54 protein-coding genes, 1 tRNA gene and 7 pseudogenes are annotated in these 55,898 nt (G+C 60.3%); 26 read left to right on the top strand and 36 right to left on the bottom strand.

Going from position 1 to position 55,898, the window contains the following annotated elements:
- Positions 1-112: 112 nt before the first annotated feature.
- Together ACH196_RS26135 and ACH196_RS26140 are read right to left on the bottom strand one after the other, a co-directional pair.
- Positions 113-574 carry a transposase gene (locus ACH196_RS26135; protein WP_396649859.1) on the bottom strand — a complete coding sequence of 154 codons (462 nt, stop codon included), beginning with the start codon at positions 572-574 and terminating at the stop codon, positions 113-115.
- A gap of 17 nt (positions 575-591) precedes the next feature.
- Positions 592-1,026 carry a transposase gene (locus tag ACH196_RS26140; RefSeq protein ID WP_396649860.1) on the bottom strand — a complete coding sequence of 145 codons (435 nt, stop codon included), beginning with the start codon at positions 1,024-1,026 and terminating at the stop codon, positions 592-594.
- A 111-nt stretch (positions 1,027-1,137) separates the two neighbouring features.
- On the opposite strand from ACH196_RS26140, the pseudogene ACH196_RS26145 reads away from it, so the two are divergent.
- The 4 genes and pseudogenes from ACH196_RS26145 to ACH196_RS26160 all read left to right on the top strand — a co-directional run bounded on the left by ACH196_RS26145 (position 1,138) and on the right by ACH196_RS26160 (position 4,702).
- A pseudogene (locus ACH196_RS26145) lies at positions 1,138-2,090 on the top strand (IS481 family transposase).
- A 43-nt stretch (positions 2,091-2,133) separates the two neighbouring features.
- Complete coding sequence (locus ACH196_RS26150; protein WP_396649861.1) at positions 2,134-2,445, top strand: hypothetical protein; 312 nt, start codon at positions 2,134-2,136, stop codon at positions 2,443-2,445.
- Positions 2,446-2,902: 457 nt separating this feature from the next.
- The gene (locus ACH196_RS26155) at positions 2,903-3,430 is read left to right on the top strand and encodes a YidB family protein (RefSeq protein ID WP_396649862.1); all 528 of its coding nucleotides are present in this window, start codon (positions 2,903-2,905) and stop codon (positions 3,428-3,430) included.
- A gap of 104 nt (positions 3,431-3,534) precedes the next feature.
- Positions 3,535-4,702: pseudogene (locus ACH196_RS26160) on the top strand (ISAs1 family transposase).
- A gap of 155 nt (positions 4,703-4,857) precedes the next feature.
- On the opposite strand, the gene ACH196_RS26165 reads toward ACH196_RS26160, so the two are convergent.
- From ACH196_RS26165 to ACH196_RS26190, 6 genes are all read right to left on the bottom strand, one after another.
- A complete protein-coding gene (locus ACH196_RS26165) occupies positions 4,858-5,721 on the bottom strand; it encodes an SDR family NAD(P)-dependent oxidoreductase (RefSeq protein WP_396649863.1) in 864 nt (287 codons plus the stop codon).
- On the bottom strand, positions 5,711-6,484 hold the full coding sequence (locus tag ACH196_RS26170) for a hypothetical protein (protein ID WP_396649864.1): 774 nt from the start codon (positions 6,482-6,484) through the stop codon (positions 5,711-5,713). Before ACH196_RS26170 ends, ACH196_RS26165 begins: the two co-directional genes overlap by 11 nt.
- A 97-nt stretch (positions 6,485-6,581) precedes the next feature.
- The gene (locus tag ACH196_RS26175) at positions 6,582-7,175 is read right to left on the bottom strand and encodes a protein-S-isoprenylcysteine O-methyltransferase (protein ID WP_396649865.1); all 594 of its coding nucleotides are present in this window, start codon (positions 7,173-7,175) and stop codon (positions 6,582-6,584) included.
- A 75-nt stretch (positions 7,176-7,250) separates the two neighbouring features.
- On the bottom strand, positions 7,251-7,880 hold the full coding sequence (locus tag ACH196_RS26180) for a hypothetical protein (protein WP_396649866.1): 630 nt from the start codon (positions 7,878-7,880) through the stop codon (positions 7,251-7,253).
- A 126-nt stretch (positions 7,881-8,006) separates the two neighbouring features.
- A complete protein-coding gene (locus ACH196_RS26185) occupies positions 8,007-8,150 on the bottom strand; it encodes an ABC transporter (protein WP_396649867.1) in 144 nt (47 codons plus the stop codon).
- A 150-nt stretch (positions 8,151-8,300) separates the two neighbouring features.
- Positions 8,301-8,882, bottom strand: coding sequence for a L,D-transpeptidase (locus ACH196_RS26190; RefSeq protein ID WP_396649925.1), 582 nt, complete (start codon positions 8,880-8,882; stop codon positions 8,301-8,303).
- Positions 8,883-9,132: 250 nt separating this feature from the next.
- Between ACH196_RS26190 and ACH196_RS26195 the strand changes: the two genes are divergently transcribed.
- Complete coding sequence (locus ACH196_RS26195) at positions 9,133-9,888, top strand: SDR family NAD(P)-dependent oxidoreductase (protein ID WP_396649868.1); 756 nt, start codon at positions 9,133-9,135, stop codon at positions 9,886-9,888.
- Between the two features lie 678 nt (positions 9,889-10,566).
- Here ACH196_RS26195 and ACH196_RS26200 read toward each other — a convergent pair.
- Both ACH196_RS26200 and ACH196_RS26205 read right to left on the bottom strand, forming a co-directional pair.
- On the bottom strand, positions 10,567-10,887 hold the full coding sequence (locus ACH196_RS26200; RefSeq protein ID WP_396649869.1) for a hypothetical protein: 321 nt from the start codon (positions 10,885-10,887) through the stop codon (positions 10,567-10,569).
- 19 nt (positions 10,888-10,906) lie between these two features.
- Positions 10,907-11,164, bottom strand: coding sequence for a hypothetical protein (locus ACH196_RS26205; RefSeq protein WP_396649870.1), 258 nt, complete (start codon positions 11,162-11,164; stop codon positions 10,907-10,909).
- A gap of 125 nt (positions 11,165-11,289) precedes the next feature.
- Here ACH196_RS26205 and ACH196_RS26210 point away from each other — a divergent pair, with 125 nt between their 5' ends.
- Complete coding sequence (locus tag ACH196_RS26210; RefSeq protein ID WP_396649871.1) at positions 11,290-11,496, top strand: hypothetical protein; 207 nt, start codon at positions 11,290-11,292, stop codon at positions 11,494-11,496.
- A gap of 943 nt (positions 11,497-12,439) precedes the next feature.
- A complete protein-coding gene (locus ACH196_RS26215; RefSeq protein WP_396649872.1) occupies positions 12,440-12,634 on the top strand; it encodes a DUF982 domain-containing protein in 195 nt (64 codons plus the stop codon).
- A gap of 499 nt (positions 12,635-13,133) precedes the next feature.
- On the opposite strand, the gene ACH196_RS26220 is transcribed toward ACH196_RS26215, so the two are convergent.
- The 3 genes from ACH196_RS26220 to ACH196_RS26230 all read right to left on the bottom strand — a co-directional run bounded on the left by ACH196_RS26220 (position 13,134) and on the right by ACH196_RS26230 (position 16,864).
- A complete protein-coding gene (locus tag ACH196_RS26220; protein ID WP_396649873.1) occupies positions 13,134-15,632 on the bottom strand; it encodes a calcium-binding protein in 2,499 nt (832 codons plus the stop codon).
- A gap of 229 nt (positions 15,633-15,861) precedes the next feature.
- The gene (locus ACH196_RS26225) at positions 15,862-16,305 is read right to left on the bottom strand and encodes a hypothetical protein (protein ID WP_396649874.1); all 444 of its coding nucleotides are present in this window, start codon (positions 16,303-16,305) and stop codon (positions 15,862-15,864) included.
- Positions 16,298-16,864 carry a GNAT family N-acetyltransferase gene (locus tag ACH196_RS26230; protein ID WP_396649875.1) on the bottom strand — a complete coding sequence of 189 codons (567 nt, stop codon included), beginning with the start codon at positions 16,862-16,864 and terminating at the stop codon, positions 16,298-16,300. The genes ACH196_RS26225 and ACH196_RS26230 overlap by 8 nt, the downstream gene beginning before the upstream one ends.
- A gap of 302 nt (positions 16,865-17,166) precedes the next feature.
- Here ACH196_RS26230 and ACH196_RS26235 point away from each other — a divergent pair, with 302 nt between their 5' ends.
- Entirely contained in the window at positions 17,167-18,081 is a 915-nt protein-coding gene (locus tag ACH196_RS26235; RefSeq protein WP_396649876.1) for a LysR family transcriptional regulator, read from the top strand.
- 26 nt (positions 18,082-18,107) lie between these two features.
- Here ACH196_RS26235 and ACH196_RS26240 read toward each other — a convergent pair whose 3' ends face one another.
- Positions 18,108-18,563, bottom strand: a complete 456-nt coding sequence (locus ACH196_RS26240; protein ID WP_396649926.1) for a YybH family protein — start codon at positions 18,561-18,563, stop codon at positions 18,108-18,110.
- A gap of 220 nt (positions 18,564-18,783) precedes the next feature.
- Here ACH196_RS26240 and ACH196_RS26245 point away from each other — a divergent pair, with 220 nt between their 5' ends.
- Entirely contained in the window at positions 18,784-19,731 is a 948-nt protein-coding gene (locus ACH196_RS26245; protein WP_396649877.1) for a LysR family transcriptional regulator, read from the top strand.
- A 68-nt stretch (positions 19,732-19,799) separates the two neighbouring features.
- Here the strand turns inward: ACH196_RS26245 and ACH196_RS26250 are convergent, their stop codons facing one another.
- The gene (locus tag ACH196_RS26250) at positions 19,800-20,795 is read right to left on the bottom strand and encodes an AraC family transcriptional regulator (protein ID WP_396649878.1); all 996 of its coding nucleotides are present in this window, start codon (positions 20,793-20,795) and stop codon (positions 19,800-19,802) included.
- Between the two features lie 234 nt (positions 20,796-21,029).
- Here ACH196_RS26250 and ACH196_RS26255 point away from each other — a divergent pair, with 234 nt between their 5' ends.
- The 3 genes and pseudogenes from ACH196_RS26255 (at position 21,030) to ACH196_RS26265 (ending at position 23,258) form a co-directional block, all read left to right on the top strand.
- A complete protein-coding gene (locus ACH196_RS26255; protein ID WP_396649879.1) occupies positions 21,030-22,280 on the top strand; it encodes a hypothetical protein in 1,251 nt (416 codons plus the stop codon).
- 15 nt (positions 22,281-22,295) lie between these two features.
- Positions 22,296-22,604 (top strand): annotated as a pseudogene (locus tag ACH196_RS26260) (calcium-binding protein); the annotation flags it as partial.
- Between the two features lie 150 nt (positions 22,605-22,754).
- Positions 22,755-23,258, top strand: coding sequence for a hypothetical protein (locus ACH196_RS26265; protein ID WP_396649927.1), 504 nt, complete (start codon positions 22,755-22,757; stop codon positions 23,256-23,258).
- 107 nt (positions 23,259-23,365) lie between these two features.
- On the opposite strand, the gene ACH196_RS26270 is transcribed toward ACH196_RS26265, so the two are convergent.
- Both ACH196_RS26270 and ACH196_RS26275 read right to left on the bottom strand, forming a co-directional pair.
- Positions 23,366-23,884, bottom strand: coding sequence for an Hsp20/alpha crystallin family protein (locus tag ACH196_RS26270; RefSeq protein WP_396649880.1), 519 nt, complete (start codon positions 23,882-23,884; stop codon positions 23,366-23,368).
- Between the two features lie 100 nt (positions 23,885-23,984).
- Positions 23,985-24,463: pseudogene (locus tag ACH196_RS26275) on the bottom strand (Hsp20 family protein).
- Positions 24,464-24,690: 227 nt separating this feature from the next.
- Here ACH196_RS26275 and ACH196_RS26280 point away from each other — a divergent pair.
- Together ACH196_RS26280 and ACH196_RS26285 are read left to right on the top strand one after the other, a co-directional pair.
- Positions 24,691-24,921 carry a hypothetical protein gene (locus ACH196_RS26280; RefSeq protein ID WP_396649881.1) on the top strand — a complete coding sequence of 77 codons (231 nt, stop codon included), beginning with the start codon at positions 24,691-24,693 and terminating at the stop codon, positions 24,919-24,921.
- A gap of 112 nt (positions 24,922-25,033) precedes the next feature.
- Positions 25,034-25,318: a DUF982 domain-containing protein gene (locus ACH196_RS26285; RefSeq protein WP_396649882.1), complete on the top strand. Its 285-nt coding sequence runs from the start codon at positions 25,034-25,036 to the stop codon at positions 25,316-25,318.
- 29 nt (positions 25,319-25,347) lie between these two features.
- Here ACH196_RS26285 and ACH196_RS26290 read toward each other — a convergent pair whose 3' ends face one another.
- Both ACH196_RS26290 and ACH196_RS26295 read right to left on the bottom strand, forming a co-directional pair.
- Positions 25,348-25,626, bottom strand: coding sequence for an usg protein (locus tag ACH196_RS26290; RefSeq protein WP_396649883.1), 279 nt, complete (start codon positions 25,624-25,626; stop codon positions 25,348-25,350).
- A gap of 18 nt (positions 25,627-25,644) precedes the next feature.
- Positions 25,645-26,091: a hypothetical protein gene (locus ACH196_RS26295; protein WP_396649884.1), complete on the bottom strand. Its 447-nt coding sequence runs from the start codon at positions 26,089-26,091 to the stop codon at positions 25,645-25,647.
- Between the two features lie 243 nt (positions 26,092-26,334).
- Between ACH196_RS26295 and groES the strand changes: the two genes are divergently transcribed.
- The 3 genes from groES to ACH196_RS26310 all read left to right on the top strand — a co-directional run bounded on the left by groES (position 26,335) and on the right by ACH196_RS26310 (position 28,634).
- The gene (gene groES / locus ACH196_RS26300; RefSeq protein WP_396649885.1) at positions 26,335-26,649 is read left to right on the top strand and encodes a co-chaperone GroES; all 315 of its coding nucleotides are present in this window, start codon (positions 26,335-26,337) and stop codon (positions 26,647-26,649) included.
- A 62-nt stretch (positions 26,650-26,711) separates the two neighbouring features.
- Positions 26,712-28,343: a chaperonin GroEL gene (groL, locus tag ACH196_RS26305; RefSeq protein WP_396649886.1), complete on the top strand. Its 1,632-nt coding sequence runs from the start codon at positions 26,712-26,714 to the stop codon at positions 28,341-28,343.
- 63 nt (positions 28,344-28,406) lie between these two features.
- Positions 28,407-28,634 (top strand): hypothetical protein, encoded by a 228-nt coding sequence (locus ACH196_RS26310; RefSeq protein WP_396649887.1) that lies wholly within the window; start codon positions 28,407-28,409, stop codon positions 28,632-28,634.
- A 435-nt stretch (positions 28,635-29,069) separates the two neighbouring features.
- Here ACH196_RS26310 and ACH196_RS26315 read toward each other — a convergent pair whose 3' ends face one another.
- Positions 29,070-29,480, bottom strand: coding sequence for a hypothetical protein (locus ACH196_RS26315; protein WP_396649888.1), 411 nt, complete (start codon positions 29,478-29,480; stop codon positions 29,070-29,072).
- 42 nt (positions 29,481-29,522) lie between these two features.
- Positions 29,523-29,978 (bottom strand): hypothetical protein, encoded by a 456-nt coding sequence (locus ACH196_RS26320; RefSeq protein ID WP_396649889.1) that lies wholly within the window; start codon positions 29,976-29,978, stop codon positions 29,523-29,525.
- A gap of 83 nt (positions 29,979-30,061) precedes the next feature.
- Between ACH196_RS26320 and ACH196_RS26325 the strand changes: the two are divergent.
- Together ACH196_RS26325 and ACH196_RS26330 are read left to right on the top strand one after the other, a co-directional pair.
- Positions 30,062-30,668: pseudogene (locus ACH196_RS26325) on the top strand (ATP-binding protein); the annotation flags it as partial.
- Positions 30,661-31,322 (top strand): annotated as a pseudogene (locus ACH196_RS26330) (IS3 family transposase); the annotation flags it as partial. The pseudogenes ACH196_RS26325 and ACH196_RS26330, both read left to right, overlap by 8 nt.
- 1 nt (position 31,323) lies before the next feature.
- On the opposite strand, the gene ACH196_RS26335 reads toward ACH196_RS26330, so the two are convergent.
- From ACH196_RS26335 to ehuB, 6 genes are all read right to left on the bottom strand, one after another.
- On the bottom strand, positions 31,324-32,355 hold the full coding sequence (locus tag ACH196_RS26335) for a pyridoxal-phosphate dependent enzyme (protein ID WP_396649890.1): 1,032 nt from the start codon (positions 32,353-32,355) through the stop codon (positions 31,324-31,326).
- A 143-nt stretch (positions 32,356-32,498) separates the two neighbouring features.
- Positions 32,499-33,512, bottom strand: coding sequence for a succinylglutamate desuccinylase/aspartoacylase family protein (locus tag ACH196_RS26340; RefSeq protein ID WP_396649891.1), 1,014 nt, complete (start codon positions 33,510-33,512; stop codon positions 32,499-32,501).
- Positions 33,513-33,523: 11 nt separating this feature from the next.
- Complete coding sequence (locus tag ACH196_RS26345; protein ID WP_396649892.1) at positions 33,524-34,321, bottom strand: amino acid ABC transporter ATP-binding protein; 798 nt, start codon at positions 34,319-34,321, stop codon at positions 33,524-33,526.
- 4 nt (positions 34,322-34,325) lie between these two features.
- Positions 34,326-34,985 carry an amino acid ABC transporter permease gene (locus tag ACH196_RS26350; protein ID WP_396649893.1) on the bottom strand — a complete coding sequence of 220 codons (660 nt, stop codon included), beginning with the start codon at positions 34,983-34,985 and terminating at the stop codon, positions 34,326-34,328.
- Positions 34,975-35,634 carry an amino acid ABC transporter permease gene (locus ACH196_RS26355; protein ID WP_396649894.1) on the bottom strand — a complete coding sequence of 220 codons (660 nt, stop codon included), beginning with the start codon at positions 35,632-35,634 and terminating at the stop codon, positions 34,975-34,977. Before ACH196_RS26355 ends, ACH196_RS26350 begins: the two co-directional genes overlap by 11 nt.
- Before the next feature lie 98 nt (positions 35,635-35,732).
- Positions 35,733-36,566: an ectoine/hydroxyectoine ABC transporter substrate-binding protein EhuB gene (gene ehuB, locus ACH196_RS26360; protein WP_396649895.1), complete on the bottom strand. Its 834-nt coding sequence runs from the start codon at positions 36,564-36,566 to the stop codon at positions 35,733-35,735.
- A 228-nt stretch (positions 36,567-36,794) separates the two neighbouring features.
- On the opposite strand from ehuB, the gene ACH196_RS26365 reads away from it, so the two are divergent.
- The 6 genes from ACH196_RS26365 (at position 36,795) to ACH196_RS26390 (ending at position 44,888) form a co-directional block, all read left to right on the top strand.
- Positions 36,795-37,541: a GntR family transcriptional regulator gene (locus ACH196_RS26365; protein ID WP_396649896.1), complete on the top strand. Its 747-nt coding sequence runs from the start codon at positions 36,795-36,797 to the stop codon at positions 37,539-37,541.
- Positions 37,541-38,776 carry a M24 family metallopeptidase gene (locus ACH196_RS26370; RefSeq protein WP_396649897.1) on the top strand — a complete coding sequence of 412 codons (1,236 nt, stop codon included), beginning with the start codon at positions 37,541-37,543 and terminating at the stop codon, positions 38,774-38,776. Before ACH196_RS26365 ends, ACH196_RS26370 begins: the two co-directional genes overlap by 1 nt.
- A gap of 156 nt (positions 38,777-38,932) precedes the next feature.
- On the top strand, positions 38,933-39,640 hold the full coding sequence (locus ACH196_RS26375; protein WP_396649898.1) for a winged-helix domain-containing protein: 708 nt from the start codon (positions 38,933-38,935) through the stop codon (positions 39,638-39,640).
- 242 nt (positions 39,641-39,882) lie between these two features.
- Positions 39,883-40,021 (top strand) — tRNA-Arg (locus ACH196_RS26380).
- 546 nt (positions 40,022-40,567) lie between these two features.
- Positions 40,568-44,560: a chemotaxis protein CheB gene (locus ACH196_RS26385; protein WP_396649899.1), complete on the top strand. Its 3,993-nt coding sequence runs from the start codon at positions 40,568-40,570 to the stop codon at positions 44,558-44,560.
- Positions 44,550-44,888 (top strand): response regulator, encoded by a 339-nt coding sequence (locus ACH196_RS26390; RefSeq protein ID WP_396649900.1) that lies wholly within the window; start codon positions 44,550-44,552, stop codon positions 44,886-44,888. The genes ACH196_RS26385 and ACH196_RS26390 overlap by 11 nt, the downstream gene beginning before the upstream one ends.
- Before the next feature lie 338 nt (positions 44,889-45,226).
- On the opposite strand, the gene ACH196_RS26395 is transcribed toward ACH196_RS26390, so the two are convergent.
- The 5 genes and pseudogenes from ACH196_RS26395 to ACH196_RS26415 all read right to left on the bottom strand — a co-directional run bounded on the left by ACH196_RS26395 (position 45,227) and on the right by ACH196_RS26415 (position 48,914).
- On the bottom strand, positions 45,227-46,096 hold the full coding sequence (locus ACH196_RS26395; RefSeq protein WP_396649901.1) for an alpha/beta fold hydrolase: 870 nt from the start codon (positions 46,094-46,096) through the stop codon (positions 45,227-45,229).
- Positions 46,097-46,099: 3 nt separating this feature from the next.
- A pseudogene (locus ACH196_RS26400) lies at positions 46,100-47,174 on the bottom strand (flavodoxin family protein).
- Positions 47,175-47,195: 21 nt separating this feature from the next.
- Positions 47,196-48,164: an SDR family oxidoreductase gene (locus tag ACH196_RS26405; RefSeq protein WP_396649902.1), complete on the bottom strand. Its 969-nt coding sequence runs from the start codon at positions 48,162-48,164 to the stop codon at positions 47,196-47,198.
- Between the two features lie 70 nt (positions 48,165-48,234).
- Positions 48,235-48,447: a hypothetical protein gene (locus ACH196_RS26410; RefSeq protein WP_396649903.1), complete on the bottom strand. Its 213-nt coding sequence runs from the start codon at positions 48,445-48,447 to the stop codon at positions 48,235-48,237.
- 170 nt (positions 48,448-48,617) lie between these two features.
- Complete coding sequence (locus tag ACH196_RS26415; RefSeq protein ID WP_396649904.1) at positions 48,618-48,914, bottom strand: hypothetical protein; 297 nt, start codon at positions 48,912-48,914, stop codon at positions 48,618-48,620.
- A 501-nt stretch (positions 48,915-49,415) separates the two neighbouring features.
- Here ACH196_RS26415 and ACH196_RS26420 point away from each other — a divergent pair.
- A complete protein-coding gene (locus tag ACH196_RS26420) occupies positions 49,416-51,527 on the top strand; it encodes a catalase (RefSeq protein WP_396649905.1) in 2,112 nt (703 codons plus the stop codon).
- A gap of 81 nt (positions 51,528-51,608) precedes the next feature.
- On the opposite strand, the gene ACH196_RS26425 is transcribed toward ACH196_RS26420, so the two are convergent.
- From ACH196_RS26425 to ACH196_RS26440, 4 genes are all read right to left on the bottom strand, one after another.
- A complete protein-coding gene (locus ACH196_RS26425; protein ID WP_396649906.1) occupies positions 51,609-52,748 on the bottom strand; it encodes an alpha/beta hydrolase family esterase in 1,140 nt (379 codons plus the stop codon).
- A 122-nt stretch (positions 52,749-52,870) separates the two neighbouring features.
- Positions 52,871-54,130: an NAD(P)/FAD-dependent oxidoreductase gene (locus ACH196_RS26430; RefSeq protein WP_396649907.1), complete on the bottom strand. Its 1,260-nt coding sequence runs from the start codon at positions 54,128-54,130 to the stop codon at positions 52,871-52,873.
- 109 nt (positions 54,131-54,239) lie between these two features.
- The gene (locus ACH196_RS26435; protein ID WP_396649908.1) at positions 54,240-55,160 is read right to left on the bottom strand and encodes a hypothetical protein; all 921 of its coding nucleotides are present in this window, start codon (positions 55,158-55,160) and stop codon (positions 54,240-54,242) included.
- A gap of 162 nt (positions 55,161-55,322) precedes the next feature.
- Complete coding sequence (locus tag ACH196_RS26440; protein WP_396649909.1) at positions 55,323-55,820, bottom strand: ferritin-like domain-containing protein; 498 nt, start codon at positions 55,818-55,820, stop codon at positions 55,323-55,325.
- Positions 55,821-55,898: the final 78 nt, after the last annotated feature.

Genomic DNA, 55,898 nt, shown 5'->3' on the forward strand with positions numbered 1-55,898 from the left:
ATGTGTATTCGCTTCTGGCTCATCCCGATTCGCCATCCATTGGGCCAACAGAATCAGCGCTTTGTGGCCAATGCGTGGTATCAACGGAACCTCACCTTCAGAGGTTTCCCGGCTATGCGTTCTCGATCGGGTTGAGGTCAGGCGAGTATTTGGGCAGGAACAGGAACCAGGCGACGCCCTCTGCGAGGGTCTTTGCGGCGCGCGGGCTCTTGTGGACGTTGAGGTTGTCGAGAATGACCACCTCGCCGGGTCTCAGGCAGGGCGCCAGCTGGGTCTCGACATAGGCATCGAAGGCGGGGCCATCCATCGCCCCCTGAATAACCCATGGAGCGATAACTTCGTCGCACCGCAGGCCCGCTATGAAGGTCTGGGTTTGCCATTTGCCGAACGGGGCGTGGGCCGGCAGCCGTTCGCCACAAGGGCTGCGTCCACGCAACGGCGTCATGTTGGTCTTCACACCGTTCGGCGGGAAATCGCGGGTCCATCCACGATTTCTTTCCCGCCTCACCATCGATGAACACCAGCCGGGACGGCTGAGCACGCGTGAAGGGCTGGCGGCGCTCCAGCCATTCACGGCGCGCCGCCTTCACGTCACTGCGTTCTTGCTCCGAGGCCAGCAGCTGTTTTTTTATATGTGAAGCCCTGCCGGCACAGCAACTTGGACAGGTTCGAGGGGTCGACACTCACCCCGTGCTCAGACTCGAGCCAGAGGGCGAGGTCCGGCATGGTGATGTCAGGCTTGTCCTTCACCTTGCCGATAATGGCCTCGCGGTAAGGACCAAGTTTGCCAGAGCCTGCGGGACGGCCCTGCCTGGCCGGCGCGACCGACCTGGTCGCCGCGTAGCGTGCCTGAAGCCGCACCGCCGTCGACGGCGCAACCTCGAACCGAGCCGCCATCGCCCGGCGTGATTGGCCAGCTTCCCCACCCCGCGCGATACGTTCCCGCAAATCCGACGAAATCGGCTTTCCGATGGCAACCACCTCCTGCCGCCATGGAATCAGACTTTCAACGACTGCGAAACCCACGATTCGCTCTTCCCGCCCGATGCTCTAGGTGTGAGCTTTCAGAAGGTTGTCCATTCGGACCTGACCGAGGAGACTGGAGTTACCAAGCTTCAGATTCGTCGGAGGGTCCGAATGAACATTCATAAGAATGCCCGTCTCACGCCGCTGCGTCGAGAGGAGATGTCGCTTGCGGTCATAGAAGGCGGCTTTCCCAAGCCCAGGCGGCGTTGCAGTTCGCAGTGACGGCGAAGGTTGTGAAGCGATGGGTGGAGCGGTACCGGGCCGAAGGCCGCGCTGGAATGGCCGACCGCTCGTCGCGGCCGAGATGCAGCCCGAACGTGACCGGCCAGGCGGTCGCCGACCGGATCGTGGCGCTGCGGCGCCAGCGTTTCACCGGCAAGCACATCGCAAGTGTGGTTGCCGTCTCGCCGGCGACGGTGAGCCGAGTGCTCAAGGGGGCCGGACTGTCGCGGCTGAAGGACCTTGAGCCGGCCGAGCCGGTGCGCCGCTACGAGCGCGATGAACCGGGCGACATGATCCACATCGACATCAAGAAGCTTGGCCGGTTCGACCGAGTCGGCCACCGCATCACCGGCGATCCGAGCCAGGGCAAATCCCGCGGCGCCGGCTGGGAATTCGTCCATGTCGCGATCGACGACGCGTCGCGCATCGCCTTCTCGCAGATCCTGCCGGACGAACGACAAGAAAGCGCCGTCGCCTTTCTCGAGGCGGCGCTCGCCTACTACGCCAGCCTCGGCGTCACCGTCTCCCGCGTCATGACCGACAACGGTTCCTGCTACAGGTCGAGAGCTTTCGCCAGGGCCTGCCGTGATCGTGGCCTCAAGCACATCCGCACCAAGCCGTATACGCCCAAGACCAACGGCAAGGCCGAACGCTTCATCCAGACCGCGCTCAAGGAATGGGCCCATGCCCTCGCTTACCCAACCTCAAAACACCGAGCCGCCGAACTGCCCGTCTGGCTCCACCGCTACAATTGGCACAGGCCACACGGAAGCCTAAACGCCAAAACGCCAATCAGTCGTCTCGGATTGACCATGGACAACCTGTTGAGGCTCCACATCTAGGCGCAGACTTATCGATGCGAGGCGGATCGAGGCCCGAAGCAGGATGCTCTTCGACGAGGGTTTCGGCGATGTATTCTTTGAGGTCTCCAATCTCGGCCTCGATTTCCTCGGGATCGATGCCCTCGGCCTTGGCATCTGCGACGCACTGCTCGGCGATTTCCGTGACCTGATCGCCGCCGCTTGGCACCTCGATCGGCTTCTCGACGACGTGTTCGTTCATCCATTCGCCGACAAAGTGCGCGGCGGGGTTGACTATGGCCTGGATCGCGTCGGCAGGCTCATCGTGCGGATTGCCCTTGTCCATCGTCAAGGCCCGCTCGTCCCGGATGTGTTTCCGGTGCCACCAGCCGGGTGACTGCCTCCCTGCGGCGTGCTGGCCGGGGGTGTCGGTGCAGGCCGCTTTGGCCGAAGCCAGGATGGCAACAGTTCCGCGACAGCACTTCGCAACGTGCCCATGTCTCAGGCTCCCGGCTCGTCAGTTGGCCTCGGCGTCTTCCCTGCCTTCCGAGGCCCAGGATTACGATTGCCGGCGGTGCTCTTACACGTATCCGGTCCCGGCTTCGTCTCGCCGGTTGTGTCAGGATGCGCCGGCGCCTCGCCAGCGTCGTTCCCGGCTATGTCAGGCCGATTAATCTCCGTTCCGGCTGCCTCTGGCTCGCGAATGATCTGGCGATGAAGGTTTTTTACTTTGCCGGGCATCGTGGGCTCCATTTCCCCTGCAACGGCGGCCGATGATGGATGTTCCACCGGGGCTCTTGGAACTAATTTGGCTGCTTCGCGCTTCGGTTTCCTGCACTGGTTAGGAGGACGAAATGGCGAATATGCTCGGGAAGGTTCTGCTCGCGGCCCTTGGCGTTATCCTGTACAAAAACCGCGACCGCATCGCTGACGCATGGAATCCGAAGGCAGGCGATCCGAACAATCCCGGGCAGGCGGAGAGCATACTCGGTGGCGGTGGGCTGAAAGATATTATCGATCGGTTCCGAAATGCTGGGATGGGTGAAAAGGTTGACACGTGGGTGAGCAAAGGCACCAACGCGCCACTCGACCCCGCCCACGTAGAAGCTGCGATCGACGAGGATACACTTGCCGCGCTTTACGTGCAGACGGGATTGTCTCGGGAAGAAATCCTACGGCGCTTGGCCGTCAACCTGCCGGAGGCCGTTGACGAGCTGAGCCCAGACGGCAAACTGCCTGAGGCTAAAGCTGCGACAGCCGAGCCGACTTTGCTCGACCCGGTTCCCCCGGCCGCTCAGCAGAAGCCATCAGAGCACGGACAGAGAGTCGATAAGAATTTGGAAACCGGGCTAGGCCCCAGCCCCAGAACCTACCAGGTCTGACAATCGCCAAGCCAAAGTTGGCAGGGCTTCGAACTCGGGTTAACGGCGGTTTCGGGGTTGCGTGTGATCTGATTCGATGGGGCTCCTTGATTCGGAGCACCTGCATGTCGACTGCCGTCCTCGAAGGTTTCGAGAAGCCGCGCCTGAAGGCGTTGCTCGAACATTTTTCGGCGATCGAAGACCCGCGCGACGGCTGGCGGGTCGCTCACCCCTTGCCGGAAGTGCTGTTGCTGGTGGTCTGCGGCACGATCTGCGACTGCGACGACTATGACGGGATTGCCGAGTGGGGCGCGGCGCATCTGGACTTTCTGCGCCGCTATCTGCCCTACCACCACGGCGTGCCGGGCGGCCGCTGGCTGACCCTTTTGATGAACCGCATCGATCCCGGCCTGTTCTCGGCCGCCTTCACCGCATGGGTGCGCGAGACCTGGCCTGACAGGCCGGACTTCGTCGCCATCGACGGCAAGACCTCGTGGCGCAGCCACGATCGCAGCGAAGGCCGCGCGCCGCTGCATCTGGTCTCGGCTTTCGCCACGACCGCGCGGCTCGTGCTCGGGCAGGAAGCCGTCAGCGACAAGAGCAACGAGACGACCGCAATCCCCGTGCTTGTCGAGCGTCTGGCGGCCAATGACGGCCTCAAGGGAGCGCTCGTTTCGATCGACGCCATCGCCACCAATGCGACAATCGCCACCACGATCAGGCAAGCCGGCGCCGACTACCTGCTCGCCGTCAAGGCCAACCAGCCCACGCTCAGGGCCGAGATCGAAGCCTATTTCGACGATGCGCCGCCCGAGAGCCCCGACAGCGCCGTCGACCTCGACAAGGGCCATGGCCGCATCGAGGAACGCACCGTCACCGTCTCACGCGAGACCGATTGGCTTTCCGGAAACAGGCGCTTTCCCGGCGAACTGCGCTTGCCCCAGGCGAGAACCATCATCCGCGTCCGCTTGCGCACCGAGTTGAAGGACCGCTGCCGTTTCGACACCCGATACTTCATCGCCTCCGCTGCCCTCAACGCCCACCAGGCCGCTTCTGCCGTGCGCGGCCATTGGCTCGTCGAGAACGCTCTCCACTGGACCCTCGATGTGACCTTCAACGACGATCACGCGGCTGCGTAAAGGTCACGGCGCCCTCAACATGGCCATCGTGCGACACCTCGCCCTCAACCTCGTCAGGGCCGTCAACGACAAGCGATCCATCAAGCTCAGGCGTAAAATGGCCGGTTGGTCTACCGACTACCTCGCACCAATCCTCGGAGAACTCCGCCGTTAATCTGGATTCGGAGCCCTGCCAAAGTTGGCCAGTCGGAGATGCGGGCGACGATCAATGCCAACGCGAGCGGCGACGGCGGCTTTCAATCGCGTTTGATGGCGGCGTTCTTCCGCGGGGCCTGGTCAAGGAATGCTATCTTCGACCTGAGATGTCTGTTATTTCTGCGTGCGTTGTAGGTTGCCTACAAGCGGCAGTAGAACTCCGGTCGGCAGGATCGATGCGGCAAATACGGTCAGTTTTGCCGAGATACCCGGCACGACCTCCCTGCGTCTCAGTTTGAAGCCTCGCCACGCGCAGCCGGCCACGAATTCCGCCTCCTCCTTGGGAAGAAATCTGAAGAGCGGTGCTCTCCTGGCCCCGGCCTTTTCAAGGAATTTCGTCCGGACAGGACCGGGTGAAACGCAGGTGACCGTGACCCCTGTGCGGCGCAGTTCCTCGTGGAGCGCGTTCGAGTAGGATCTGACATACGCTTTGCTAGCGTAATATGCAGACATATGGGGGCCAGGAAGAAACCCGGCCACTGAACTGAGATTGATCACACCGCCCCGGTCTCGGGCCATCATCCCCGGCAGGAAGTGTAGCGTCAGTCCGGTCAAAGCCCGTATATTGACGTCGATGATGCCAAGCTGCTCGTCGATTGGCAGTTTCGCGGCTTCGCCTCGTAGGCCAAAGCCGGCGCTGTTGACAAGTACGTCGCAGACAAGGCCGTGCCTCGACAGGAATTCCGACAGGCGCGCCGGTGCATCGTTGGAGACAAGGTCAAGCGCGAAAGACAGCGCCTTGCCACCGGCTTGCCGGATCTGGTCTTTCACGGCATTCAATTTCTCCGGCGAACGAGCAACTAGCACGACCGTGCCTTGCTCGCGGCGTGCAGAAATCGCCATGGCCCTGCCAATTCCGGCAGAGCCGCCGGTGATGACGATCGCTGGTTGCAATGCCCCGAATGGCGACGAGCCAGGCTTATCGACTGAAACGCCAGTGCGCCCTCCCGGTGAATGGGCATCACTGCTATTGGTCATTCGCTGGATCCCTCCGCCCGCTGGCCGCCAGCCGCGTCAGCTCGTCCGAGACTATCTCGTTGAGTATGGCCTCGAACCTTACCAGGGCGCGGGCGACGTTTGCCCCATCCATGACTCGATGGTCGTAGTGGATCCGAACATCCACGTTTCCGCTTTTGTCGATCCTGCCGTAGTTGAACAGCGTCGTCAGAGGAGAAAGCGGATTGAGCGATTCGGCGCCGAGGCCGGAATAGACCGAAAGCTGGAACGTGCCGAAATAATTCGCTCGCTGCCGGCCAATGTTTAGTCCCAGCCACATGAGAGGATGCCTGAGTATTGCTGGCATGCCAGCGAACGTCAGGGCTTGCCGGAACTCCTTGATTTCCATGATCGGACGGGAACGGGCAGCCTCGATCAACGCATCGAGTTCCACGATCGACCGACGCTCCGGTTCCTTGATGCGGCTAAGCAATACTGCCCGTTCACCTTCCCAGTCGCGTTCGTGTGCGATCGAGGCCACGTTCGACGGGTACTCGTAAAGCTGTGGCCAAGGGAATTTGATATAGGCGCGACGCATCTCGGGCGTCTCAGCGGCGAGCAGTGCATATCCTTTCAGAAAGATCGCGGTCCATGACGGCCTGGAGTCTATTGCGTCACGCCTCTCCAAGAGCCTGCCTAAATTCATGCGACGCTGAACGGTGACGCGGGGCACCAAAATCGAGAACCGCATCAAGTCGCATACCAGACGCCTTGGTGCTGAAAGCTTGAGAACTCGGCCTTTCATGGCGTGACCTCTACGGCCTAAGTATTCCCTATGCCTTGCGTCGGCATGTTGCGGCGTTGAACGCCTCGGTGGCCGATGTCTCCGACGGCAACCGATATCAATAGACGTATGGGATAAGCCGCTTCGTCCGCTCCATATAGGCAAGGTATTGCGGGCCGAAGTTTTCTATCATCATTTGTTCCTCCTTTCCGATGCGCGGGAAGAAGAGAATCGCAAACCCCACCAGGCCGGCCACGGCCACAAGCCAGTTTGACAACAAAAATGCCTGGCCAAGCGCCATGAGCAGGAAGGAGGTATACATTGGATGGCGTATCAACCGATACGGCCCTCCAGACACGAGTTTATGTTTTTCGCGGATCTCCAGCGTAACAGACCAGTTTCGGCCGAGTTGCTTGTGTGATATCCGGAAAAGCACGAGTGCCGCTCCGAAGAGGATCGTGCCAAGGACGATGGCCCAGACCGAAGCTGGACGGTCTGCTGCCCCCGGGAATCCGGTCGCGACATAGAACGCAGGACAGATCGCTAATCCGAAGAGCGCGGATACGAGCCCAACCCTTTCGGAAGGTGACCGTCTACTGCTGACGATGCGAATACGCTTTGCTCGGCGCTCGAATGGATATCGGATGACATACCACGCAACTATTCCGATCACCCAGATAATCTCACCGGAGAGAGTCAATACGTTGCTCACACCAGGCCTACACGTTGTCTCGACGTGTGCGGACTTGGGAACGCGTGACCAGCCGCCGAGCCCAACCTCCGCACACTAACCTGTGTTCATCTCTCGCAGCTTTGTTACGAACTGTTGCGGTCGTAGCCAGATGCCGGGCGTCTTGTACCCCATGGATTGCGCGATCGACGCTACGAAGGCGTTGCAATTGTATACCGATGCTTGCCACGTCCGTGAACTGGCTTGGATCTTCCTGATGCTCGCCACTACGTCTTTGTATTCGGCTGCAGTCAGCATTACCCGCCAGCTAGCCGATCGGTACTCCTCCTCAAGGTCGCCGTCGCTCCATCCAGTTTCGGCTGGAACCGGTACGAAGTGCCCCAGAACGTAGGGCATATTGCTGGTCGACGCCGGATGCAGGCCCGCGACCTCCGGATTGATCATCGCACCAGCCGAATTCGTCCGGCCGAAGACAACGTAGGTATGGCCGTAGCTGAGAGCGTAACGGGAGCGAAACTCAATAAAATATCCTTTGTCGACGCGTTGAGCGGCGTCCGAAGCCATCTCTTGCGGCTGAGCAGGGGCCGTCAGCACCGAAGCTGGCGCATTGGGACCAGCGAACGCGGACACGAATCGCGGTTGAGGGCTCTTGTCGCTCGACTGACAGGCCGACATCACCAAGGCGCACAAACTAACACACGCCAGACGGTAGCCGGCAAGCGTCATATTCTCGAACCCCAAATGGCAACGCCTCGGCCCATAGCTGACGATCCGATTTCGCTACGACCGCTCAAGCTCACAGGCCACATCCGGGAGAGGCGAGGCCTCTCCGGCTCATATATGGCGGATGCCTTATTTGTAGACTGGCGCCGGTGCCGTTTCCACGACGGCGGGTGCCGGAGCCTTACCTTTACCTTTGCCAATGTCCCAGGTGGTGCAAGCACTGAGACCCAGAGTGGCGATGGCGGCGGTTACTGCGATCAGAGTTCTGCTCATTGGGTATCCCTTCCCAGGCGGAATCAATGCAACGTAACCAGTCCATAGTTAGCGCGAATGACCCTAAAGGATAGTGCAGGAAGGACACACCGCTTGCCCAAATGAAGCGACTGTTAGCGATAGGGCCTAAAAAGCGTGCCCAATCTCGGATCAGATGACAATCACGGTGGTGCCTTCCGGAGTGCGCTCGTACAGGTCTATGATGTCATCGTTGGTCAAACGAATACACCCGCTCGACACCGCCGTGCCAATTGTCCATGGCTCATTCGTGCCGTGGAGTCGAAACCTTGTATCATGTCCCCCACGATAGAGATAAAGCGCACGCGCGCCTAGCGGATTGTTCGGTCCGCCTGAAACCCCACCGGCGTACTGCGCCAATCGCGGCTTCCGCCTTATCATGCTTGCGCTAGGCGTCCAGGACGGCCAGACCGCCTTACGTCCGATCGTCGCTCGACCCTTCAGCGTAAGTCCTTCTTGACCCACACCGACTCCATAACGCATCGCATAGCCGCTACCTTCGATTGAGTAGAGAAAACGCTGAGACGTATCGACAACAATCGATCCAGCCGGTTCGGCGGACTCATATGCTACGCGCTGCCGTTTGTACCGACGATCTAGCGTCACAGTCGACGATGACCCTCGAAAACCCCCGATCGATGGGATGCATCCGCTGGCCATTAGCGCCAAGCCAACCAGCAAGAGCCCACGCCGGGCGATGTTTTCTGCACTCATTTCGCTGATCAATGACCCCTGACCCGCGTGCATCCTAACATTCGAGGTCTTCGTGGCCAAGTCTTGGGACGCGTCAGTGGCGCCAATGTCTTCCAACACGATCGTTTAACTCGACCGAATTGACGCTGGCAGGCTTGTCGGAACAAGCCGTAGGACGTGAGCGTTTCAGCCTTCACCGCCGATGAGGTTCTATGAGACACTGCCTCCTGCCATCGCCAAGTGATATAGTAGCCTCCCAAAGGGAGCGACGATGAAGCCAGGCTTCGAGGGGAAGGTCGCGATTGTATTTGGTGCGGGCTCCGGGATAGGCGCCGCTGTTTCCCGCCAACTCGCACGGGAGGGAGCGAAGGTGATTGCGGCAGATATCGACGCCGGCGCGGCGCACCAGGTTGCCGATGAAATACGTGCGATGGGGGGCATTGCTTACGACCTGGCAGTGGATGTCGCCGACGCCAATGCAGTACAATCTCTGGTCGAATTTGCAGTTTTAGAATGCGGTGGACTGGATTTAGCGGTCAATAGCGCGGCGATAGGCGGCGCTCGGGCATCCACCGCAGACTACCCGCTGGATGAATGGCGCCATGTGATGGACGTCAACTTGAATGGCGTTTTCTATTGCATGAGGTTTGAAATCGCAGCGATGCAACAGCGGGGCGGCGGCGCCATCGTCAACATGTCCTCCGTTCTGGGCTCCGTCGGATTGCCAACTGCCTCGGCTTACACTGCCGCCAAGCACGGGATCGTGGGCCTGACTAAGGCCGCCGCAATGGAGTATGCGAGAATGGGTATCCGCATCAATGCGGTCGGTCCCGGTTGGATCGACACACCACTGCTCTCCGAATACCTTGAGGAAGCGACGGTTCGGCGAATGCTGACACTCCAGCCGATGGGCAGGCGCGGGAAACCTGAAGAGGTGGCGTCATTGGTTTGCTTCCTTCTTTCGGATCAAGCAAGCTTTGTGACCGGGAGTTTTCATTTGGTCGACGGTGCTTATACCGCCCATTGATCTGACTTTCCTGGCCATCGGTAAGGCATTCATCCATTTCACCTGGCGTTCTGGCAACCGCCGGCATGGTGGTAGCCGTTGTGATAGGGCCGCAGCCTTCGAGCTAACCATTTTGGTGAGAAAGCCCACCGCGTCGGTGAGGGACACGTCGCGGTGGCTTAACTTTGGCGGTCGTCGGGCCGCCTCGGTCGTCTAATAATTGGCGGCGCAGGTTCTTGTTTCATCGCCACAAAAAGAAGCCCGCCACCTTGCGATGACGGGCAGGATCTGGGTTCGTCGCGTCTCCATGGGGTGGGGAACAGAAAGCCGCGACATTTGCGTAACATGCAGCCGGTGATTTTGTTTCGTTATGCAGGGCCGTAGCGCAAACGCATGTTCCGTGGTGACGAACGTCGCAATTTTTTCACCTTGGCCATTTGGAAGTGAAGTGGCAAAGGTAAGGGCGGCAGTTCGGACGGAGCCGTCCGAAGATACTTTGCGTCCGCGCGCGCACCGCGGTGGCTTCATTCTTGAAGCGCAGGAGACGTTCTATCGCGCGGCTTTGTTGTCCGCAATCACTGCGGCGACGTGGTGATGGGCAACCGACCGTTTCGTAGTAAGCGACATTGGAAGACATCGAGCGCTTTGCCGTGGCGCAGGATCTTTGAGCGCGCTTGACCTACCAACTCCCGGGCCGCGCTACCCCCGCTCATCCCGCCATATCACCCGGCGGTCATAGACGATCTTGTCGAGCCGTCGGATCGTGAGCGCCTGACGTTTGTCGGCTGAGACCAACTCCGCCGATAGGGTGAGGTGGTGGTCGCGGCCGCCGCGTTCACAGCGCATCTGATAGACGACATCGTCGACCTCGATATCGCTGAAAATCTTCTGCAGATCGTCCGGCACGTAGTACCGGGACAGCTTGCAAAAATTGCACCGGACATGGATCAGATGGCCGTTCCGATGGCAGTCGGAAAGCTTGTAAGACCCTCGCTTTTTGAAGTGATACGGCTCCGGCATCGGACATCCGCCGGCGGCCTCAGCGCTGCTTTGCCAAGTCGGCCATGAAGCCGGGCGTGACGGCGAAACCTCGATGATCAGCCGGCCGGCCGTCGATGATGTTGAGCGCAATCCTGATTTCGTCGTCGAGGTTCATCAACGCCTGATAGTGCTCAGAGAACGGGCGTAGGCCCTCGCGAGCCCGCTGGGTGCTGTACTGGAGGCTCTTTGCGCCACCCTCCACCATGCCTATTTGGACCTGCGTCAATGTAGCGGCGCCTTTGTGTCGGCCGGGCATGGTGTCGTCTCCTAGATTTCACATCCAAGATAGGAACCCATTCCTTCGGGAGTCAACAGCCTCTTGACTCCTTCGTTCTTATTTTGTTCACTAGGGGTATGAGGGCTCTTTGCGGAGCGACCCCGATGAAAATCACCCTTGGTCTGACAATTCCCGGCGTGACGGAGGAGCGGATACAGGCCGGTCTCCATGCCGCCGCTGATCATTTCAACGCTGTCGGCGTCCATCCGGTGATGGCCGAAAACGCGGTGCGCATGCTCGACGGACTGGACTTGGACAAGCTCGCCCTTGATGGGGACGCACAGGAAGAAATGGACGCCGCGCAGCATTGAGGCGCTGGTCGCGCAGCTTCGTCGTGCTCTTGCTGCCGCAATGAAGTGGAGGCAAAGGGCTAGCCGAACAGCAGCGCCCACGCGGCCAGGCCGAGATTGAACAGCAGCATGCCGACCAACGGGACGATGGCAAAGACTGGGAACGGTTCGGCGCGGCGTTCGGGATTCAGGCGGGGCACATCTGTTTCAAAAGCACTATCTCGCACGTTGCACCGGCACTGTTCGGAAACGCACACCTACTATTTTGCTCCGATGGAGACGGACAAAATGGTTAGCGAACGCGGCGCGCGGTTGGCCTTAGCTCAGCGCCTGGTGTGAGACACCGGCATCAGCGAAAAGCAGGCTCGGGAACTCGTCTCAATGTTGGGTGTGGATTGGTCGTCGCTGGTGCGCGAAGTCCGGATGATGCGGAAAGTTGCGGACTGACTCACGTCGCAGGCGCCGGTGGCCTTCTACGCAAAGCAATCCGACAAATCCAGCTTAGCCAGCCCGGCTTTCTCGTCCTTCCTTCTCCAGAAGGTCACTGTACCATTGCATCATGCGCACACGCATTTGCCAGCGCTCCTCGCGGTTGTAGGCGCCCCGGACTTGAGAGCAGGACGGCGCCGACAAGCACCGCGACCAGGAGCGGGGAATCCTCTTTGGCTTTCCTCTACGTAAGAAATCACCGCTCCGGGCGCGCCTCTCTAGGGAGCCGTCGTGCTGGCAAAGTGAGGATTTTGGAAAGCCGTTCCTTTTACGTGTCACGATCGGCGGGCTACAATCTCAATGGCGTTTCCAAGACGTGACCTGCCGGCCGGCGGGGAGGCATTGCCCCGACTCCCTGCCGGCTTGTTTCACGTAGGTGTGACCCGAAGGAACCTCCGGGGGCGCGTCTGAGTTTTTGACGGTCTTATGCAAGGCAGTCCTGTCCGCGCCGCTCCTTTGCAAAACGAGGCCTACGATGCATAATACGCTGTTGTTCGGACCTGTCATGATTTCCATGACACCAGGTGAGAAGATCGAGATTTCCTCGCTGTCCGAAATGCGGGACTTCCTGGAGGCGTGGCCGCCAGCGAGGCGCGGGCTGTCGTACGGCACAGCAGCGGAAGGATGCGAGGCGCGCGGTCAGGGCATGCGGGCCGAAGGCGGCGCGTGAGGCGTTTGTGGCCTTCGCGCAAAGTGCGGGCATCCTATGGCGGTCCGCGACGCCATACATTTCGGTAAAGCCGGTAGCGCATGGCTACGAGGCTTTGCGCTGTAGGTCGACCTCGACAGCCGGATGGCCCGCGGGGCGAAGCAATCTATAGTAATGAGCCTGCCACCGGAGGGAGGTCGGCAGCAGGCTCATTCCGACACAGGCGGTAGGGAGACCGCCCAGAGAGAGACCCGGCGTTTAAAGCGGAGGTCGCAGTCGCCTTGATCTCCAAACTTGTGAACAGGTTTACGAGCCGATCGTAGCCGCCGCATGCCGCACGATCGCTTAAGGCAACCTTGGCACGCCTTATGCCGTAGGAGGAGTTCGTCACTTTCTCCTGTGACTTCCGATGTGTCAAATCGCCATGCTTACGACCGCCAGGCCGAGGGCAAATTGCAATATGGTCAGCGGTCTCTTTCCGCGAGTTGACCGAGCGGCTACAACCGGGGTGACATTTTATCTATGCCACCGCGAAATCGGCATTGGTTAGTGCCAGGCCGACGGTCAGCGTCGCGAAGTGGACGCCCGCCCAACCGCCGAGCCCGTCGGCGTCGTAGAAGAGCTTGCCGGTGTCCCGCTCGTAGATGATGTGGTCGGTCGAATCCTGTGCCAGGCCGGTTTCGTTAGCTCGAAACGCGGTCGCCGAAAGCGTGCCAGTGTCGAGCGCGCTGAAGATCGCGTCAGACAAAAGCATGCGGTCGGCCGGCACGTTGAAGTCGACGATTTTGTCGACGTTTGCCGCGCCTAGCGTCGAGGCAAAGACGAAGGTATCCGCCCCGCTGCCGCCGCGAAGGGTGTCGATGCCGCCTTTGCCCTCGATACGATTGGCGCCTGCATTGCCGGTGATCTGCTGGCCGAACTCATTGCCGGTCAGATCGATCGACGAGGTGCCGGCTGAGCCGTTGGTCTGCAGGATCTCGACATGGACGCCTGTGCCGAGCCTATAGTCCACCGCCGCGACCACCTTATCGGAGCCGTTTTTCGCGGTTTCGACGACAACATCGGCGGAGTTTAAGACACGGTAGGTGTCGTTACCCAGAAAACCCTTCATTACGTCGGCGGCGCCGCCACCGGTGTGCAGTATGTTGGCGCCAGCGTTACCCAGAATCTCCTGCTTTAGCTTGTTGCCAGTCAGGTTGATGGCTGCGTCGAACTTGGTGTTTGTCGTCGAAAGGATTTCGATGTCATCGCCGCCGTCTAGGATAAAGCTCTCAAGCGCCGCGACGCGGTCGGCGCTCCCTTCGCCAGCGACTTCGCTGACGTTGTCCGCCTGAGTGACGATGTAGAGATCGTTGCCCTGGCCACCAACCAAAATGTCGTTGCCTGCCCCGCCATCAAGCGTATCGCCACCGTCTTCACCCTTGAGGAGATCGCTGCCGTCGCCCCCGTTGAGCTTGTTGGAGCGAGCGTCCCCCTCAATGTCATCATCGAAGACGCTGCCTTGCACCTGCTCGATATTGTCGAGAACATCGCCTTCCGCATCGCCGCCGCTGGCTCCGAGGGTTGCTAGGTCATTCGCCCGCGTCGTGGTCGTGTTGGACGAGAGCGATAGTATGATGGCTGCCGATGAGCCAGAATAGTCGGCGACATCGATGCCCTGGCCGCCGTCGAGATGATCGGCGCCGGAGCCGCCAACCAGGAGGTCGCTGTCTTCGTCGCCGAACAAGTCGTCGCCATCAGCCCCACCGATAAGGATATCGTCGCCGTCGCCACCGGACAGCCGGTCGATGCCCGCACCGCCTTCCAATCGGTCATTGCCAGAGAAGCCGCTGAGTTCGTCGGAACCGCTCAGCCCCAGCAGCCGGTTGTCGGCACCGTCGCCGCTGATGACGTCGGCGAAACCCGAGCCATTGATGTTCTCGATACCAATGAGGGTATCGCCTTGCGCGTCGCCACCTTGCGCGATGGCAAGCAGCAGGGAGACGTTGACGCCTGCGCCGGACGAATCATACGCCGCCGTGTCGACGCCATCGCCGCCGTCGATCGTATCCGCACCGATTTGACCTGCGAGAATGTCGTCTCCGGAAAGACCACGCAACGTGTCATCGCCATTAAGACCATTCATGGCATTGCCCAATGCATCGCCCTCGAGGATGTCGGCATGGTTCGAACCTTGAAGATTTTCGATGCTTCCAAGCACGTCTCCCTCGGCATCGCCGCCCGCGCCAAAGCCAGCATTGCCAAAGCCGCCGTCTAGTTTGACGGTCACACCGGCAGCCGAACCTGAATAATCCGCCGCGTCGATGCCGGCGCCGCCACTGAGCAGATCGGAACCCGTGCCGCCGACCAGGAAGTCGTTGTTGTCGCCTCCCGACAGGCTGTCCACGCCAGCGTCGCCGATGAGGACGTCGTTGCCGCCGAGGCCGTCGATGATATCGTCGCCGCCGCCGCCTTCGATGCGATTGTCGCCGTTGTCACCGATAAACGTGTCACCGAACGATGATCCACGCAGATTTTCAATGGAACTGAGGATATCTCCGGTCGCGTCGCCACCGCCCGTGTTGCCGGTGAGCAGGTTGACGACGACACCGACATTTGAGCCCTCGTAACTGGCGATGTCGGCTCCGTCGCCGCCAGAGATCGTATCACCTCCGGCGCCGCCGACGATCACGTCGTTGCCACCGTTGGCGAGAACGAAGTCATTGCCCGCGCCACCGAAAATGGTGTTGCTGCCATTGTCGGCAAAAAACCCGTCGTCCAAACCCGAGCCGATAAAATTCTCGATCGAGACAAGAGTGTCTCCCTCGGCATCGCCGCCGTCTGTTGTTCCGTTCACCAGATCGATGAAAACGGCTGCGCCCGACGCGCTGTAGTCGACAGTGTCGGTGCCCACGCTTCCATCGAGGACATCGAGCCCACCGAAACCAACAAGCGTGTCGTTGCCGCCGAAGCCGTTGATCGTGTCGGCTAAGGCGGAGCCTTGTAGGAAGTTGTTGCCTCCGTCATTGACAGTAGCCATAATGTGTTCCTTTCGAAGGTTTGATCTGCCGCGAAGCGCGGCGAGTTACTGCCGGCCAAGCGGCAGGGGTCGCCATCCGGCGGTGCCGGCGCGATCGAGTTCCAGTCGGATCGGGGTTGGCTTTAGGTCGTGCGCTCTAGAGAGCCGGAGAATGCCTGGCCTATTCTGGGCCAAGCCGGTTCAAAGCGCATCGCCGCTGCCTTGTTGTGTGTCGGTCCATCGCTGCCGGTCAGCGCAACCCAGTCACGTGAACCAGCATCAGCATAGTTACGATCGCTTGCAGAGTAATCGAAGCCGTTCGCGGCCAGTTGTAGCGGATGAGTTCGGCGATAAGAGCCTCGTTTTTGCCGAACTTCTCCAACTCGCCATGTCGAGGGATTTCCAGGCCAACGGTGACCAAAAGGCCCACGATGCCCAAGCCGATGTTGGTAGCCGTCATCCATGTGGGCACCGTTGGGCCGAAGAAGGCAAGCGCGGTCGGCAGCAGGAAGCTCGCAAAGCCTGGCAGGATGACAACAAAAGGAATTCGGTTCGTGTAGTAGCGGTGGTAGGCGACATAGTCGGTCTCGCCGACCTTCGCGAACAGCGGGTAGACGACGACCTGTGCAAACCAGATCTGCCCGAGTTCCCAGAACGACAGCAACGACCACAGCAGCAGATAGAATTTATCCATGATGATTTTTCCGTCTGGTGCCGACATCAAAGTCGAGCCGATAGGCCGCGATCAACAGGTCGCCTTCCGACGCATCAAAGGCTAGGAGAGAAGAGGCGAATAAATCTTGTTCAGGGCATCGCACGAACCCGGCCCTGTCAAAGGTGCCTCTAGCCGTGGCCATGAAGGCGCCGGCGTGGAGGCCGATGACCGGGGCGCCCTCGGTCCGGGCTGCCTCGATGCAATGATTGACGAGCCGGGTCCCGAGGCCACGACCGCGCGCCCTCGGATGAACGGCAAGAGTGCGGAACGTCGCCCAGGCTTCGGGCAGAAGTCTGTCCCGCCTGCGCTGGCTTGCCATGTAGGTTACCGTGCCCGCGATACCCTCGGCATCCTCGACGACCAGCACGTCACCGCTGTTCCAGCCGTCAGCGATGTCACCCGAATGGGCGATGTAGCGATCCACCGGTTCACGCCTCATCGTAAGAAACCGCGCCAGTGCCGTTCCGATGAGATCGGAGATTTCGAGCACGTCCCCTGGGCTCGCGCGCCGGATGGTGGTTTTTGGCATGTCCAGCATTGTCAGCTCCTCAGCCATACGGCATCGCATCGTCAGCGGAGAGAGCTGCGGGCGCGTTGGCCGGATTTATGATTCGGAAGGTGAGCGCGGACTGCGCTCGACCTGGTCTACGATTTCAAGAACTCGGCCCGCTCTTGTCTCTTCGTGTTCGCTCGATCGGGCCTGCCGAGAGTCTCGTCGATAAAGCCAGTTTCCTGCCTCTCCGCGCTCATTCGGATGCGTTGAGTTAGACGGGGTTGGGGTCGACACGAAATCAACCGTATTGCAGTAATCTTCTGCACAACTGCAGAACCGGGATTGCCATGCATTTCGAGTGGAGCGACCTGCGTTATTTCCTCGCTGTCGCGCGCAGCGGAACGACGCTTGGCGCTGCGCGCGCCCTCGATGTAAACCAGACGACCTGCGCGCGCCGCATCACTGCTCTTGAGCGTGCGTTGAACACCACACTCTTTGAACGCTCGGCGAGCGGCTACAAATTGACGTCCCAAGGCTCGGCCCTGATGGAGCAAGCCCAATTTGTGGAGGCAGGCGCCGAGGCGTTTGGCCGGCCGGTGGAAGCCCTGCGAACCGAGCGCGGTCTGATCCGATTTACGACGAGCGACTGGATGGTCGAGCAGATTGCGCAAACAGCGATCACCCAATTCGCCCGGAAGCGCCCCGACATCCGCATTGCCTTGGAGGTGAGCGACCGGAAACTGGACCTGATCGGAGGTGAAGCCGACGTGGCGCTGCGCGGTGGTTTCTCGTTGAATGAGCCTGCGCTGATCGCTCGCAAGGTCGCTGAGACCCCGTGGGCGTTCTACTGCAGTGTCGGCTACGCGGAGCGGCACGGAGCGCCGCGGACAATGGACGAGGCGCTCCGCCGTCCTTTGGCGACGCCCGCCGGACGCGCGGAAGTGCTGTTCAGGGAATGGCATGCCAATGTCAACATCAGCTACTCGACCAACAGCACGGCAACACTGGTCGACGCCATCGCCGGAAACGATTTTGTAGGCATTCTTCCAATGCCGGTTGGAGACGCCAGGCATGATCTTCATTTTTGCTGCCCCGTTGAACACGTCACGCCAAGCATCTGGATCGTCTATCCGGAACGACTTCGTCGTGCACAGCATGTCCGCGCCTTTGTCGATCACTTGAGCACCCACACCAAGCATTGGCGCCAACAGCATCGCAGGACTGCGTCTGCAGCGCTGGCCGAGGAAGCGACGGAGCGCTGACGGAACGGGCGCGATCATTCCAGACATCATTCTCCTCGCGCCAGCGCCGCTGCCTTCTCGAGGCTGATCTTCTTGGTCAACGGGTCGGCATGACGATGCACCAGCCGCCAGTCCGAGCCGTCGCGGCGGTAAACCTGGGTGACGCGCAACGACCATTCCTGATCCGGCAGTCCTCCGACCTTCCCGTGCTGCCGCTCGACCATCACGAGGACAATCATGTCGCCGGTCACATAGGATTGGATCACCTCCAGCTTGCCGCCGCCGTTGCGGAAGTAGGCCGCAAGCTCGGCCAGATGTTTCGGGCTGTCGTCGAAGCCGTGGCTCGTGGGCCCGCCGAAGGGTTGCATCAAGGTAAAGTCATCGGAGAGCTTGATGAGTGCGGCCCATCGCGTCATGTCGCCGGCCATGAAGGATTCGGCCTGCTCCTCTGTGCGCCGAATGATTTTGGCAAGCGTGGAATCCGCTTCCGATGACGCATACACCGCGCCGGCGGAAATAGGAGCAGCAAGAGTGAGCCCGATCGCTGCGCGGCGCGAAACCCTTGTCGCTCTGCTTCGCTTTGGTTTGATGCTTGGCATCGACTTGGGGCTGAACGTGAACATCCAAAATCTCATATCGGTTGGGTCTTTGTTCGGCCCGTGCCGAACGCGGCCTCTCCTCCCACTTTCGTTATCCTGATGCCAGTGATATGATTTCAGCAATATGCTGCACGAAATTGATCTCTCCCGAGCCGACCTCAATCTGCTGGTGCTGTTCGAAGTCGTCTTCGAGGAGCGCCATGTCGGTCGCGCGGCGGAGCGCCTTAACCTCTCGGCATCGGCGGTCAGCCATGGTCTCGGCCGCCTGCGCCTGCTGCTGGCAGACCCGCTTTTTCTGAAGACCCCGAAGGGTGTCGTCCCGACCCAGCGCGCGGAAGAACTTGGCAATGCGGTTGCGGATATCCTGTCACGTGTCAGAAGTGTCGTCGCCACGGCGCAGCCGTTCGACCCAGCAACCTCGACTCGGCGCTTCACCATCGGATCGCCTGACGGTGTCTCGGCCGTCTTCTTGCCGCCGCTAATGGAAAAGTTGTCGCGCGCAGCCCCGCGCGTCGCCATCGGCATTCGGCAGTTGCTGCCTCGGCAAGGCGAGACGTCGCCCGTTATCGCCTGGAAGGATGCGTTGGCCGATCTTGAGGCGCGCGTGATGGATGTGGCGATCGTTCCCAATGAGGAATTTCCCGCCCGCTTCGCTCGCCACCCGCTCTATCGGGAAGACTTCATTGTCGCAGCGCGCGCAGGACACCCCTTCGCGGCCGATCCGAGCCTGCCGAATTACTGCGCGATGCAACATCTTGTTGTTTCGCAAACTGGCGACCCGCACGGCTTCGTCGACAATATCCTGTTGGGGCAAGGGCTCTCGCGACGTGTCGCTTTGACGGTTCCAAATTTCATGTTCGCACTTGCCGTGCTGGCGGCCACCGATTTGATATCGGCACTGCCGAGGCGCTTCGTTGAAATGCAAGCCGCCCGCTTCGGAGTAGTGGCGGTCGAACCGCCGCTGCCGCTCGGAACGTTTACGCTGAATGTCGTCACGCAGCAGGTTGCAATGCGGGATCCGGGTATCGAATGGTTGGTCGGCTTGCTCGCTCCGACACCCGCCATTGATTGAGATACCTCGGTTGCTGTTCTCTCTGGGGAGTCTCGCTGTATCCGGCGCAGTCCGAGCGCCAGAAACCGTCAATGATCTGGTTCGAGCGGCTTGCTGCTCAAACTGGCAACAGCCCGCACCTCCGAAGGCGCAACGCCGAAGCGGCGGCGAAACACCCGGTTGAAGTAGGACAGGTCGCCGAATCCCGCGTCGAGGGCGATCGTGCTGATCTTCTGCCCGACGCGCAGCGGATCGGACAGCATCCGGTGGGCGCGGGCAAGCCTTTGGCCGAGGACGAAATCGGTGAAGGTTACCCCCTCGACTTCGAGCGCCATCTGCACCGAGCGCGGCGTAACGCGATGGCGTCGGGCGACGGCGTCGACCGACACGTCGCCGTCGAGATTGGCGGCAACGTCCGCCTTGATCGCCTGGAGCCTTGCCGCTCGCGCGCCGCGTTCGCGCGCCTGATCGGCACCGTCACGGGCCGCACCGAGCGTCAGCGCGGCGAGGTCGTGGACATGCGTCGCCACGACGCGCTGTAGATTGGGAGTGGCGAGCATCTCCGTCTTGTCCAGCGTCCCGAGATAGCCTGACAGCAGTTGCAGCGCCTCGCTCTTGCTCGGAATGGGCTGGATCAAGCGGTCGCCATAGTCAGGCACCAGCGGCTCGATCGCCGCGATTTCCATCTTCAGCGTCATAAAGCGCGCGCCCGGCGCAATGGTCATGTCGACGCCGGCGCCGCCGGCGATGAACATGGCCTCGCCCTCGGCGGAGACCGCCTCGCGGCCCTGCTGCGAGACGTGTCTGCTGCCCGCCAGATTGATGTTGAGATAGATGTGCTCGGGATCGACCTGCGTTTTCGAGCGGCGGACGCGAAGACCCGAACTGGCGACCGACAGGATGTCGAGCCCCGGCAGTGGACGCGAGCTTGCCGTGAATTCCGCAAGTTCCCCGTCGGCCGGGGCTATGTCGCATTCCAGCAGCGCGCCCGTGTAGACATCGTGAAGCATCCCCAGCCGATCCTTTTCGGGCCAGTCGGCGATTGAGAAACGGTTCACGGGGGCTGCTGCGGCGGCGGTCTGCATGGGCTTGCTCCGCCGGCGGTATGCAGCGGCAGCGTTACAGGACGATATCGCGCATGCGACGATTTCGTTTCAGCATTATGTCATCGGACGGGTAGCGGTCGCCGGCGCCGGACCGGCTTTCGTTCCAGTCCTATCTTTCCTTCGCTTGCGTCCAAGAACCTGGATGCCGTCGCCTGTATCTCCTGCCGCCATCGAACCGCCGGTTCGCAATTCGATCAACCAGGAGTTACTGCAATGTCGATACCATCCTTCTTCGGCCCTGAGTTCGTCGTCAACACGACGACCGCGGGGTTCCAGAGCCATCCGAACGTCGCCGCGCTGGCAAACGGCACATTCGTCGTCGTTTGGGAGGACGAGTCCGATCCGCTGGGCAACGCGAGCGTGCGAGTCCAGCATTTCGACGCCACCGGCGCAAAGATTGGCTCTGATTTCATCGTCAACACGAACGAGTTGTCCGACGCGCGCAATCCGACCGTGACGGCGCTCAGCAATGGCGGCTACGTCGTCGCCTGGGATCATCCCAGTGCCGACGACGGCGGCGACGGCTCGGGCTCAAGCGTCAAGGCCCAGATATTCAATGCCGCTGGCAACAAGGTCGGCATCGAATTCCTGCTGAACGAGCAGTCCGCCCTCGAGCAGAGCGATGTGTCGATCAGCGCGCTGGCGGATGGCGGCTTCGTCGCGTCCTGGAGCACCGACTCCGGAGGCGGTGACATCGACGTCCATGGACGCGTCTTCAATGCCGACGGCTCGGAGCGCGCCAATGAATTTGCCATCGACGGCAGTCTCGGCTTCGAGGGCACGTCCTCGACGGTCGGACTGGTCGGCGGCGGTTTCGTCACCGTGTGGGAGGACGCCGGCAATGGCGGCGATGGTGAGACGGACGGTTCCAACTCGCATATCCGCGGCCAGATGTTCGACGCCAACGGTGCGGAAGTCGGCGACGAGTTCGTCGTCAACAAGACCACGCTCGACCGGCAGTTCGCACCGACGGTCACGGCGCTCGCCAATGGCGGTTTCGCCGTGGCTTGGACTCATGTCTTCGACGCAGATGACACGGACGTGCGCCTGCGCATCTTCAGCGCCACCGGCGTGCCTCAGTTCAACGACGTGCTCGTCGACGGTGACTCCAACGTGAACGAAGGCACCGTATCGATGATCGGCCTCGCCGACGGGAACATTTTTGTTGCCTGGCAGGACCAGGGCAGCGCGCTGGAGACCGACGGATCGTTCTCGCACATTCGCGGCAAGGTCATCAGCGGATTGACCGGCGGCAATCTGAGCGGCGAGTTCGTAATCAACACGACGACGCTGCTCGATCAGCGCGCTCCTTCGGTGACGGAACTCGCCGACGGAAGGGTGATGGTGTCCTGGGAAGACAACAGCGCCGTGGGTCAAAGTTCTAACACCGATATCCGCTCCCAGATCATCGACCCGCGCACCGCGGCGGTGAATCTCGTCGGCACCGCGGTCGTCGACGACTAGGTCGGCACCGGTTTTGCCGACACGCTGAACGGCAAAGGCGGAGCGGACAGGATGGCGGGAGCGGGCGGCGACGACACCTACTTCGTCGACAACGCCAAGGATGTCATCGTCGAGGCCGCCGGCAAGGGCGCAGATACCGTAGCGACCAACGTCAGCTATGTGCTGACAGCCGGAGCGGAAGTCGAGATGCTGCGTACCACTTCGAACAGCGGAATTGCCGGCATCGACCTCACAGGCAACGCCTTTGCCCAGACCATCATCGGCAATGCCACCAATAACGTGATTAAGGGCGGCGGCGGTGCCGACACGCTCCAGGGGCTCGCCGGCGACGACATCTACTTCGTCGACAACGCCAAGGTTTTAATCGTCGAGGGCGCCGGCCAGGGCACCGACATTGTCGCAGCCTCCGCCAGTTATGCGCTCGATGCCGCCGCGCAGGTCGAGACGCTGCGCACCACCGCCAACGCCGGCACCGTGCCGATCGACCTGACTGGCAACAATTTTGACCAGACGGTCTTCGGCAATGCCGGAGCCAATACGTTGCGTGGGCTCGGCGGCCGCGACTTCCTGATCGGGTTTGCCGGCAACGACAAGCTGATCGGCGGTGACGGCGATGACGATTTAAAAGGGGACCTCGGCTTCGACAAGATGGCCGGTGGCGCGGGCAAGGACGTGTTCACGTTCTTGACGCTGGCGGACTCTGGCATTGGCGCGGCCAAGGCGGACCAGATCACGGACTTTGCCACCGGCGACAGGATCAACGTCAGCGCTATCGACGCCATTGCGGGCGGCGGTCACGATGTTTTCAAGCTCGACGCAGGCGGCGCCTTCGTCGCCGGCGAGATCCACCAGACGGTGTCAGGGGAAAGCCTGGTGCTCGATTTCAACGTCGACGGCGATGCTGCGGCGGAGATGTCGATCGTGCTGGTCGGCCACACCGCGCTGCTGTCGGCAGCGGATTTCCAGTTACTTATCTGAAACCGTCTGGCAACCCGGCCCGACTTCGCCATCATCCATCTCTTCTGACGGAGGCAAAGGACATGCCGGAGGCGGTCATGGTCCCGCCTCCGGCTGGTTTGGCCGGATCAGTTCTTGCCGTTGATGGCGATGCGCTTGGCCTTTGCCTGCGCACGCTCGGTCTTGGGCAGGGCGACGGTCAGCACTCCGTTCTTGAAGTCGGCGCTGACCTTGTCATCCTCGACCTCATAGCCCAGCGGTATGCGGCGCTCGAAGCGGCCGTAGAAGCGCTCCGAGAACTGACGGTCCTTGTCCTCCGTTTCGGAACGTTTCTCACCCTTTAGTGTCAGCACGCCATCTTCGAGCATGACCTCGATGTCCTTCTCCTCGAGGCCGGGGACCTCGGCTGTGACGCGGATCTCCTTGTCGCTGTCGGAGATTTCCACGTTCGGCCAGCCTCCGCCGCCGAAGGAGGAGGGCCTGCCGAGAGCCGGCAGACGGCTGTCGAAACCGCGGAAGACGTCGTCGAGCAGCCGGTTCACCTCGCGGTGCAGCGACAGGAACGGGTCGCGATCATCGTAGCGAAAGACGCTCGGAAGCTGGTTGCCGTTACTGCGGCCCCAGGGGATCAGATCACGTACGCTCATCGTATTTCTCCTCTATATCTTCATGGGTGTGCCTTTCAGCAAAGCTCCGCCAAGAGCCGCACATTCGCGTCCGGCTCCTGGGGCACCATTATGGATTGCTTCAGGCGGCCTGCTTTTCGGCCTCGATCTTCGCTGTGCCACCTTCGGCACGGCCGCTGCGCTGCCGATCTCGATCCGGCGCGGCTTCATCTCTTCGGGAATCTCGCGTTTGAGATCGATCGTCAGCAGGCCGTTTTCCAGGCTGGCGTCACTAACTTTTACGTGGTCGGCCAACTGGAAGCGGCGCTCGAACGCCCGGCCAGCGATGCCGTGATGCAGGTACTCGGCCTTGTCTTCGTCCTTCTTCTCGCCGGTTACCAGAAGCATGTTCTGCTCCTGCGTCATCGACAGCTCGTTCTGGCTGAAGCCCGCCACCGCCATGGTAATGCGGTAGTCGTCGTCGCCAGTCCTGGCGATGTCATAGGGCGGCCAATTGTCGATGGTTGTCGTCGCCCGGCTCGCGTTCTCGAGAAGGTCAAAGACGCGGTCGAAGCCGATGCTCGACCGATAGAGCGGGGAAAAGTCGAATGCTGTTCTCATAGCCATATCCTCCATTGAGCAACATGGGTACGAGGAGCGCCAAGAAGCCGGCGCTCCCTGACCATGCCAGTCCCGTTCAGCGACCGGCGCCATTGACCTAGGAATCGTTTTTTCGAGCGTCAAGACCCCTTACGCAACCAAAATTGTCGTCGGAACGTCGATCAGACATGCGACGTTTCCAAACCTCACGTGCTCGGAATGAGTCGCAAATACTGGGAGGCTGCACGATGGCGATTACACGTGGCGAGATCGTATCCACCCTCGGGCCGGTCGACGACGAAGTCGTCGCAGAGTTGATGGGAACTGGAGCATCGGCCGAGGAACTTAGAGAAGCATGGGCTTGGCTCCATAACGACGAGGCGCTGATGGGTGTGGGGCGCCCGCTGCCTGGAACCCGAGTGGGCAGGTTGATCCAAATGCTGGAGCCGGACGAGGACGAGGCGTCGCGCACCGTCTGAGCCGGCGCATCTTGAACTCGGGCCGCAGGCTGACCACCTCGTTTTGTCGGAAAGGAGCGCTCGCCCTTCAGGTTGCTTCTTCAAGAGACGATCAGAAGTGCTGGAGGAAGTGATGAACGACGTCGCGTTTTCAGAACCCGTCATCCTGCATTTGCCTGGCATCGGCGACCGTAAGGTCGCAACCAGCTTCCAGGCGATCGAATGCCTTCACAACGAATGGCCGCAATGGGCGAGAGGCAGGAGCTGGCGCAGCGCTTACGCAGCCTGTCGCGACGCGCTCGATGGATCGTGTGGGGCCAGGACAGCACGACGAAGCTTCGTCAAAGCCGCAAACCGGGCGGGACTGTTGCCGGGCCGGCGACGAGCGAGCACACCAACTTGGCACCGGCCGGCATAAGGCGAGGCATACGTGGCGGCCCCCTACACTCAGTGAATCGCGATAATGCCGTCCACCGCTTTCCATTCGGACGGCCGGATCAAGCGATAGTGGGCGACGCGCACCGAGTGCAGCGCGCCCTCCAGCGTCTCCTTCCAGTAGTCGAGGAAGCCGCGGAGTTTGGGAAAGTCCGGCGCGAGATCATACTCCTGCCAGACATAAAGCTGCAGCAGGCTCGGATGATCCGGCATGTGGTAGTGAATCTCTGCGGTCGTCAGGCCATAACCCTCCATCTGCATCCGGAACTCCCAGCTTACCACTGCTGCCATTCTAATCCTTTCTCTGCCTCAAGCATCCAGTCTCTGGCGTTCTGACCGGCCCATAACCTCGATGCGGTCTGATAACGTCGCAGCTGGGCCGTCCAGACGCCGCAGTGCGTCCATGATGGAATCGAACGAGATTGGCTGTTTGACGCCGGTTGGCCGCCTCAGCGCCGGCATGGATTCCACCGCGCAGGCGTCCGAAGCCCAAGATGAGAGGATCGCCCTCTTTTCGTTCCGGTCCAGCGCTCCGTCGCGCAGCACGTCGTCAGGATGCTTGTAGTGACGCGCCGGCGACAGCAATCGGTCGAGCGCGAGGTCCTTGGCTTCGGGTGCCAGTGACGGGATGATCATCGAAAATCGATTCGGCCCATCGATATCCTCCTTCCGGTTTGCCGTTCCAAAACTCCGTTCCGTTCTCAATTCGAAGAGCCGTGCATGCCGCATGGCGATCCTTAGATTTTGCTCGACCACGGACAAATTTCAAGCCCATCGGAAAGGCGGAACCAGCAAATAGTTGCATGTTTTCATGATGCTAGCACTCGTATCATTCGAGTGCCAAAAATTTTGCATCAACCTCTTGAAATGCCGAAATCGCAAAACTAGCTCGAGATGCGCGCGATGCCTGATGAAGGGTCGCCGTGCCCCGCACCGAGCCGATATTACCGGCACGCTGCGGAGGAACTTCAAAATCTGTTTGTCCACGAGGAGAACGACATGACGTTCCGTCCATTGCACGACCGTGTCCTAGTCCGCCGCATCGAAGCCGACGAAAAGACGGCTGGCGGCATCATCATCCCTGACACCGCCAAGGAAAAACCGCAGGAGGGCGAGATCATCGCTGTCGGTCCCGGCGCCCGCGATGAAAGCGGCAAGCTTGTCGAACTCGACGTGAAGGCCGGCGACCGCATCCTGTTCGGCAAATGGTCCGGCACCGAGATTAAGCTGAACGGTGAGGATCTCCTCATCATGAAAGAAAGCGATGTGATGGGCGTGATCGACCAGAGCGTCGCGTTCAAGAAGGCCGCGTGAACCGGGCCCAGAAGAAACCAAACAGTCAACGAAAAGCTGCCTAGATTTGAAGGAGTGATCCAATGGCTGCCAAAGAAGTAAAGTTCCACGCAGAGGCCCGCGAAAAGATGCTGCGAGGCGTCGACATCCTCGCGAATGCCGTGAAGGTCACGCTCGGCCCCAAGGGCCGCAATGTCGTGATCGACAAGTCGTTCGGTGCCCCGCGCATCACCAAGGACGGCGTCACCGTCGCCAAGGAGATCGAACTGGAGGATAAGTTCGAGAACATGGGCGCGCAGATGGTCCGCGAGGTCGCGTCCAAGGCCAGCGACAATGCTGGCGACGGCACCACCACGGCGACTGTTCTCGCCCAGGCCATCGTCAAGGAAGGCGCCAAGGCTGTGGCGTCCGGCATGAACCCGATGGATCTGAAACGCGGTATCGACAAGGCGGTGGATGCAGTGGTGGCCGAACTCAAGGCCAACGCCCGCAAGGTCACGCAGAACAATGAGATCGCGCAGGTCGGCACCATCTCGGCCAATGGCGATGCAGAGATCGGCCGTTTCCTGGCCGAAGCTATGGAAAAGGTCGGCAACGAGGGCGTCATCACCGTCGAGGAGGCCAAGACGGCGGAGACCGAGCTTGAAGTGGTCGAGGGCATGCAGTTCGACCGCGGCTATCTCTCGCCCTACTTCATCACCAACCAGGACAAGATGCGCGTTGAGCTCGAAGAGCCCTATGTTCTGATCCACGAGAAGAAGCTTGGCAATTTGCAGGCGATGCTTCCCGTCCTTGAGGCCGTCGTGCAGTCGGGCAAGCCTTTGCTTATCATCGCTGAGGATGTCGAAGGCGAAGCTCTCGCCACGCTGGTGGTCAACAAGCTGCGCGGAGGCCTCAAGGTCGCGGCCGTCAAGGCGCCGGGCTTCGGCGACCGCCGCAAAGCCCTGCTCGGGGACATTGCCATCCTCACCGGCGGCACCGCCATCTCGGAAGACCTCGGCATCAAGCTGGAGAATGTGACGCTGCAGATGCTGGGCCGCGCCATGAAGGTGGTGATCGAGAAGGAGAACACCACCATCGTCGATGGCGTCGGCCGCAAGGAGGAGATTCAGGGCCGCGTCGCGCAGATCAAGGCGCAGATCGAGGAGACCACCTCCGACTACGACCGCGAGAAGCTGCAGGAACGGCTTGCCAAGTTGGCGGGTGGCGTTGCGGTCATCCGCGTAGGCGGCTCGACCGAGGTCGAGGTCAAGGAGCGCAAGGACCGGGTCGACGACGCGCTGCATGCAACCCGCGCGGCGGTCGAGGAAGGCGTTCTTCCCGGCGGCGGCGTCGCCCTTCTGAGGGCTGCGAAGGCGTTGGACCATGTCCAGACCGACAATCCCGACCAGAAGACCGGCGTCGAGATCGTGCGCCGCGCAATCGAGGCGCCGGTGCGCCAGATCGCCGAGAATGCCGGCGCCGAGGGATCGATCATCGTCGGCAAGCTGCGCGAGAAGAGCGAATTCGGTTGGGGCTGGAACGCCCAGACCAACGAGTTCGGCGATCTTTACGCGCAGGGCGTGATCGATCCGGCGAAGGTCGTGCGAACGGCGATCCAGGGCGCTGCCTCGGTCGCGGGCCTGCTCGTCACCACCGAGGCCATGGTAGCCGAGAAGCCCAAGAAGGAAGCCTCCGCCCAGGCCATGCCCGGCGGCGCCGGAATGGACTTCTGAGGCAGCCGAAATCGCCGGCGCCTCCTTGAGAGTCGCGGGCGCATGGAGAGGTTGGAGGCTGACATGAACATCATGCCCGGCATTGGAACGGTCGCGTCGCCGGCGCGTCCGCCGAGCGATTTCCTGGGCCACGAGAGTGAGTGCCGCGACGTGCTGAGGCCCTGGCTCGAGGGCGTGCTCGACATGGCCGAGTCCGCTGGCTGGAACCGGCGAACCGTGGCATCGACGCTGATGTTTCTTGCCGCCCAGCACGTCAGTTCGGCCGGAACTTCAGTAGAGCGCAAAGCGTGAACAAGCCCGAGAGGCGGCCAACCCGATGGCCGCCTCTCGGAAGAAGGGAGAAGAGCTTCGACGAGCCCTTAGTCGATATTGCGCGGTGCGGCCTTGCCGACGCCGAGGCTGCATAGCTCTCTTGCAGCGGAATGCCGAGCCCGCCGCCCGTGACCAGGACACCACCGTGTTTGCCGAACAGTTCGACCGCGGCGCGGATCGTGTTAGCCGGGAGCACGAACGGCTCGGTGACGATGGTGACACCGGAGAGCGCAGCTTCTCGACCGTCTCGTTGGCGCTGGTTACGTTGAGGCAGAGATGGTGGTGGCCGGCATATTTCAGACTGTCGCCCAGGTCGGTATGGAGCCGTACATCGGCAGGCACCGGCTCGCGATCTCGACATGGAATAACCGTCGGCCGGCGCGCCAAATAGGCGAGTTGCTCGTGGGCATAGTCCTATTTGGCGACAACGCGGAAGTCGAGCACATTCAAGCGAAACGCGTTATCGAGGGCCTCGCGGTCCAATCGGCGCGTGGCGCCGCCGACCGCGTAGCGCGACCAATCCCATTCACCGGCACCGGCGCCCTCCATGACCTTGGCCTTGAGATCGTCGTCCAGGTCGTTGTCGTCCAGCATGTTCAGGAATGTCGAGGCCTCATTGCCGAACCAGCCCTTGGCCTTGCGCGCGAGGGCGGCGCAGTTGGCCGGGTTGTTGTCCCTTAGGAACTCGCGCGCGATCTCCGGGTTCAGCAGCGCCTTGTCCGCCAATCGTTCGATGGCCCCCGCCGGCGCGCCGCGTACCGCCCGCCACGCGAACACCTCGGCGATCGACGAGACCAGATACGTCCCGCTGACCTGGCCGCGCATCCACGCGTAGGTCCGGCTTGCATGGCGGCATGAGCCGCGCAATCAGATGCAGCATCTCCGGTGTTGAGCATGTGTGCTCGAGCCGATGGATCGTGCCGCTACGGCCGGACTCGTTTCGTTCCGTTTGCTGAAGGCGTCACGGCGTTGCTGAGCGCCGATGCGGGCCAGGAAGGCAGCCGCCGCCATGACGAGGCTCACGTGGCGGTGCCAGCCATGCCAGGAGCGGGCCTCGCAATGATCGAAGCCGAGATCGTCCTTGGCACGCAGGAAGCATTCCTCGACCGTCCAGCGCAGTCCGGCTGCCGCGGCCAGTTCCGCCAGCGTGGTTTGGGCCGGCGCATAGGCGAAGTAATAGGCGATGGCGTCCGGGTCGCGCACGCTCCTGCGCGCCAGCCAGCGGGCAAAGCCGTCAGCGGCCTGCCAGTTGAGGGGTAGGCGCACCCGTTCATAGAGGCGGGCTCCCTTGGCGCCTGTCGATACCGGCTCAATACTCCCCAAGAAGTGCCGTTTGAATCTTCCCCAGCTTAATGCCTTCGCCGGTCTTCCGGAGCGCGCTCCGGGAGACCGGCGGCGTATTCGCCCGCCTGGCCACGACCAAGACGCTGGCCGGCTTCTACTTCTCTTCTTCACGCTCGCCCAGCTCGGCTTCGTCGCCCGCTGCGAGGTCGTCCACTTCCTTGGCCCGCCCGGCACAGGCAAGTGCCATCTGGCCATTGCGCTGGCCGTCGAAGCCGTGAAGGCCGGAAAGGGCGTCTACTTCTGCACGCTTGCCGAACTCATCGCCGCGCTGGCTAGGGCCGAACGTGAAGGCCGTCTGCAGGAGCGCATCCGCTTCTTCTGCCGGCCGGCACTCCTCGTCGTCGACGAAATCGGCTACCTGCCCGTCGTTCCCGGCGGCGGCAATCTGTTCTTCCAACTCGTCAACGCCCGCTATGAGCGGGGCGCCATGATTCTCACTTCCAACCGCGGCTTTGCAGAATGGGGAGAGGTCTTCGGCGATCCCGTCGTCGCAACCGCACTTCTCGCCCGGCTGCTTCACCACGCCGTCATCCAGATCGAGGGCTCGAGCTATCGGCTGCGGCAACAGCCGAACTGATGCCGGAACACCTGCGATCAAAAGCCGCTATCACGCCACCGCCACTCAACACACCATCACGACCTGGCGGCAGCTGCTGGGCGAGGCTTTGATTTCGCGCGTTGCACGGTCGAGCGGCTGATGTCCGACCTCGGCCTGCACGGGGTCATCCGCGGCAAGCCGATCCCTACCACGGTGCAGGACAAGGCGGCGCCATGTCCACGCGACCATGTGAACCGGGTCTTCCATGCCCCGGCCCCGAACAGGCTCTGGCTCTCTGACTTCACCTATGTCGGCACTTGGTCCGGCTTTGTTTACTTTGCCTTCGGCGTCAAATGCCTACGCCCGTCGCATTGTCGGCTGGCGGGTGAGCAGGACCGCTCACGCGAGCTTCGTCCTCGATGCTCTCGAACAGGCGATGCATGAATGGCGGCCTGTTCGTCGCGGCGGTCTGGTGCACCATCCCGACACGGGTCTCAATATGTCAGCATCCGCTATACCGAGCGCTTGGCCGACGCCGGAATCAAGCCTTCCGTTGGCAGTGTGGGCGACAGTTAGGATAACGCACTGGCCGAGATGTCTTCAAGGCCGAGGTCATCCATAGGCGTGGGCCGTGGTGAAGCTTCGAGGCGGTCGAGTTCGCCACCTTGACCTGGGTCGGCTGGTTCAACAATCGCCGGCTGATGGAGCCCCTCGGCAACATCCCGCCAGCCGAGGGTGAGAAACTCTACTACGCCATGCTGGACGAACCAGCCATGGCTGCATAACTCAAACCAAAGGGCCTCCGGCAAACTCGGGGCGGTTCACTTCGCCTCCAAATCCGCGCGCCGTTCCAATCAGAGTGACCGAGGCATCGGCGGGCACCGCACCGGATCGGAGCAGTTGCCTCAGTCCGGTAAGTGTTGCGGCACTCGACAGCTCCAGAAGAATGCCCTGACGCGCCAGCCGCTTCTGATCGTCACGCGCCTCATTTTCGCCGGCCACGACTACGGTTCCCTTGCATTCCCGGAGTGCAGAGATAGCCTGAAACGTCACTGTCGTCCCACCGATTGACGTCAGAGCGGAGTTTCCCGGGAAAGTCTCCCTGTAGTCCGCGCCGGCCAGCACCTTCGAGATACGTTGAAATGGTTCAACCGCATGAACGCGTGGGAGTTTTGAGATGTAACCGCCGGCTCGAAGATCCTTGAAGCCGCGCACAATGCCCCACAGAAGATCTCCACGCGACGTGGGCACGATGATGTCGGTAGTCAACATGCCTCGGTCGAGCCGGAACAGTTCGAAGGCGATCGCACGATAGCCATCGACCCCGAACGGGTTGCTGCCGACGGCGGGGACTCTGAAGTTTGTTGCCGGATACCATTCTCCGGCGCGCACCCGTTGACCCAAGATCGTCCATCGCTGCTCGGCTGTGTCGGTCAGGATCAACGAGGCGCCATGCATTTCGATGGCATGTCGCCAAATTTGTGCGATGTCTCTTGTGGACAGGATCACGCATTTCAACCCGGCATGGGCAGCATAGGCAGCCAGTGAAACACCGGCATTGCCGCTTGACGCTGCGCTGACGGTCGAGGCGCCGACGTCAAGAGCGCGTGCGACGACGAGACGGCTCATCCGATCCTTGTGGGAGCCGGTAGGATTGGCACCTTCATTTTTCAATGCAAGCCGCGAGACGCCGATCTCACTTGCGAGGGCCGCCAGATCAATTAGTGGAGTGTCGCCTTCACCAAGGGTGGGAGCTTCCGTGTAGACCTGCCACTCGTCGGTGCGTTCACTCGTGGGAAACTCGGCGTAGTCGAACATCAGGCTGGTGGGAAACCCCTCATCGAGGCATCGCGGGCACCCCTCAAAATAATCGGCGACCTGGAAGCGCGAACAACACCGCACGCAACGCATACCCACGATACTAGGGTTTATCCTAATGATTTTATTATGCATTCGGTTGTTCACACGATCGCAAGATCCGTCATGATCTTGAACAAACAATCGCCGCGCTGCGTCAACGAGGGAACTCGCCGACACGCCACCAATCCCGAGCTGCGAAAATCTAGCCTCTCCGGTTCATGCATCGGCACATCCGGGAAGTGAATCCATCCAGCCAGTTGCCCCTCATTGACGACCTCGCCGACTTCTGCCGCAGGCTCGAACACGCCCACATTTCGTGCATAGACGAATGCATCGTGGCCCCTAACAGTCATGAATCGCGTCGCGCAGGGCGGTTCGACATGAGCTCCTTGCAAGATGCCCATCTCGTCGAGCAGCCGCCTTATGCCGGACTCCGCCAGCGACAATCCCCTCTTTGAGAGCGTTGCGCCGCCGCCCAGCTCGGTGGTGATGGCCAGCACGCCGCGATCTTGAGCCGCCGCCGCTAACGTTGTTGAGCCGCCCCCGCCAGTGCCGTCGCTTACAAAACTTATCGGTGCACCGAAGATTTGCATCAGCCGGACAAGAGACCGGTGTTCGTTCACATCACGCCCCGGACGCACAAGTGCGCTCGCTATATAGTCGAGCGACCGGCCACCCGAATGCAGGTCGACCACGATGTCGGACATCGGGAGCAGGACGTCAGACACGTAGTGCGCTATCATTTCGGTGGGCGTGCCGTGGGCGCGGCCGGGAAAAGAGCGATTCAAGTTTGCGTCGTCGAGTGGGGAAACGCGGCGGCCGGCTGCCACGGCGGGAAAATTCAAGGCCGGCAGGACGATGACACGTCCCCTGATATCCTGCGAATTCAGACCACGTATCAGGTTGGTCAAAGCGACCTGACCTTCGTATTCGTCGCCATGATTTCCTGCGACAAGGAGCGCCGTCGGACCATCGCCGTTACGGATACAGGCCATCGGTATCGGTATCCAGCCGTAGGCGGAAAGGTCGGTGGAATGCGGCACGCGCATGAAATCCACCTGTTTCCCGTCGGCGTCGAAGTCGATCGGTGTCCAGATGCGCGTCTTGGCGGTCATCTCTGAGCCTCTTAGTGGTTGATCTTGTCAAGGAACGCGCGCGTCCGCGCCTCCCTTGGCGTGGAGAAGAAGGTGCTTGCCGCGGCAACCTCCACGATTGTGCCTTGGTCCATAAAGACGACTGTGTCCGCCATGCGCCGGGCAAATCCCATTTCGTGCGTTACGCACAGCATGGTCATCCCGTCCCTGCCGAGGTCAGTCATCACGTCGACCACCTCCTTGACCATCTCTGGGTCGAGAGCTGATGTCGGCTCGTCGAACAGCATGATGCTCGGTTGGAGGCAAAGCGCGCGGGCTATCGCGACGCGTTGTTGCTGTCCTCCCGATAGCTGGACGGGATATTTGTCTGCTTGCTCCGGTATTTTGACGCGATCAAGCTGATGCAGCGCGATGTCCTCGGCCTCGTGCCGGGATTTTCCAAGGACGCGGCGCAACGCCACGGTGCAGTTGTCCAGAACCGACAGATGTGGGAATAGATTGAACTGCTGGAAGACCATTCCAATCTGACGACGGATGAGAAGCATCTGCTTTCGGCAGGGAACAACCGTCTGTCCATTCACTTCGATCGACCCGCCTTGAAATCGCTCCAGGCCGTTGACACAGCGGATCAGGGTCGACTTTCCGGAGCCTGATGCACCGCAGATCACGATCCGCTCTGACTTGCGGACGCTGAGGTTGATGGACTTCAAGGCATGAAAGCTACCGAACCACTTGTTCAGGGCTACGACGCTTACAACGATGTCATCGTTTTTTTCGTTTGGTGCAGTGTCTGGCGACGTGACGGCGGACGACAGGACTTGAGCAGGCATGGGTTTACCGTGTGAAGGGTGACCGCAGTCGTCGTTCGAGCACGTGCACCAGTTGCGCTGTGATTAGTGCGAGCGCGAGAAAGGCGATGCCCGCCACGATCAACGGCTCGGCATACCGATAGGTGCTGGAAGCGATCTCAAGCGCTTTCCCAAGCATTTCGGGGACGGCGATGACGGCCAGGTAAGGAGTCGCCTTAAGGATCGAGACGAAGTAGTTGCCAATGGGTGCGGCAACGTTGCGCAGCATTTGCGGGGCAATGATCAGCAGCATTGTGTCTCGATCGTTCATTCCGAGCGCTGTCGCCGCCTCACCCTGCCCTTTGGGGATGGAGTCGATACCCGCCTTGAAGACCTCGGCGAGATAGCCGCTGAAATAAATGCTGAGACCAAGCATGCCGACCACCAAAGCCGGCAGGACGACACCATAGTACGGCAGGACATAGTAGAGAAAATAAAGCCATGCCAGCAGAGGCGTCGATCGGATGAAATCGATAACGAACTGCATCGCATATCCTGGCCCGAACCTGGATCGGCGACCGAGCTCGAATCCGAAGCCTAAAGCGACCGCGCCGATGCAACTCGCTATTGTTATTAAGACGGTCGTCCCGGCCACACTCAGGATCGGCGCTATGGTCCATGCGGTGAAGGCGAGGTCAAAGTTCATGGGCCATCCTCCCCGCTATGCCGGTGTGGCGCTCCACCCAGCGGCCCAGCAAGGTGACGGGATAGCAGACCACGAAATAGGAAAGCAGCAGCGCCATATAGATGCCGGCGGGGTTGTATTGGAGTTCAGCCAACTCTTTCGCCCGAAACGTCATGTCGGTGAGCGTCACCAGAGACACGAGAGCGGTTCCCTTGATCAGTTGAATGAGCTGATTGAAAAAGGTCGGCGTCATTCTGCTCAGTGCCTGGGGAAGCTCGACCAACAGAAGGACGTGCGCTTCACGTAGCCCGAGCGCGTCGGCAGCCTCTCTTTGACCCTTGTCCAAGGACTGAAGTCCCGCTCGAACCGCCTGGCTGGCGTAAGCCCCGGCGTTTAACCCGAGGACGAGAGCACTGACAGTGATTGCCGATAGATGAACTCCGATTGCGGGAAGAACGTAGTAGAAGATAAACAGAAGCAGTATTACTGAGGAACTGCGCCAGAATTCGATGATCGTTGTCACAGCCAAATTTGCCGGACCGGTAAAGCGATATTGCATCACTCCGAAGATGAGCGCGAAAGGCACGGCGAAAACCAGACCATAGCCGGTAACGGAGGCCGTGATCCCGAAGCCTTCCAAAATGCCAAGAACGATCTCGATAAAGGACAAGCGAACGTTTCCTGTTGCGCCGATGATGCCGTGCTTCTGTCGGCCTATCGGTCAGCTTCAAAGCTGACGATGGCCGGATGCCGGCGAGCGAGCGCCCCCTAACGTCCCGCGCAGAGTTCCGAACTTTTTACATCGGGCGCGGTTTCCTCTTCACTGAACCCGTGCTTTTCCATAAGCTGCGAGAGCGTGCCATCTGACTTCAACCTGAGCAGACGCTCGTTGTACAGATCCCGCAAATCCTCGTCGCCTTTTCGGAACGCGATTGCGGAGTAACCGTAGTTCTGCTTTCCACCCTCGGCAACCGTCCCGGCGAATGGAAGCGCACGCTCTACATTCGGCACGTTTTGCTCTGACAGGATGCGTGCGACCGTGGGCGCCGAAAACGCGGCGACGTCTATGCGGCCGTTGAGCAGGGCCGCGACATTGGATTGTATGTCAGGAAACAGCATCGTTCGATCTTCCGGAACCCCGGCTGCTAGCGCATTCCTCGCTGTCGTACTTCCGCGCCCGACACCGAACCTGACATCTGGTTTGGCGGCAATTTCCACATAGCTGTGGATGCCCTTTGGATTGCCTTTCGCGACCAGGGCGGCGTCCGCGAGCTTGAGATCCGGGTCGCTGAAAGCGACAAGAGCACACCGTTCCGGTGTTATGTAGAGACCCGCCGCTATAGCGTCGAAGCGGTTAGCCCCCAAGGCAGGAATGAGAGCGCCAAATTCGGTGACAACGAGTTCGACTGTTTCGACGCCAAGCCCTTGGAACGCGGCCTTTACCAGGTCGGGGTGGAAACCGGCCGGCTCTCCATCGGCATCGCGGTAACCCCAGGGCGCGCCGTTCGAAATCCCGATCACAATCGTTTTTTCGCTCAGAATCCGCTCTTTCGTCGACTGGGCGGTTGCCGAGTGCGTGGATATCAAAACCAGGGCAGACAATGCGAACCATCCGGTCCGAGCGCATCTCAAACTTAGTTTCATCCGGCAACTCCTCATCACTGCTGCAACTAGGTATACCCAGTATAATGTCAATGTCAAACTGATATGTGGAAAATATGTAGATTTTGTAAAATAGGCGCTCGTCGCCTTGTGGGGCATCCGCGCATCGCTGTAGACAGAGGGACGAACCAGGTGTAGGTAGACCGGGTATACCAAGAGGAGTTGGCAATGGTTTCGCAGGCTGGCGGGGCTCTCCATGAAACAGTCCGTTTGGAACTGTTGCGCCGAATAGACAGCGGTCAATATGCAGTCGGCGATGCAATTCCGTCGATCCCGGCATTGGTGGAGGAATTTGGCGTCAGCCCCATCACGGTAAAACGTGCCTTGCGGGATTTGCAGCCGGCGGGAGTTCTGCGGACCGTTCCCGGGCTTGGCAGGTTTGTTCGTGAGAGACGCAGATTCATCCGCGACCTCGACTTTTCGCTCACCTCCTTCGACGACGCTATTCGACACGGCCTTTCGCCGTCTATTCAACTGCAGTCTATCACGAGGGAAAAGATAGCCGATCCGACATTCGAGGTCCTTGCCCCGCCAGATTCTCTGATGATGTGCGTGCGCAAGGTTGTCCTCACGGACAACACGCCCATTATGTTTGATACGACCTATTTGCCGCTGACCCTAAGTGACGACACGATTGAGGCGTTCGGCGACCGCTTTGTTGGGGACGTATTGCGCGATCGCGGCACCCAATTCGTCAAGACGCGATTGCTTATTGATGCCGCTCCGGCCTCGGAGAAAGCGCAACAGGCATTTGCGATTCCCAACGGATATCCAACATTGCGACGCCTTTATCAACTGACGACAATCGATCCCGCTTTCTCGGTTTTCGGGGTAGCGGAGTCGCCCTTTGATCGTCTGGCCGTGTCTGTCGAATTGGATGCGACTGACCCAAAATCGAAGGACGAAAACAGGTAGTGGCCGGCGAACGCCGGGAATCCAGGGCCTCTTTAGTGGTCCGCATCGCAACCGAGGAATTACTCATGCCGCCAGCCGATCCGGCCCCCGATGCCCCCGTCGCAGAGCTCAACATGCGCGTGAACACGTTGCGTCGGGAAATGGGTCGCGAGGATATCGGGTTTCTTGTCCTCACGGATCGCAAGAATATCGAATATCTGACCGACTACAAAAGTCTCTCGTGGGGTTACCATTCACGCCCGCTGTTCGTGGTCGTTGACCACCACGATGTAGTGGCAATCGTGAACCGGACTGAAGCCAGGAACCTCGAATCGAAATCTCGTCCGTTCGACGTCGCTTATTATGACGGCTACCTCGCAGAGGGTGCACGGGCGCTCGTTCAGACGCTTGCCGATCGGGACCCTGATGCCACCGAAAGGACGGGTATCGACTATGGTCAGGACATGTTCGGCCGTGGCTCCTTGCAGATCGTCGAGGGGCTGAAAAGCCGCGGCGCCCGGGCACCTCTCGTTGATGGCACAGGCGTGCTTTGGCGCACACGTATGATTAAGTCCCCCTTCGAAGCACAGCTGAAGCGAACCTCGTTTTCGATCGTGAATGCCGCGTTCGACGATGCGGTCGCCGCCGCGTCGCTCGGCGTCTCGGAGATCGAGCTTTGCCGGAACATTCAGTCGCGCATTGTTCTAAACGGTGCCGACAGTTTCGATCCGATCGCGATGACGTTCTGTCGCGGCACATTCAACTACAGCCGACCGCCGACTGATGCGCGATTGCAACCGGGACAATATGTGTGGACCGACTTCCGCTCAACGTATAGCGGCTATCCTGCTGATCGGAACCGCACCGCCCGCGGCGGAGATCCTGAGCCTTGGGAAGTCGACATATACTCAAAGGTTCGCGCCGTAACCGTGGAGTTGGCCAGCGGTATCCGGAGCGGAATGACCTGCGGCGATGTATTCGACAATTATGAACGGCTCTGGGGGGATGCGGGGTTGCCGGCCGCCTATGGTCTGGTGTCACGCATTGGCCATGGCGGCGGGCTCGACGTTACCGAGCCTCCATCGATTTCACGCGGCAATACTGATGTGATAGCTCCGGGGATGATCCTCCACCTGGAGCCAAAGCTGGAACTGGACGGGGCCGTCTTCCAATTCGAGGAAGTTGTTTACATCAAAGATGACGGGGTCGAGTTTCTAAGCTCGCTCTCTCCGGAGCGCGTCCCGGTCATTCGGTAGAGAGTAGATGACCGGCTGAACGATGTCCCAAGCTTCTTCGCACAGCATGTCTCCCCGGACTCATCGGCAATCCGCAACTACGGAACCCTATAGGACAGGCGATCCTCCGAAATTGTGGGGTATGCGTTCTTCGCTACGTCGCACCTTAAACCGACGATGACGATGGTGGTCGGGATCTGCTCTGAGGACCCAGAACTCTATCTTGTCCTCGCCCACATCCTCCAGGGCGAAGGCTACGAAAGCCGATTGATAGCTGATATTCGGGAAATCCAGGAAGCGGCAGAAGAGGCTTCAATCGAGGTCATCATTTTGGACTGCCGGCCCGAAAACAAGCTGGCGGCAGCCTATATCTCATTTAAGCGCGAACGCTCCTTCAGTATTCCCACCATCGCCTTCATCAAGCCAGGCGCCGAGCATCAATACTTCGAGCTGTTGCGATCGGGGATCGAAGCGTGTTTGGTAAGACCGTTGGTTCCCGCACAATTCCTTGATCTCTTGAGAGGAACGGTAAAAAACGGGAAGGCAAAAGGTGCGTCCGAATCGGGGGAAAGGATCTGCTACCAGGATCTGGAAATGCATCTTAAGGATCTGCGTGTCTTTCGAAGTGGTGAGGAAGTCTATCTTAAGCCGATCAGCTTTAATTTGCTGCGTCATTTGCTGGAGAACCCGAACAAAGTCGTCAGCCGGACGGAGCTCATAAGAGCGGCGTGGCCCAGCAACGTTTACGTTGGCGACAGAACGGTTGACGTGCACATGAGCCAGCTGCGCAAGTCGTTAAAAAGTTCAAACGCGGCTGAACTTATCCGTACGGTGCGACTTGGCGGATATGCACTGCGAATGGGTGACAATGCACCGACGAAGTGAGCGCCGCCGACGTTTCTTCAACTGGTTCGCTTTGCAATTAATTTGGATTTTGTGCGCGGATGATAAGTGCGTCGACATGGGAGTCCTGGTTCAGGAGCCAGCCGACGGTCGCGCTTGATTTGCCGGGATGCCGTAAGGGGTCGGAAGCGGCGCATCAACATCCGCCCTGCGGTCCCGGTAGCGGCCGATAATTTCAAAGCCGCGCCGCATTGGGCCATCGAACACTGCCGCTGAAACAGGGTGCACCGCAGCCATTTGGGCGATAGCCTGCTCTATTTCGGCGTGAGCGAGCATCCCGCGTCAATGCCGATGACCGCGCCCTCCCTACGGTCTGCCCTCCGAAGGCAGAGGCCGTTGGTTCGAATCCAACCGGGTGCGCCAAATTAGCGTTAAAGTTCAGATAGGTACTCGGCTGTTTCCAGCCTGGCTTTTATTGATCCGGAATGGGCGTAAGCGCGTGGAGCCGCTTTTGTCCAATCGACAGCGCAGATTCAAAGGCAAATGGGCCCAGATTGCCGGCATCCAGAGCATTCTTGCATGACAAACGATCGTTCGTCGGCCTGAGCGCTGCTCACGAGGGCAGCGGTCAGCATGGTGTGGCGAGGTGGAAGGTTTTCAACTCATTCCCAGGCCGGCCATCACCTAGAAACGTACAAGGGCGTACGGTTAGTCAAATGCTCTGCAGGGACACGACCCACAGATACCCTGGTGGAGAGGTGAAACGGTCACCTCATGTCGATCTTGGCACGGCCTCAGGGGCTATAGGACTTGAATTATCTCTTATCTTGTCGACCACAAGCATCCACTCGAGAGTCGACGCGTTGCACGCAACTACCCGCCATGCGAGGCTGCCAACGCTCCAATAGTCCCTCATGCGACGGGATCGTTAGCACTATGCAGTTTCGAGCCTGTTGAGTAGGAAAAATCGTGGCGGACAAGACCAAGAAGGACAGGGAGCCACGCAAGCCGCCACCGGTTGGAGTTGCTCGTGAAGCCGCAGAGACCGGCGAGGCATCACGCATGGCAGACGGCGTACCCAATGCAGTCGTCGGCATCGGCGCCTCAGCAGGTGGCATCGAGGCTCTCAGCAACTTCTTTCAGGCCATGCCGCCCGACAGTGGTTGCGCTTTCATCGTCGTCCTGCATCTCGATCCAAAACGCGAAAGTGGAATGTCCAGCATTCTCGCTGCGCGTACGGCGATGGTTGTGCGACAGGTCGAAGACAAAATGCCCGTCGAGCCAAATCATGTCTATGTCATCGCTCCCGATTCGACGCTCACTGTCGAACAAGGAGTTCTGCGGCTCTCCGAACCCAAGCAGCCGAGAGGACATCGTCATCCCGTCGATCTGATGTTTGCTTCCCTTGCCGCTGAGCAGCGCGAGCGGGCGATCGCGATCGTGCTTTCAGGGACCGGCAGTAACGGGACGGCTGGACTGCGCGAGATTCGCGCCGAGGGAGGGATGAGCCTCGTCCAGTCGCCTGAGACGGCCAAGTTTGACGGCATGCCACGCAGCGCCATCTCTGCTGACATGGCAGACCAGGTACTGGCCCCGGAAGCCATGCCGGAAGCTTTGCTCCGGTATGTCCGCCATGGCTACGTCACTGAGGCAACCGGAGACAAAGGGGGTCCGCCAGGTGCGGACACTTCTCTCAACCGCATCCTGGAATTCCTTCGCGTGCGCGCCGGCCATGACTTCCGTCAGTACAAGCGCACGACGCTTGGAAGGCGAATCCACCGACGACTTGGTCTCCGGAATTTCCAGAATCTAGATACTTATCTCGACGAGCTCCATGCCAACTCGAAAGAGGTCACCACACTCGTTCGTGATCTTATGATCAGCGTAACCAGCTTCTTCCGCGATACCGATGCCTGGAAGACACTTGCCGATTTGGTGCTGACACCGATGATCCAGGAGCGTGAGGCAGGGGCTTCGATCCGGATTTGGGTGCCTGCCTGCTCCACAGGCGAAGAGCCCTATTCGGCCGCGATACTCGCTACGGAGATCGCCGAGGCTGCAGGCAAGCGCCTGGACATCAAGGTATTCGCCACGGATGCGCAGGAGGAAAATCTGCGTAAGGCGCGCGAGGGTATTTACCCCGATGCCGAGATGTCGGGATTTTCGCAGGTTAGGCTGCGTCGCTTCTTCGAGAAACTGGATGGTTACCATCAGGTCACGAAGGAACTTCGGGACATGGTCGTGTTCGCGCCGCAGAACCTCTTGCGCGATCCTCCGTTCTCGCGGCTGGACCTGGTATCGTGTCGAAATTTCCTGATTTATCTCGAACCCGACGCGCAGCAGAAGATCATTGCTCTGTGCCACTTTGCCTTACGCCCCAACGGCTGCCTCTTTCTCGGGAATGCAGAGACTGTCGGCCGCCATGATAATCTTTTCGAGATCGTCTCGAAGAAGTGGCGTATCTATCGCCGGCTTGGGGCGACGCGTCACGATTTGATTGACTATTCGGCGCCACGCGGCACGGCCTCCACTGTCACCCATCCCCGCGCCCAGGAAGACCCTCTGACCGCGGCGCCTATCGCCGACTTGGCGCGGCGCGCCTTGCTCGACCGCTATGCACCGGCGTCCGCCGTAGTCGATCGGAAGGGCCGCATCGTTTATTTTCATGGAGCGACCAGGGAGTTCCTCGAACAGCCGCCCGGCGAGCCCACACGCGACATTGTGACGATGGCAAGGGAGGGGCTTGGCCCGCAGTTGCGCGCCGGCTTGCGCAAGGTGCCGAAGGAGGGGGAAATTGTCAGCGTCCATGCGGTGCTGCGTGAGAAGGGCGGGGCCAAGCCCGTGACCATATCCATCGCGACCTTGTCGCCCGTTAGAAGCGAGGCGGAAACATTCCGTATTGTCAGCTTCGCTGCCGATTCGACGGCCGCGCCCATTCGTGGCGAGAGCGCTAATGCTGGTTCGGCCGAACGCTTGCTGCAGGAAGAACTCAAATCGATACGCGCCGAGTTGCAAAGCACGATCGAGCAATTGGAGACGACGAACGAGGAACTGAAAGCCTCGAACGAAGAGGCGACCTCGGTGAACGAGGAACTGCAGTCCACCAATGAGGAACTGGAAACGTCGAAGGAGGAGCTACAGTCGTTTAACGAGGAGTTGCACACAGTCAATAATCAGCTTCAGCACAAGATCGGTGAGTTGGAGAACGCCACTAACAATCTGAACAACCTTCTAGCCGGCACCGAAATCGCGACGCTGTTTTTGGACACCGACTTGCGCATCAAGTGGTTTTCGCCCGCGACCAAGGATCTTTTCGATCTGGTCACGCCGGACATCGGGCGGGCGGTTTCGCACTTTGCCCGCAAGTTCGCCGACGATAATCTGCTGCGCGACGCGGAGACGGTTTTGAAGAAGCTGTCGAGCATCGATGCCGAGGTGCCGAGCGATTCAGGTCGCTGGTACCTGCGTCGTATGATTCCATATCGTACACAGGACAATCGGATTGCGGGGGTCGTGGTCACCTTCAACGACATCACCGATCGTAAACAAGCGACCGATGCGGTCAACGAAGCCAGAGTGTACGCCGAGGCAATTGTCGAAACGGTGCGGCAACCACTGCTCGTCCTAGACGGCGAGTTACGCGTCCAGTCTGCAAATACCGCATTCTACGATCTCTTCCAGGTGGATAAGGCCGATACGGTTGGCTCGCTGCTCCATAAACTTGGAAATGGTCAATGGGACATCCCGGAACTGCGCCGGCTGCTTGAGAAGGTGCCCGAAGACAACTCGATCGTGACCGATATGCAAGTTGAGCATATTTTTCGCGAACTTGGGCGGCGTATCATGCTGCTCAACGCGCGCCGCTTGTCACGCAACGGTGGGCGTCAGGCACTGATCCTGCTGGCCATCGAGGACGTTACGGAGCGCAGGGATGCCTCGATGAATGCACGCCGGCTGGCTGCGATTGTCGAGTCATCGGATGACGCCATCATCAGCAAGGATGTCAATGGTGTTGTCACCACATGGAATATTGGAGCCGAACGCCTCTTCGGCTATCCTGCGTCGGAAGCTCTCGGCAAGTCGATCACCATCATCGTTCCACCTGACCGACTGGATGAGGAAGCCCGCATACTCGAAGGCATCCGAAACGGCGAGCATTTCAATCATTTTGAGACGATACGCCGCCGTAAGGATCACACAACAGTCTGGGTATCGCTCAGCATCTCACCCCTAAAAGATGCCCAAGGACGGATCATCGGCGCCTCCAAGATCGCCCGAGATATGACCGAGCGGCTGCGGGCCGACGAACATCGGCGCGTCCTCGTTGGCGAGTTGAATCACCGCGTCAAGAATACCTTGGCGGTTGTTCAGTCCATCGCCAGCCAAACGCTCGGACACGCAGCCTCCCTGGAGGAGGCGCGCAATTCATTCGCCGCCAGGCTCTTGAACCTTGCGCAAGCACATGACGTGCTGACCCAAGAATCTTGGACCGGTGCCGACCTCGAGAAGATGGTGGTAGACACCGTGAAGCCACACGAGGGTGGAGCCGGTCGTTTTCAGATTGGTGGACCACCAATCCCACTTACGCCGGCAGCGGCTCTCGCCGTGTCAATGGCAATTCACGAATTGGCGACCAATGCCGCAAAGTACGGTGCACTGTCGTCGGACGAAGGGCGGGTCAGCATCACGTGGCGGATGACGGGAAGTGGCGCGGATCGTCGAGTGTTGCTTCGCTGGGCCGAGACGGGAGGACCGACCGTAACCCAGCCAAAACGAAAGGGATTTGGGTCGCGCCTCATCGAACGGGCCCTGGCCCTGGAACTGGCGGGCAAAGTCGACGTTGCATATGAACCGTCTGGTGTGGTCTGTACAATCGATGCCCCCATGCCCGCGGGACAGGAAAGGGCAGGCAATCCGGATGCGGCGCGAGCAGACCAAGCGGATACTGATCGTGGAGGATGAAGTTCTTCTAGCGATGCAGTTGGAAGACATGCTTGTTGAGATGGGGCATGTGGTCGTGAACATCGCTACGCGGGTTCCCGAAGCGGTTAAGCTTGCAAGGGATGCTGACATCGATTTCGCCGTACTGGACATTAATGTTGCCGGCACGAAATCTTTTTCGGTGGCTGACGTTCTTCGATCAAGGTGCATCCCATTTGTATTTGCCACTGGATACGGTTCCGCCGGTCTGAAAGAAGGATACCGAGACGCGGCAACGTTGCAGAAACCCTATGAGGCGAGCGATCTGACGGAAGCGCTGGATCGGTGCTTAGCGTCATCCAGAATCTAATCGTGGGCAGGGGGCGGCCGCGTTGGAACTTCGCGAGATGATTCACTCTGCTGTCCGGTGATTGCACGATGGACACAGCCGGGGATAATCAGACGGAACGGCGAAGTGGAAGCGCCAAATAAGATCGCGGTGCAGCATCGCCTTAGACTTAAGTGGCTAACCCATCAGGCCGGCAGGTCGAAAGACCTTCCTCGATACCTTATATCTTCACAACAGGCCTCTCTGCCGGAGGAGCCATGGCCGTCGCAATGCTCCCGGATCATCCATGTTCGCCGGTCGGCCTGACCTTAATGAGGCCGACGCCTTGGGGCCCCAGTTCAAGCGCCCGAACACACTGACTACTTCGATTGCTGCCTTTCGACAAAATTCGTAAGCGCCGCCGCTACAGCTTCGGGTGCTTCTTCTGCCATGTGGTGGCCGCTGTCGATTGGCGCCCCCTCTATAGACTTTGCCCACGGCTGCCAAACCTCGAGAACGTCGCCATATAGCGACTCAAGGTCATCTTTTCGTGACCACAAGACCATCGTCTTACATTTAACAATCCTGCCTGCGGCTCGATCGGCAGCATCATGGAGATGATCCACGGCGAGCCCAGCCCGGTAATCCTCCAGCATTGAGCGCACGACACACGGATTGGTTATAGCTGCGAGGAAGTCACGGTAGTTTTCGTGGCCCATGCGCTCCGGGTCACCGCCATACCATGCAAGCGGGTCCGCATTTATCGCTCGCTCAGGCTTGTCCGGTTGGTAAAAAAAGAACCAGTGCCACCAAGCGGCCGCGAAGCGCGCATTACATCGCTCGAGCGCTTCGAGGATCGGTACGCCATCCATGATCACCAGATGGTCGACGGCTTCGGGAAAGTCCATCGCAAGGCGAAAGGCCGTGTAGCTTCCACGGTCGTGACCGGCCAGTGCGAAGCGATGAAAGCCTAGCCCGGCCATCAAGTTGACAAGCAGCATAGCTTTGGCGCGTTTTGAGGACTGTAATTCCGCAGGCACGTCAGGCGATAGTCCAGATTCTCCAAACCCGGGAAGGTCAGGACATATCACCGTGAAGTCCGGCGCGAGAAGCGGCGCAACGCGATGCCAGGTGGTGTGGGTTCGCGGGTGCCCGTGAAGCAACAGCATTGGCGGCCCGCTGCCGCCATGTCGAACACGTAAACTAGCGCCACCAACGCTGATCCGGTCAAGTTTGAAGCCGTCGAACATCGGCTATTTCTCGCGGGGCTGTTCCAGCTCTTGTCCAACAATCCGGAGCGTTCCTTTGCGCTGGTCCAGCACCGCCAGCGCTAAGGTCTCTGCTGCGTTGCGGACTTCGCCTTGCATCGCCTTGTCCTTGTCAAGCGCTTCATGGTTTGTGGCGTATGGTTCCCAATAACCGATGTAGCGGTCGAGCTCGGCCAGCGGGCCGGCGGGCATCATCTGCATGAATCGCATCCAATCCGACAGCGCCCGGCGTACATTCTCCACGCCCTCCACGTCGCCATGAACGACGACAGAAAACAGCCGGCCTGCAAGATGGCGCGGATAGTCCCAGCCTTTCATCTCGACCTGCTTGGCAAGCGACGCATCCTTTCCCTGGTTAGTGTAGGGTCAGGATTGCCACCATCGGCGCAAACAAGGCGGTCCATCATCAATTTGATGGGCGACGAGGTTTGATACCAATTGACTGGCGTGACAATCATCACTCCGCTAGCAGCGACCCACAACGGATAGATGGCGTCCAGTCCTGCGTCTGACCGAGCGAGTGGTTGGGGTAACAGGAACAGGGCCAATGGCACAGCGCGGACGCCGTCGAGAAGCAGGCTTTGCAGGGATGAATGTTACGCCCATATTCTGAGGCCACGCGTGACAGGTCGAGAATGTCTGTTTCAATGTCCCGCTTTTGGATCGATCGGCGCGCGATCTCCACCATGCGAAAACTCTTCGACATTTCGCCGGGACAGGTGTGTTCGCTACGCGATGAGCCATTGATGAGCAGAATGCGCGGTTTGTTCCTCTTGTCGGCGTAGCGTTTGCCCGCCTCTTTGACCGCCTCGTGCGCGGCAATCCAATCGATGGCCAACTCGTAGGACGGATCGGAAAATCCGTGGCCCGCTTTACGGGTAATCGGAGCCTTGCGGGAATTGATGTATTCATCCCAAGCGATGGCGGTGATGCGATCGATTTCGCCCCGAACAGCTTCAAATTCCGGATCGACGAATTGCGCTTTGTAGCGCTGCGCGAATTCTGAGCGCGTCAGCTTGGGGCTGGGCATGCCCTTGCGCGGTGGCGGGGCCTCGCCCATCGCGGCTCGTTTGGGCACTGCTCAATATCCACCGATGATCGGCAGGATTTCGCCGGTGATGTAGCTGGCACTTTGGGGCGAGGCCAAGAAGACGTAGGCCGGTGCGATTTCCTCCGGCTGGGCGGGACGTCCCATTGGCGTCTTGGCGCCGAATGTCGAGACGTCCTCCGCCTGCTTTTCCGATGGATTGAGCGGCGTCCAGACGGGGCCAGGTGCGACGGCGTTGACGCGAATACCCTTCTCGATGAGATTGCCGGAAAGAGCCCGCGTAAAGGCGTGAATGCCGCCCTTCGTCATCGAATAGTCCACCAGCTCCTTCGACCCATCGATACCTGTCACAGAGCCAGTGTTGATGATAGAGGAGCCGGGCTTCATGTGCGGCACGGCTTCCTGTGCCATATGGAAATACCCGTACAGATTGGTTTTCAGGGTCGTATCGAAATGAGCTTCGGTGAGATCTTCGAACTTGGCCGAATGGATCTGAAAGGCGGCGTTGTTGACCAGAACGTCGAGACGGCCGAACGCTTTGACAGTGGCCGCAACAGCCTTGCGACAATCGACGCGTTTGCTGACATCGCCGGCGACCAGGACACATCGACGGCCTTCGGCCTCTACGGCCGTCTTCGTCGCCTCGGCGTCCTTGTGCTCGCTGAGATAATGAATAGCGACATCCGCGCCCTCGCGCGCGAACAAAACGGCGATGGCACGGCCGATGCCGGAATCCCCTCCCGTGATGAGGGCAGCCATGCCCTTGAGTTTATCCGAACCCTTCCAGAATGGCGCTTCATAGAAAGGCAACGGCTCGATCTTGTGCTCCATGCCCGGCTTGGGGTGATGCTGCTTTGGGAATGGGGGAACTGGATAGCGCCGCGCTCCGGCCTGCATGGCTTTCGGCCCGCCTGACGACTTCCTCTCGGCGGCGCGATCGTCGCGATCAACCTTCTGCTGGATCGAGCGTTGCTTGCGGGTGGCAGGGGAAGCGAGCGGCATGGAATATGCTCTCCGTTGATCAGCATCAAAACTGTTCCAACGGAAGCTGGTTCCAAGGGCTTCGACGTCCTCAAGCGGCCCTATCGCCGAGGTCGGCCAGCGCGATGAGATCCTTCTTGGCGGTGACACCCCGCTTGTAGGCCTCGATCAGTGCTGCGGCCACAGCGTCCGACTCGGCGCCCGGCCTTGGAAGCCTCCGGCGGCGTACGATTTCGTCGAAACAGGATTGCAGGATATCCATATCTTCTGGTCCGAAAACGGATGTGCCCTCTCTTCCTTTCATCGGCCAATCTCCACTGCAGAACCGGATTGTCGGTGCTGGAAAATATTGGTCCACAAGGACGAAATTTCAATTCCCTCTTGTCTGCGCGGCGGACGCGAAGAAGGAGAGAATCGAGGCCCAGAAACGGTCCGTCAAAGAGCAGGCTGGAAATGCACCGGACGCCACGGAAGCTACGGTTTAGTATCATACATTAGCGGGTCGCCGCGCATACGCGTCGCCAGAACGAGGCCTCCGAAAAGATAAACGGCGGCTCCAACCCGCAGCGTGACGACACCGCCCGGCTGCTGGTCATGGCCTGCATTCATGACGACCCCGAAACAGGTGAAATCGCTGCTGCCGTAGAGCGGTGGCGGGGCCAGCGACAACAGCGCGCCAAGCAGCCCGTGCGCATTGATGTCAGAAGCACACCCAAGGCGCGGGTCGCAACGTGTGTGCGTTGCGTCGGCGCGGCTAATCTGGTCGTCCATCTGGGGTTCGGGGCTCGAGTAACCGCATGATGCCGCTCCGCTACTTCTCGATCTCATGCATATGCCGCGTGGATAAGACGCCGTCCGAAAGAATGCAGTTGGCGATGCTGTCGTCGGGAATGCCCAACCAAGGCGGCGATAGTCGCCTCGGCGAGCCCAAGATTACTATTGATGCTTGCAAAGCTCTATCGCGGAATATGCAGAGTGATGCCGGTCAGGTCGGTGCCCTTGAACAGCTTCGTGCACTGCCGGAGTAAGCTGCCGAAGACGTGCCATCCTCCCGCGCCGAGAACCCGACGACCACGGCGCAACAAAGACTGGTATTCTCGAAAGTGGCGCAAAACGCCCCGCTGCCGACTGTCGAGGTTTGCAATTTAAGGCCGAGCGTTACTCACAAGGGCAGCACTCCCTGAGCTACAATGCGCGTGCCACCGGAACGCAATGCGTCCCCATCGATTGAGAGTGATGCGCATTGCGCACATCTCTCTCAAGGGAATTTCCATGGCCAAGAGCGCTAGACAGTCGTCGGGCACGCCCGCGACGATCCATGACCAGAAACTTGAGCGCGGCAAGGGCGGCGAGCTGCACCAGATCGCGGAAGGCGATGCTCCTGTTCTGACGACGGCTCAGGGCGTTCCGATTGCCGACGACCAGAACACCTTAAAGATGGGCGAGCGCGGACCGACGCTAATCGAGGACTTCCACTTCCGCGAGAAGATTTTCCACTTCGACCACGAGCGCATCCCGGAGCGGGTGGTGCATGCACGCGGCTACGGGGCGCACGGGTATTTCGAGAACTATGAGTCGCTCGCCAAATACACGCGCGCTGACATTTTCCAGCGTGCCGGCGAGAAGACCCCTGCCTTCGTTCGCTTCTCCACTGTGGCCGGCAGCGAAGGGTCCGCCGACCTTGCACGCGACGTGCGCGGCTTCGCCGTCAAGTTCTACACGCAGGAGGGCAACTGGGACATCGTCGGCAACAACATCCCAGTTTTCTTTATCCAGGATGCCATCAAGTTTCCTGACATCATTCACTCGGTAAAGCCGGAGCCCGACCGGGGTTTTCCGCAGGCCGCATCCGCCCACGACACTTTCTGGGACTTCATCTCACTGACGCCGGAATCCATGCACATGATCATGTGGGTCATGTCGGACCGGGCGATCCCGCGCTCCTTCCGCTTCATGGAAGGTTTCGGGGTGCACACCTTCCGTTTCCTCAACGCGAAGGATGAGTCCACCTTCGTCAAGTTCCACTGGAAGCCCAAGCTCGGCCTGCAGTCGGTGGTGTGGAACGAGGCGGTGAAGATCAACGGTGCCGATCCTGATTTCCACCGTCGTGACCTCTGGGAGGCGATCCAGTCGGGCAATTTCCCCGAATGGGAATTGCGCGTCCAACTCTTCGATCAGGACTTCGCCGACAGTTTCGACTTCGACGTGCTCGATCCGACAAAGCTCATCCCCGAGGAAGTTATCGAGCCGATCGCGGTAGGCCGCCTGGTTCTCGACCGCATGCCGGACAACTTCTTTGCCGAGACCGAGCAGGTCGCGTTCATGACGCAAAACGTACCGCCCGGCGTCGATTTCTCCAACGATCCACTGCTTCAAGGCCGCAACTTCTCTTATCTTGATACGCAGATCAAACGGCTCGGCTCGACCAATTTCACGCACCTTCCGATCAATGCGCCGAAATGCCCGTTCCACCATTTCCAGCAGGACGGCCACATGGCGACGCGCAACCCGGTTGGGCGGGTGAACTACCAACCGAACTCGTTCGGCGAAGGTTCAAGGGAATCGCCACAGCGCGGCTTCCGGTCATTTTCCGAAGCCATGGAAGGCCAGAAGGTCCGGCGGCGCACGGCAAGCTTTGCCGATCACTACAGCCAGGCGCGCCTGTTCTTCAACAGCCAGACCGCGCCAGAGCAGAAACACATCGCCATGGCGCTGACCTTCGAATTGGGCAAGGTGGAGACGCCCGTCATTCGCGAACGGATGATTTCGCATCTCCTCAACATCGACGAGGGACTGGCCGAAACGGTCGCCGACAAACTCGGCATCAAGGAACTTCCCAAACCGGCAGATGCAGCAGTCTCGCCACGCGACGATCTCGAACCGTCCCCGGCGCTCAGCATCCTCTCAAACGGACCGGATAGTTTCGCGGGCCGCAAGATCGGCGTGCTGGTCAGCCCTGGCGCTGACGCGTCGCTTCTGAAGAAGCTCCGAACCACGATCGAGAAGGAAGGCGCGACGATGGAAGTCATCGCTCCAAAGGTTGGCGGTGTCGAAGCGGCGGACGGAACTACAATCTCCGCCAAGCACATGATAGATGGCGGGCCTTCGGTCCTGTTCGACGCCGTGGCGCTGGTCCTCTCCAAGGAAGGTGCCGAACGCCTCACAGGCGAGGCCGCCGCGCGCGACTTCGTCGCGGACGCCTTTGCCCATTGCAAGTTCATCGGGTTTACGCCCGGCGCAGCGACGCTGTTGCGGAAAGCCGGCGTCGATCCGCACGCCGATGAGGGACTGATCGGTCTCGGCGATGCGAAGGCGATCGCCGGGTTCATCGAGTCCTGCCGAAAGCTCCGCCTCTGGTCTCGAGAGGCGGCGGTCAAGCTCTAGACTGTTGCCTGAGCAGGGCCGAGGGAGCCAGCCACGGCTGGCCCATTCGTTGAGACGCACATTCCGATACGGGCGAGGCTATCAGCGCATCAGCCCGGCGGTCCGCAGGGCGTCCTCGATAATCTTCTGCACACCTGACGCTGGTGACGCCTCCCGCTTCGGGCCCATCGATATCTCCGGAGATCGCGCCGGCATCCTTGGTCCGGCATTGGATCGGGTACCGACGGGCGGCTGGGAATAGACGACGAGGTCCCGCCGCTTCGACTCGGCAGAAGTCCGTGCCTCTCCGTCTGCGATCTCCCAGAACCGCGCGATCTCCTGCGTCGAGGAGATGCCGACATCCAGCATGTAGGGTCCCGGCGTTCCGTAGCCATTCTTGTCGATCGGCGTGCCATGGCCCATTCCGGCGATCATGTTGACCTCCAGCACGACCTCTCCGCTGGAATCGCACCAGACCTGCCGCGTGTTCTTGCCCTCGGTTCGAGTGTGCGTAAGCGGGGTTTGGATCTGGTGGACGCCCCACCACTGGCTGGCGATCGCCTCGGCATTCGAAGCAGCGACGGTTTGGTCGCTCGTGGGCCACGGCCCTCGATGAGACGATGCGCCACGCAGCATGCGCCGCAACTCCTCGTCCGAGGGGCTGCCATGGCCTCGCATGCGGTCAAAGGCTTCCGGAACAGTCGCCGCGCTGCCATAGGCGAGCCCGGCGATGATTGCGCCACCGGCGAAGACATCAGGATAGGATGCAAGCATGGCCGCGGCCATTGCGCCACCGGCCGAGAGGCCGGTGACGAAGATCCTTTTCCGGTCAAGCCCATGCGCCTTGACCATCGCCTCGATCATCTGGCGTATTGAAAGCGCCTCGCCGGCGTCCCGCCTCACATCGGCAGGCTGAAACCAGTTGAAGCACAGATTTGGATTGTTGGTTCGCTGCTGCTCGGGATAGAGCAGCGCGAAGCCGGCTTCATCGGCAAGCTGCGACCAGCCTGAATGATGGTCGTAGCCTGCCGCGTTCTGCGTGCAGCCATGCAACACTACGACGAGCGGCGCACCTTCCGGCAGGTCATGCGGAAGATAAGATTTCGCCTTCAAGGCGCCGGGGTTGGAGCCGAAGCCGGTTAGCGGCGAAAGACGGTCGGGTGCGCCGAGGTGCACGGGCGAGGCTGTGTTTCGGGCCTGAAGCGCGGCAAGCCGCGCGATTGTGTCGGAGATTTTTCGCAAGTGGGCCGTCCTTGTTGTGACGCCCGGAATTGGACGGCAATGGGTGCAACGCACCTGCAGCAATATCGTTGCTGCACTGCACCATAACAAGGACTGTGCTTAGATGGACTTGATTTCTGGCGTCAAGCGATGAGCTTGCCTGCCGCGTCCACCAGCTTCCTCACTATGCCAGCGCGTCCAAAGGCGAACAATTTCCCGTCCGTATCGTCACGCCCATCGATGGTGGTTGAAATGATCTCCGACGCGATCTGCGAAAACGTGATTCCGTTGCCGCCATAGCCCTGGACGGCGAAGATGCCGGGATGACCGGGCAACTCACCGATATACGGCAACCCGGTCGTCGTGGTGCCGAAACATCCAGTCCAGGCGAATTCGGCCGTGGTATCCAGTTGCGGAAACAGGTGCTTCAGCTTGGTGGAAATCGTCCGCGTCTTGGCTGCGAGCAGACTGTCCCGTTTCGCCTCGTCGACGAAATCCTCGTCCTCGCCGCCGCAGATCACCCGTCCGTCGGCGGTCGCGCGCATGTAGAGATACGGATCGGACGCCTCCCAGATGAAAGCCGCACAGGGCCAAAGCGCACTCTTCTGCAGCTTTGTTGCGATGGCGTAGGTGGAAATGACGGAATGGGTGTCGGAGGGCACGATGTCCATAAGTTCGTAACCCGTTGCCAGCACAACCTGTCTGGCGGAGATCACCGGCCCGTCCTTGGTTTCTCCGCGAACGCCGGTTGGCACGGTGGTAAGGCCTGCGACGTCGACCGGAGCGAAGAAGCGGGCTTTTCGGTCGAGCGACTTGCTGAGAAAGCCGGCGGTGAGCTTGCGCGGATCGAGGGCGAGATTATCGTGGCTGAGAATTGCGCCCTTGCGGTCGATGCCGAACTTCTCCTTGAGAACAGCGGGAGTCAGATAGCTCGCGCGTATTCCAGCGTTGGACCTGGCCTCCGCCTCGAGCCGCAATGCTCCGGGATCGAGAGCATTCCCCGCGAGATACAAGGACTGGGTTCCAGTCATGTCACAGGCGATACCGAGTTCACTGATGCGACCTCGCAGGTTGGTTACCGCCAGACGCGATCGTCTCCACGCTTGTTCGGCGCCGGGTTTTCCGATCTTTCGGCTCAGGCCAGAGAGCGGTTGATCGATCTCGAACTGCACCAGAGCGGTGGTCGCCGGCGTAGAGCCGAGCATGCTGCCCCGGCGATCGACGCCGATGACCTCGAGACCCTGGGTGGTCAACGCCTCGACCAGCATTGCGCCGCTGATGCCGAGCCCTACTACCAGTACGTCGCACGTGACGTCTCGCGTCAGCTTTTGCGTCGGTATGCGGGGAGCGCGGTAGGCCTCCCAAACAGGAACGCCGGTCCGCAGGTCGAGCTTGCGCGTCATCGTGGTTGCCAGGGTATGAGGGAAAACATGAACCCCGGCGAATGATCACCGGGGTCCATCGAAGATAGGCGCTGGCCGACCATGGCGAGCAAGCCCGCCCGAGAACCGCCTATCGCGATGTCGTCACGTAGGCGATCTCGTCGTCGTCGCGCTGCCTGCCGCCGAGCGCCGCGGCGGCACTGGCGATGAAGGCGCCGATCACCAACGACAAGGCGCCGACCAGCGCGAACGTGGCTCCGGCCTTGCGTGCGGTGTCGGCAGCTTCCTGCGCGGCGACCTTGGCCTGCTCGACCTGAGCCAGGACGGCGTCGACACGGGCGGTCGCATCGGCCTGAGACAACCCCGTGCGGGCTGCTACGAGTTGACCAAGATAGACCTTGTCATCCGCCGAGATTTCTCCCGCTGCCGCGCTGGCGATGAGGATCCGCGAGGCCTGCGCGGCCGCGGCCGTATCACCTTCCGCCCCCGGCGCCGCCAGTCTTGCAGCATCGGCAGGACGAAAGAGGGAGTCCACGAAATAGGAGGTCGCATCGGTTCCGCCACCGTCTCCGGTATTTGCGGATGCTCCCGCCGACGCGCCCATCGCAACTCCGGAGGCCACTTTGGACGCAGCCTGAACGCCGGTGCCGATCGCCGCCGAAAGTGCCGAGCCCAGCACGAAGACCACCAACAGGGTCGCCAGCGCCCAGGCCATGAAGCCATGCGCAGTGTCGCGGAAGAAGGGCTCGTCGGTATGGATGCCGACCCATTTCGTGCGAAGACGCCCGGTCAGATAGCCTCCGAGCCCGGACGACAGCCATTGCACGATGACGAGCCAGATCGCCGTCGAGACCGCGAAGGTTGTGACGCTGGCGCCCGTGTTGGACCACGGTGAAACCATGGTGAGGCCGAGGCCGGAGCCGAGGAGCATCAGGATGAAAGTGAGCGTGGCGGCCGCGAAGGAGCCGGCAATTATAGCTCCCCAACTGACGGCCGATGAGGACGACTCTACCGGGGCGACCACGTCGGTGGCCAGGATGTTTGAAGCCATGATTGTCCTCCTATCGCATGAACAGGGCGAGAAGGATGATGATCGGAATCGGAACCCCGAGCAGCCAGAGCAGAATGCCGCGACCCATGATTGTCTCCTGTCGGATAGATGAGAGCTGAAAGAAACCAGCCACCGCGGTGGTGCCGGGTGGCTGAATGTGGGTCAGGCTGCCTTGGCCATCTCGTTGGCGGATGCGTCCGCCAGGCCGGTCAAGGCCTTGTCGGTCATGGATTCCTCGCCGAGCGTCTGGTCGAGTAGCCTGGCAGCATCTGCCATGCCGAGCACCTCGGCCCAGCGTTTGAGCGTGCCGTAGCGCGTGATCTCGTAATGCTCGACAGCTTGCGCCGACGAGATGAGACCGGCGTCGATTGCGGCCGTGCCCTTGTAGGTTTCGATGATCTCTTCGCCTTCGGAGACGATGCCTTCTATGGCGTCGCAAGTCTTGCCCTGAGCGCGCTTGCCCATCAATTCGAAGACCTGCTGCAGACGATCGACGTGGCCCTCGGTCTCGTCCTTGTGCTTCTCGAACGCTGCCTTGAGTTCAGGCGATGATGCCGCGCGGGCCATCTTGGGAAGAGCCTTCAGGATTTTGCGTTCTGCGTAGTAGATGTCCTTGAGCGTATCGTGGAAGAGATCTTCCAGCGTCTTTTCTTTTGCCATGGGAGTTTTCCTTTGGTGCGCATCTTCTGTGCGCCGCCATTCACGGGGTCGTGAAACGCATCACATACAGCGTCCCGC

Origin of the sequence: Mesorhizobium sp. IMUNJ 23232, from assembly GCF_044326205.1 — a bacterium.
Taxonomy (GTDB): domain Bacteria; phylum Pseudomonadota; class Alphaproteobacteria; order Rhizobiales; family Rhizobiaceae; genus Kumtagia.

Bases quoted from the DNA above. Each gene is read 5' to 3' on its own strand.
- ACH196_RS26205 (WP_396649870.1), bottom strand. From the start codon at position 11,164: ATGCCCGGCCGACACAAAGGCGCCGCTACATTGACGCAGGTCCAAATA.
- ACH196_RS26350 (WP_396649893.1), bottom strand. From the start codon at position 34,985: ATGAACTTTGACCTCGCCTTCACCGCATGGACCATAGCGCCGATCCTG.
- ACH196_RS26270 (WP_396649880.1), bottom strand. From the start codon at position 23,884: ATGAGCGTACGTGATCTGATCCCCTGGGGCCGCAGTAACGGCAACCAG.
- ACH196_RS26255 (WP_396649879.1), top strand. From the start codon at position 21,030: ATGTCGATACCATCCTTCTTCGGCCCTGAGTTCGTCGTCAACACGACG.
- ACH196_RS26220 (WP_396649873.1), bottom strand. From the start codon at position 15,632: ATGGCTACTGTCAATGACGGAGGCAACAACTTCCTACAAGGCTCCGCC.
- ACH196_RS26310 (WP_396649887.1), top strand. From the start codon at position 28,407: ATGAACATCATGCCCGGCATTGGAACGGTCGCGTCGCCGGCGCGTCCG.
- ACH196_RS26155 (WP_396649862.1), top strand. From the start codon at position 2,903: ATGGCGAATATGCTCGGGAAGGTTCTGCTCGCGGCCCTTGGCGTTATC.
- ACH196_RS26250 (WP_396649878.1), bottom strand. From the start codon at position 20,795: ATGCAGACCGCCGCCGCAGCAGCCCCCGTGAACCGTTTCTCAATCGCC.
- ACH196_RS26285 (WP_396649882.1), top strand. From the start codon at position 25,034: ATGAACGACGTCGCGTTTTCAGAACCCGTCATCCTGCATTTGCCTGGC.
- ACH196_RS26420 (WP_396649905.1), top strand. From the start codon at position 49,416: ATGGCCAAGAGCGCTAGACAGTCGTCGGGCACGCCCGCGACGATCCAT.
- ACH196_RS26165 (WP_396649863.1), bottom strand. From the start codon at position 5,721: ATGACCAATAGCAGTGATGCCCATTCACCGGGAGGGCGCACTGGCGTT.
- ACH196_RS26345 (WP_396649892.1), bottom strand. From the start codon at position 34,321: ATGCCTGCTCAAGTCCTGTCGTCCGCCGTCACGTCGCCAGACACTGCA.
- ACH196_RS26180 (WP_396649866.1), bottom strand. From the start codon at position 7,880: ATGACGCTTGCCGGCTACCGTCTGGCGTGTGTTAGTTTGTGCGCCTTG.
- ACH196_RS26185 (WP_396649867.1), bottom strand. From the start codon at position 8,150: ATGAGCAGAACTCTGATCGCAGTAACCGCCGCCATCGCCACTCTGGGT.
- ACH196_RS26435 (WP_396649908.1), bottom strand. From the start codon at position 55,160: ATGGCTTCAAACATCCTGGCCACCGACGTGGTCGCCCCGGTAGAGTCG.
- ACH196_RS26415 (WP_396649904.1), bottom strand. From the start codon at position 48,914: ATGGACGACCAGATTAGCCGCGCCGACGCAACGCACACACGTTGCGAC.
- ACH196_RS26440 (WP_396649909.1), bottom strand. From the start codon at position 55,820: ATGGCAAAAGAAAAGACGCTGGAAGATCTCTTCCACGATACGCTCAAG.
- ACH196_RS26365 (WP_396649896.1), top strand. From the start codon at position 36,795: ATGGTTTCGCAGGCTGGCGGGGCTCTCCATGAAACAGTCCGTTTGGAA.
- ACH196_RS26210 (WP_396649871.1), top strand. From the start codon at position 11,290: ATGAAAATCACCCTTGGTCTGACAATTCCCGGCGTGACGGAGGAGCGG.
- ACH196_RS26195 (WP_396649868.1), top strand. From the start codon at position 9,133: ATGAAGCCAGGCTTCGAGGGGAAGGTCGCGATTGTATTTGGTGCGGGC.
- ACH196_RS26170 (WP_396649864.1), bottom strand. From the start codon at position 6,484: ATGAAAGGCCGAGTTCTCAAGCTTTCAGCACCAAGGCGTCTGGTATGC.
- ACH196_RS26430 (WP_396649907.1), bottom strand. From the start codon at position 54,130: ATGACGCGCAAGCTCGACCTGCGGACCGGCGTTCCTGTTTGGGAGGCC.
- ACH196_RS26230 (WP_396649875.1), bottom strand. From the start codon at position 16,864: ATGCTGGACATGCCAAAAACCACCATCCGGCGCGCGAGCCCAGGGGAC.
- ACH196_RS26245 (WP_396649877.1), top strand. From the start codon at position 18,784: ATGCTGCACGAAATTGATCTCTCCCGAGCCGACCTCAATCTGCTGGTG.
- ACH196_RS26150 (WP_396649861.1), top strand. From the start codon at position 2,134: ATGCTCTTCGACGAGGGTTTCGGCGATGTATTCTTTGAGGTCTCCAAT.
- ACH196_RS26335 (WP_396649890.1), bottom strand. From the start codon at position 32,355: ATGTTCGACTACGCCGAGTTTCCCACGAGTGAACGCACCGACGAGTGG.
- ACH196_RS26375 (WP_396649898.1), top strand. From the start codon at position 38,933: ATGACGATGGTGGTCGGGATCTGCTCTGAGGACCCAGAACTCTATCTT.
- ACH196_RS26190 (WP_396649925.1), bottom strand. From the start codon at position 8,882: ATGAGTGCAGAAAACATCGCCCGGCGTGGGCTCTTGCTGGTTGGCTTG.
- groL (WP_396649886.1), top strand. From the start codon at position 26,712: ATGGCTGCCAAAGAAGTAAAGTTCCACGCAGAGGCCCGCGAAAAGATG.
- ACH196_RS26215 (WP_396649872.1), top strand. From the start codon at position 12,440: ATGCATAATACGCTGTTGTTCGGACCTGTCATGATTTCCATGACACCA.
- ACH196_RS26200 (WP_396649869.1), bottom strand. From the start codon at position 10,887: ATGCCGGAGCCGTATCACTTCAAAAAGCGAGGGTCTTACAAGCTTTCC.
- ACH196_RS26225 (WP_396649874.1), bottom strand. From the start codon at position 16,305: ATGGATAAATTCTATCTGCTGCTGTGGTCGTTGCTGTCGTTCTGGGAA.
- ACH196_RS26280 (WP_396649881.1), top strand. From the start codon at position 24,691: ATGGCGATTACACGTGGCGAGATCGTATCCACCCTCGGGCCGGTCGAC.
- groES (WP_396649885.1), top strand. From the start codon at position 26,335: ATGACGTTCCGTCCATTGCACGACCGTGTCCTAGTCCGCCGCATCGAA.
- ACH196_RS26410 (WP_396649903.1), bottom strand. From the start codon at position 48,447: ATGAAAGGAAGAGAGGGCACATCCGTTTTCGGACCAGAAGATATGGAT.
- ACH196_RS26315 (WP_396649888.1), bottom strand. From the start codon at position 29,480: ATGCGCGGCCAGGTCAGCGGGACGTATCTGGTCTCGTCGATCGCCGAG.
- ACH196_RS26290 (WP_396649883.1), bottom strand. From the start codon at position 25,626: ATGGCAGCAGTGGTAAGCTGGGAGTTCCGGATGCAGATGGAGGGTTAT.
- ACH196_RS26405 (WP_396649902.1), bottom strand. From the start codon at position 48,164: ATGCCGCTCGCTTCCCCTGCCACCCGCAAGCAACGCTCGATCCAGCAG.
- ACH196_RS26340 (WP_396649891.1), bottom strand. From the start codon at position 33,512: ATGACCGCCAAGACGCGCATCTGGACACCGATCGACTTCGACGCCGAC.
- ACH196_RS26395 (WP_396649901.1), bottom strand. From the start codon at position 46,096: ATGTTCGACGGCTTCAAACTTGACCGGATCAGCGTTGGTGGCGCTAGT.
- ACH196_RS26235 (WP_396649876.1), top strand. From the start codon at position 17,167: ATGCATTTCGAGTGGAGCGACCTGCGTTATTTCCTCGCTGTCGCGCGC.